Source organism: Streptomyces niveiscabiei, assembly GCF_033794345.1.
Lineage (GTDB): Bacteria > Actinomycetota > Actinomycetes > Streptomycetales > Streptomycetaceae > Streptomyces > Streptomyces niveiscabiei.
In genome coordinates this window covers 55,780-102,915 of the sequence record NZ_JARAYJ010000033.1, presented here as the reverse complement: position 1 = coordinate 102,915, position 47,136 = coordinate 55,780, and the positions used below count along the sequence as shown (strand labels likewise).

The window sequence follows — 47,136 nt, the reverse complement described above, 5'->3', positions numbered from 1 at the left end:
AGAGTGCGGTGGCGAGGGAGTCCAACTCTGTCTTCACACACCGACGTTGGGCTCCCTTCCCTTGTGCGCGCAGCCGACCCCTTGGAATCGATCATCTAGGCACGCGGGGCCGACGCCGCGCGGGCGCGCCGGTCCCCGCCGACGGCGGACAGCGCGCTGCGGAGCAACTCCTGGCGGCCGGCGCCGACGTGGTGGCCCTCGACGGGCCGGCCCACGACCGGCCCGCGCCGGGTCAGGACAGCGACGACAGGTACGCGGACGTCTTCTCCGGCTCGTAGAAGAAGTCCTCGAAGTCCGCAGGATCGTCGAACGCGTTGGCGAACCGGTCGGCGGCGGGCTGCGACTGCCCTGCCGCGCCGAGGAGGTCGACGACGTGCTCCGGGGGTGGCGCGAGCATCGCGTTGGTCCACTTGGTGACGTGCCGCGCGGTGTCCCAGTACAGCTCGAAGGTGGACCGCATCCACTCCTCGTCGAACTCCTTCTCCCCGCGGTCGAGGATGGCGGCGAGGTACGAAGCGGCGCATTTCGCGGCGGAGTTGGAGCCCTGGCCGGTGATCGGGTCGTTCGCGACGACGACGTCGGCGACGCCGAGGACGAGTCCGCCGCCGGGGAGCTGCCCGACGGGGTTGCGGACGGTCGGGGCGTAGCGGCCGGCCAACGTGGCGCCCGCGTCGGTGAGTTCGACGTCGCGCGCCCGGTCGTACTCCCAGGGCAGGAACGTCTTCATCAACTCAAGGGTGAGGGACAGGTGTTCGGCGGGGTCCTGGACGCCGTCGAAGGCGTCGACGGGGCCGCCGGGTACGCCCTCCCAGAAGAGGATGTCCGCGCGGCCCGACGTGGTGAGCGTCGGCATGACGAACAACTCCCCCACGCCGGGTACCAGGTTGCAGCGGACGGCCTCCGTGCCGGGGTGTTCCGGGCGCGGGCCCAGGCCGTGGACGTAGGCGACCGCGAGGGCGCGCTGCGGGGCGTCGTACGGGGAGCGTTCGGGGTCGCGGGCGAACATCGACACCAACTCGCCCTTGCCGGCGGCGACCAGGACGAGGTCGTACGTACGGGAGAAGTAGTCGAGGTCGCCGACTGCCGCGCCGTGGATGACCAGTTGGCCGCCTCGCTGGGCGAAGGTCTCCATCCAGCCGGCCATCTTCACGCGCTGGTCGACGGATTGGGCGTATCCGTCGAGGTGGCCGAGCCAGTCGATGGCGCGCTCGCCGGCCGGACCCGCGACCGAGACGCCGAGGCCCTCGATCTTCGGGGCCTGGCTCGCCCAGAAGTCGATCCCGAGGTCGCGTTCGTGCTGGAGGGCCGTGTGGAACATGCACTGCGTGGACATCACGCGGCCCGAACGGATCTCGTCCGCCGTCCGGTTGGACATCAGGGTGACCTCGTAGCCGTGCCGCTGGAGGCCGAGGGCGAGCTGGAGGCCGGACTGGCCGGCCCCCACGACGAGTATCTTCCGCATGCGGGGAGTCGCTCCTATTCGGGTGTTTCGTCGAGCGCGTGCGTCACCAGGGAGAGCAGGGTGTCGATGACGGAGATCCGGCGGCGGGCGTCCATGACGACGACCGGCACTTTCTGAGGGATCGTCAAAGCCTCGCGTACGTCGTCCGGTTCGAAGCGTTCGGTGCCGTCGAAGTGGTTGACGGCGACGACGTACGGCAGTCCGCAGCTCTCGAAGTAGTCCAGCGCCGGGAAGCAGTCCTTCAGGCGGCGGGTGTCGGCGAGGACCACCGCGCCGAGGGCGCCGCGCACCAGGTCGTCCCACATGAACCAGAAGCGCTGCTGGCCGGGGGTACCGAAGAGGTACAGGACCAGGTCCTCGTCCAGGGTGAGGCGGCCGAAGTCCATCGCGACGGTCGTCGTGAGCTTGTGCGGGGTGGCGCTCAAGTCGTCGGTGGCGGCGGACGCTTGGGTCATCAGCGCCTCCGTCTGGAGGGGCGTGATCTCCGAGACGGCCGTGACCAGCGTCGTCTTGCCGACGCCGAAGCCTCCGGCGACGACGATCTTCGTGGCGACGGGGGCGCGGGTGCGGTCCGTCTGCCAGGACTTCAGGTTCTCGTCCTCGTCGACTCCCCATCCGGGGACGCGGTCAGAGACGACGGAGTCCACTCAGCACCCTTTCCAGCAGAGCGCGGTCGGGACGGCCCGTACCGTGGGCGGTACCGGTGCCGTACACCCGGATCTTTCCCTGGTCCGCGAGGTCGCTCAGCAGGACCCGGACCACACCGAGCGGCATACGCAGCAGCGCGGCGATCTCGGCCACGGTCCGCATGCGCCGGCACAGTGCGACGATCGCGGCCAGTTCGGGGAGGCCGCGGAAGTCTTCCTGACGGTTCGTCAACTCCTTGTGTTCCTCGGGCGCTTCGAGCGCCGCGACGAAGGTCTCGACGAGGAGGACGTGGCCGAAGCGGGTGCGTCCGCCGGTCAGGGAGTACGGGCGGACCCGGGCCGGGCGTCGGCCGGCGCCGCGTACCGGGAGTTGGTTCCTGGTCATCGCGCGCCTCCTTCCGCCTCCAGCGACTTCCGTAGTTCCGTGCGGAGTTCGGGGGTCAGGACGTGTCCGACGCGGCCGACGAACAGGGCCATGTGGTACGCGACGACGCTCATGTCGCAGTCCGCGTCGCCGTGTACGCCGAGCAGGGAGCCGTCGCTGATCGACATCACGCACAGGCTGCCGTCGTCCATCGCGACCATCGTGTTCTTCACGCCGCCGAAGTCCATCAGGCGGGCGGCGCCCAGCGTCAGGCTGCCGATGCCGGAGACGATCGTGGCGAGGTCGGCGGACGAGCCTCGCGGGCCCGCCGGCCTGCTCGAACTCCCCTCCTTCGCCCGGTCGTTGGCGCCCGGGTCGGAGGACAGGAGCAACAGGCCGTCGGAGGAGACCACCGCCACCGACTGGATGCCGGGGACCTCCTCCACGAGGTTGTTCAACAGCCAGTGCAGGTTACGGGCTTCGCTGCTCAGGCCGAAGGTACTGGGCGCGGTCAACTGCTTGCCTCCTCGACGGTGCCCCCCGTGGTGTCCCCGGCATGTCCATGCGTGCTGCCCTCGACTCCCCTCTCCTGAGCGGGCAGTTGAGAAGGCAGCTCCCCTCTGACCGTCTCCTCGGCGATCTCCGACTCGGCGTCCCGGTACCCGGCGACGGCCCCCCGCCGAAACCCGCCCAGCTTCTTCCGCAGCGCCTCGGCATCGACGCCGCCCGCCGCCCTAGGCCGCACGACCTCCTCGGGCGCGGTCACCTTGGGCGTCCGCTTGGGCAGCCCCTTCGCGGTGACCTGCTCATCGGGTTCGGCCCGGGAGTGCTCCGCCGGCTCGGAGTACGGCTCGGCTTCGGTACGCGGCTCGGCGCCGGTACGCGGACCGGTGTCGGTACGCGGCTCGGTGTCGGCGCGGGGAGCGAAGCCGGCGCGCGGATCGAGACCGGCACGCGGGTCGTCAGCGGCACGCGGACCCGATTCGCTGCGCGGCTCCGGCGGAAGCGCGAGCACCATGGTCGTCTCGGAGGAGACGGGGGGTTCGGCGAGGCCGTCGGGCTCGACGCCGTCCGAGGCCGCGGGGCCGGCGACGACAGCGCGTACGCCCCCATCTCCGACCTCGGCACCGGCAGGACGTACGACACCGTCACCCGCCTCGGCGGCGGCGTGCTCGACACGGTCGCCGGCGTCGGCGAACTCCGCATCCTCACCTCGGCCACCGGCATCGGCATCGGCATCGGCAGGCTCAACGTCCTCGCCGGAGTCGAGAGGCGCGGCATCGGGGTCCGCCGGGGAAACGGCCATAACCGCTCGCTCCGGCGTTCCTCCCCGGCCGTCCTCGGCGTCGGCGCCCTGGAGGGCTCCCCTGGCCTCAGCCACCCCGGCCTCAGCGCCCCCGCTCTCCGCGTCAGCGCCCTCTACCCGCGCCCCAGCCTCCCCGCCAGAGCCCTCTGTCCACGCCCCGCTCTCCCCCTCAACGCCCTCGCCCCCGGCGTCCGCGAGCCCGGCCCCGCCGTCCTCCCCGGCCTCCACATCCACCCGGGAAGAACCCCCCGCCCCGGTCTCGCCCTCGCTGGGAACCCCACCCCCCGCCTCCCGTATCGCCCGCTCCGCCAACTCCACCGCAAGGTCCCGGTTCCGCGAACGCCCCCCGATGACATGCGAGTTGACCTCGGCATCGGCCCCCGGCAGGATCACCCCGCCCGCAACCGGCCCCGGCGTGACGGACGGTACGGCTCCGGACGGGGCCGGGGCCAGTACGGCGGTGGGGACGACGACGACCGCGGTGGTCCCGGACGTCTTCTTCTGGCCCCGCAACCGCACCCGCACAGCGTGCCGCCCCGCGAGGCGGGAGACGACGAACAGGCCGAGCCCGTCCTCGCCCTCCCCCTCGAAGGGGACCTCGGGGTCGGACTCGGCGAGGCGGGCATTCAGCGTGTCGCGGCGGGCGGGCTCGATGCCCACCCCCTCGTCCTGGACGGAGAGCATGACGTCGCCGTTCTCCAGGAGCCAGCCGGAGACCTCGACGGGCAGGTCGGGCGGCGAGAAGGAGGTCGCGTTCTCCATCAACTCGGCGAGGAGATGGGAGAGATCGTCGGCGGCGAACCCGGCGATATGGGCGTGCGCGGGGAGGGAGGAGATCCGCACCCGGTCGTAGCGCTCGATCTCGGAGACAGCGGCCCGCACGACGTCGACGAGCGGTACGGGACCGGGGTGCTGCTGCACATGCTCCGCCCCGGCGAGGACGAGCAGGTTCTCGCTGTGCCGCCGCATGACGGTCGCGAAGTGGTCCAGCTTGAACAGCGTCGCGAGCCGCTCGGGATCCTGCTCGCGCTCCTCCAGCCCCTCGATGACGGCGAGTTGACGCTCGACGAGCCCGAGGGTGCGCAGCGAGAGGGTGCCGAACGTGGACCCGACGGACGCCCGCAGCCGCTCCAACTGCCCGGTGACCGAGGCGAGTTCGGTACGGAGTTCCTCGCGCGCGTCGGCCATCTTCTGCCGCTGCCCGACGAGGTGTTTGCGGTCGGCCTCCAGCGTGCCGATCCGCTCGTACAGCCCGGCGGCGTGCGCGTGCAGCGCGTTGACGGACCGCACGACCTGGGCGAACTCGTCATTGCGGCCGGTGAACTTGACGGGTTCCTCGGCGCCGGGCTCGGCAGCCTCGGCGAGCCGCGCGGCGCCCCGGCGTACGGCGGACAGCGGCCGGGTGAGGCTGCGCGCCATGCCCGTGGCGACCCCGACGGCGACCAGCATGAGCGCCCCGAGCAGCGCGACGCGCAGTTCGAGCCCGGCGACGTCGTCGTCGCGGAGGGTCTCCAACTCCTTGGTGCGGCGGTCGAAGAGGGACGCCTCGACGCCGCGCATCAGCTCGATGCGGGCGGACAGGGCCGTGTCCACGGCGGCCGGCGTGGCCTTCAAGTCGTCGTCGCCGAGGACCGGTTGGTCGGTGAGCTGGGTCAAGTACCGCTCGGCGGCGTCGTTCTCGCCGCCGGTCACGGTCGAGTCGTACGCGTCGACCATGCCCCGCGGGGCCGTCTCGCGGAAGTCCGCGAGCGCCGAGTCCGAGCGCAGGCGGGCCTGTTGGGCGGCGGCGCTGAGGGCGTCGCGCGATTCGGCGGCGCCGGACGTGTCGTAGCCGTCGTCGACCGGGACGTCGAGTGCGGCGACGAGCAATCCCCGGGCGGCGGCGGCCTGTTGGACGGCGGAGTCGAGCTCGGCGAGGGCGTACGCACCGGCGCCCGCGCGCGGCGGGGTCTGCTGGGCGAGCTGTTCGGCGAGGCGGTGCAGCTCGGTGATGGTCTTCGAGTACGCCTCGTGCGCCTGGAGCGGCGTGCTCTTCCCGTCGAGCGCGTTCTTGCGGATCGCGGCGATGCCGGAGACGGCGGCGGGGAGGTTCCCGGCGGCGCGCAGGTCGGTGAGCTGCCGGTCGACGCGGGCGGTGACCTGCGTGTCGGGGGCGCTCTCCTTGTCGCGGCCGGTCGCGAGGTACTGGGTGACCTGGTCGCGCTCGTCGGCGAGGGAGTGCGCGAGGACCAGCGCCTCCTGGGTGCGCTCGGCGAGCGTCACCAGCTCCTGGGAGTCCTTGAGTTCGGCGGAGAGCGCGAGCACGGACGGCGTACCGGCCGCGCCGATCGCGGCGGCCACCACGGCCACGGCGATGATCAGCCGGTTGCGCACATGGGTCGGCCGGCCTTTGCCGACGGGTGCACCCGAAGAAGCCGCACCGGCGGGCGAACCTGCCCCGGAAGCCGACTGTTCTGTGCGCCCAGGCCGCGTCTTCTGCACCGGTGCTCGCATTCCTGTAACTCGTGTACCCATGGGACCGGATGACGCTCGGTCAACACCAGCGCACAACCGGTACGGTCCCCGACCCTCCCAGTGCCGGTGGGCGGGAAGCGCTCATCACCTGACCCGCCACCCGAAGGAGTGAACATCGGAGGGGAGTTGGCGGGCAAGTTCCCCCGGCGCGCGCCGGTCCGCTTCCCCGCCCGTCGGTTGGACGCGGGCGCCGGGCTTTGGCAGTATTCGCCGCCACGTCTTCCCCAAGGGCTCGATTCCCGCCCAAATCACCCGTCTGACCTGCAAAGAAACGTCAACGGGACGATCATCGCGAGCCGTTCGGCCGTGGTGTGCGCGGGTACGTGCAGACTGACCCGATGCGTACGGAACTTGTGTCCGAGCCGGGCGATCCGGCCCGCCCCAACGAGGACTTCGCCGCGCTCTGCGTTCCCGCAGCCGGGCAGGGGGGTGTGCTCCTCGTGCTGGACGGGGTGACGCCGCCGCGCGGTCCGACCGGGTGCGTCCACACCGTGCCCTGGTACACCGCGCGGCTCGGCGGGGCCCTGACCGAACTGACCGTTTCCCTCCCGGATGTTCCGCTCACCGAGGCGTTGTCCCGGGCGATCCACCGAACCGCGACCTCCCATTCACAAACCTGTGACCTTTCTCACCCGCGCACCCCGCAGGCGACGGTCGCGCTCGCACGGTGGGGTGCGGAGTACGTCGAGTACCTGGTCCTCTCCGACGCGGCGCTCCTCCTGGAGTCCCCCGACGGTACGGTCACCCCGGTCCTCGACGACCGGCTCGCCCGCCTCCCGCGTGAACTCCTCGTCTCCGACGAGGTCGCCGACGCCCGCGCCCGCAACAAGGAGGGCGGCTTCTTCACGGCCGCCGCCGACCCGTCCGTGGCCGCCCGCGCGGTGACGGGACGCGTCCCGCGCGCCGCCGTCCGCTCCCTGCTCGGCCTCACGGACGGCGCGACCCGCTGGGTGGAGAAGTTCCACGAGGGCGACTGGGCCGACCTGCTGACGTACGTCCGCAAGGCGGGCGCCGCCGGACTCGTCTCCCGCGTACGGGAGTTGGAGTCGGCGGACGCGGAGGCGCGGGTGTTCCTGCGGCGCGGCAAGACGCACGACGACGCGAGCGCGGTGTACGTGGAGCTGTAGCGCGGGGCGGATCGGCGAGAGGCGGGCGCGGCGCCACCGAGCGCGGCCCCGGCGCGGCCCCGCCCACGTGCACGCGCGGCGCCACCGAGCGCGGCCCCGGCCCGGCCCCGCCCACGTGCGCGCCCTGCCCTACTTCTCCATCACCTGGTTCAACTCCCCCAGCAGCCTCGCCAGTTCCGAGACCTCCTCGCGGTCCCAGTGCGCGAGCTGCGCCACGTAGATCGCCCGGCGCGCCTCCCGCACCCGGCTCACCCTGCTCCGCCCCTCCTCCGTCAGCTCGACGAGCCAGGCCCTGCCGTCCGCCGGGTCGGGCTCGCGGGCGATGAGGCCCAGCTCCTCCAGCGCGCGCAGCTGCCGGGACATCGTCGCCTTGCCGACGCCGATGTACGCGGCCAGCTCGGTGGCCCGGCGCCGCCCGGTCTCCTCCAGCCGTACGAGGAGCCCGTACGCGGCCGGTTCCAGGTCGGGGTGCACCTCGCGGGCCATCTCGCCCTGGTTGGCGCGAGCCCGCCGCAGCAACACGGTCAGCTCCCGTTCCAGCGAGAGGAACTCCCGGTCGGCCCCTCCCACGGCGCCGCCGTTCCCGTCGTCACTCACTTCGGTGCTCCCTGTCGTCCGCTCGGCTCATCGCCGCAGTTCGGACAGTATTTCGCAGGTAAGCGTAGGGGTCCTGTCAGGGGACGGACTTGTACGGAGGCTCGGGCCCCCGTCAAGGGGAACCCGAGCCTCCGCCCACTCCGCCGGCACCCGTCACGCCGCCAGCGGAACCTCGTTCCTCGCGGGCGTCAGCGCCAGCTCCAGCACCTGCCGCACATCCGTCACCGCGTGGACGTCGAGCTTGTCCAGCACCTCCGCCGGGACGTCGTCGAGGTCGGCCTCGTTGCGCTTGGGGATGATGACGGTCTTCACCCCGGCCCGGTGCGCGGCCAGCAGCTTCTGCTTGACCCCGCCGATGGGCAGCACGCGCCCGGTCAGCGACACCTCGCCGGTCATCGCCACGTCCGTGCGGACCAGCCGCCCGGAGAGCAGCGAGGCCAGCGCGGTCGTCATCGTGATGCCGGCGCTCGGGCCGTCCTTGGGGACCGCGCCCGCCGGGAAGTGGATGTGCACGCCCCGGTCCTTGAGGTCGCCGACCGGGAGCTCCAGCTCGGCGCCGCGCGAGCGCAGGAAGCTGAGCGCGATCTGCGCGGACTCCTTCATCACGTCCCCGAGCTGCCCGGTCAGGGTGAGGCCCGCCGCGCCCGTCTCCGGGTCCGCGAGGGACGCCTCGACGAACAGGACGTCGCCGCCCGCGCCGGTCACCGCGAGACCGGTCGCCACGCCCGGGACGGCCGTACGCCGCTCGGCGGGGTCCTGCGCGGACTCCGGCACGTGGTGCGGGCGCCCGATGAGCGCGCGCAGGTCCTCGTCCCGGATGGTGAACGGCAGCTCCCGCTCGCCCAGTTCGTGCTGGGCGGCGACCTTGCGGAGCAGGCGCGCGATGGACCGCTCCAGGGTGCGGACCCCGGCCTCGCGGGTGTACTCCCCGGCGAGCTTGCGCAGCGCGCTCTCGTCGAGGGTGACCTCGTCGGTGTTCAGGCCCGCGCGCTCCAGCTGGCGCGGAAGCAGGTGGTCGCGGGCGATGACGATCTTCTCGTCCTCCGTGTACCCGTCGAGCCGGACCAGCTCCATCCGGTCGAGCAGGGCCTCCGGGATGGCCTCCAGGACGTTGGCCGTGGCGAGGAACACCACGTCCGACAGGTCGAGTTCGACCTCCAGGTAGTGGTCGCGGAAGGTGTGGTTCTGCGCGGGGTCGAGGACTTCGAGGAGGGCGGCGGCCGGGTCGCCCCGGAAGTCGGAGCCGACCTTGTCGATCTCGTCGAGCAGGACGACGGGGTTCATCGACCCGGCCTCCTTGATCGCCCGCACGATCCGCCCGGGCAGCGCGCCGACGTACGTACGCCGGTGGCCCCGGATCTCCGCCTCGTCCCGGACGCCGCCGAGGGCGACGCGGACGAACTTGCGGCCCATCGCGTGCGCGACGGACTCACCCAGCGAGGTCTTGCCGACGCCGGGCGGCCCCACGAGGGCCAGTACGGCGCCCCCGCGCCGGCCGCCGATGACGCCCAGGCCCCGGTCGCCACGCCGCTTGCGGACGGCCAGGTACTCGGTGATGCGCTCCTTCACGTCCTCCAGGCCCGCGTGCTCGGCGTCCAGGACCGACTTCGCGCCCTGTATGTCGTACACGTCCTGCGTGCGCTCGTTCCACGGGAGTTCGAGGACCGTGTCCAGCCAGGTGCGGATCCAGGAGCCCTCCGGGGACTGGTCGCTGGACCGCTCCAGCTTGTCGACCTCCTTGAGGGCGGCCTCGCGGACCTTCTCCGGCAGGTCGGCGGCCTCCACGCGGGCGCGGTAGTCGTCCGACTCCTCACCCTCACTCTCGCCGTTCAGCTCGCGCAGCTCCTTGCGGACCGCGTCCAGCTGGCGGCGGAGCAGGAACTCGCGCTGCTGCTTGTCGACGCCCTCCTGGACGTCCTTGGCGATCGTCTCCGCGACGTCCTGCTCCGCGAGGTGGTCGCGCAGCTGCTGGGTCGCCGTCTTGAGGCGGGCGACCGGGTCGGCCGTCTCCAGCAGCTCGATCTTCTGGTCCAGGGTCAGGAACGGGGAGTAACCGGAGTTGTCGGCCAGCGCGGACACGTCGTCGATGGCCTGTACGCGGTCGACGACCTGCCAGGCGCCGCGCTTGCGCAGCCACGCCGTGGCCAGCGCCTTGTACTCCTTGACGAGTTCGGTGACGCTCCCCGGCAGCGGCTCGGGCAGTGTCTCGTCGAGCCGGCTGCCCTCGACCCACAGCGCGGCGCCCGGTCCGGTCGTCCCGGCCCCGATCTTCACCCGCGCGCGTCCGCGGATCAGCGCGCCGGGGTCCCCGTCGGCGAGCCTCCCGACCTGCTCCACGGTCCCGAGCACGCCCGTCCCCGCGTAGTTCCCGTCCACCCGGGGCACCATCAGCACCCTCGGCTTCCCGGGCTCGCTCCGCGCGGCGGCCTGCGCCGCCTCCACCGCGGCCCGCACATCAGCGTCATTCAGATCCAACGGAACCACCATGCCCGGCAGAACGACCTCGCCGTCGAGCGGCAGCACGGGCAGAGTGAGCGTTGAGGACGACGAAGCCATGATCTCCCCTTCGGCAGTCAAGTTGAGCTATGCCGACTCAATGCACATGAGCCACCGAATGTTCCCGACCCCGTGTTCGCCGTGAGCGATCACGGAGATTCCGCAGGCCAGGGGCGTTGTCAGTGCCGGGTGCGAAGGTGGGGACCACCGAGACCGACGGGGAGGCACACATGGGCACCTGGGGAACCGCCCCTTTCGACAACGACAGCGCGGCCGATTTCGGTGGCGCCCTGGACGAGATCCCTGCGGAGAACCGCCCGGCAGCCGTCCGAGAGCGCCTCCTCCTCGCCACCGACGACCGCCCCGACGGCCGCTCCGGCGACCGCGCCGACGCCTACGTGGAGGCTCCCGACGCCGAGCAGGCAGTGGCGGCTGCCGCACTGGTCGCCGCACAGTGCCCCGGCGGCGAGCCCGTCGATCCGGTGTACGGCCCCGAGGAACCCCTTCCCGACCTGACGCCGCTGCGGCCCCTCGCCGTCTAGGCGCTGGAGCGGGTCATGTCCGGGGAGTCCGAACTGGCGGAGCTGTGGGACGAGGCAGGGGGTGAGGAATGGCGCGCGACCGTCGGGCAGCTACGGGAGGTCCTCCGAGGCTGACGCGGGTGGCCCACCGGCACAGCGTCTCCGGTGTCTCCGGCGCCTCCGCGTGCGAAGAGGCCCCGCCGGAAGACCACCGCGGGGCCCGGCCCACTCCGCCCCTCGGGCCCGCGCGGGGAACCCTCGCCGGCCCCGCCCCCGCGCCCGTCCGCCCGTGTCAGTTCCGGCGGAACAAGCAGATCAGTGCCGTCCGGTCCCCGGTGAACGCCTTGCCTTCCGCCGCCGTCATGGTGGACAGGGTCCAGCCCTGTGCCTCGATCGCCTCGATCTGTTCGCCGACGCCCGGCATGAGGCCGGTGGTGCGGGAGGAGGAGCCGGCCTCGATGATCTTGAAGGTGAGGACGCGGCGGCCCTCGGTGTACGCCAGGGCGGCGATGCGGGATGCCTCGTTGGCCTTGGCGTTGTTGATGAAGCCCATGGGTCCCCCCGGGGTGGGTTGCGGTGATCGGGGAACATCATCGGGCCCCGGCCGGGACCGGCGACAGCGCCGTGACGGGACTGTGACGGGGCGGTGGCCGTATGACCCGTGAAAGCGCCGCGAGGCACCCGCACCCGTTCCGACCAGGTCGAACAAAGGCCCCCACTTTCCCGGTTCCCCCCGCTCCGCACCCCCGCCGCGACCACAATGCGCACATGACCGATGACTGGAAGCGACACATCGACGAGCTGCACGCGGAACTGGTCCGGCGGGACGACCCGGTCGCGTGGGTGATGGAGGCGGACGCGGTCGAGGCGTCGCGGCGGTATCCGCGGATGGCGCTGAGGGGCCCGGTGTTCGGGGTGGCGGTGCGGGAGGGCGAGGGGAGGTGGCGGGTGAAGATGGCGCTGGTGGACGGAATGCCCCAGATGGCCCGCGACGAACTCCACTCCCACCTCTGGTTCGCCGCGAAGGACGACACCGACGACCCCGCGGAGCGCCGCGCGCTGATCGCCGCCGTATCGGTCCTGGAGAAGGAGCCGGCGAACGAGGTCGAGGCGCTCGGCGTGCGCTACCGCATCGTGCGGGGCGACGAGTTCGCGTGGAGCGGCGAGTACGGCCTGGAGCCGCCGAGGCCGACCGACCCGGAGCCCGCCGACCCCGACTGGGACGCGCTGGACGGCCCCTCCCCCGACGTCGGCTTCGTCCTGGACCCCACCCGCGACGACAGCCCGATGGCGGGCGCCCTGCGCCTGGGCCTGCGCGAGTTCAGCTACGTCGGCACCCGCTTCGACGCGGACGCGCAGGACGACTCGCGGCGCGCGGTGACGACCCACCCCGACCTGGTCCGCCTCCCCGTCGGCTTCGCGATCGTCGAACGCGACGAGAAGGGGTGGACGGCGTGCAGCTCCCCGAAGGCGACCCCGCACGAGGCGCGGCGCTGGCTGTACCAGGCGATGACCCGCTACTGGCCGCTGCTGCACCGCGACGACGACGCCCGCCGGGCCGAGTACACCGAGGGCGCCGAGGAGTTCCGCTCGGCGGGCCGGGCCGACGAGGCGACCGTCGCGGGCCGCCACTTCCGCGTGTGCCGCGTCGAGCGAGTCGTCCGCATGGGCCCGGACGGCCCCGAGACGCCCCGCCCCTCGGACGTCGACCAGTACGGCCCGTCGAAGATGCACCCGACACTGCTGGAGGACGGCACGGTGATCCACGAGGACTGACCGAGCCCCGCGGGAACAGCGTTCACCCGGCGAGCGCCGTACGCCGTGCTCCCCCCGTACTCCACCTGCGCACCCACCGCCACATCCCGACCCCCACGCCCAGCGCGATCAGATGCCCCCAGTTGCTCACCGGGTCCGTCAGGTTCACGAGGTCCTGGAGCAGCATCCCCCCGAACAGCACCAGCACGGGCCACCGCACCCACGGCCGCAGCAGCCCCGTCACCGCGCCCAGGCTCGCCGCGACCCCGAAGCTGATCCCGTAGTCGAACCGGTGCAGCGAGCTGTCCGGCAGTTCACCGACGAGGACGGCGAACCCGACCGGCAGTTCGGTCGCGAGGGTCGCGACGACGTGGCCGGCAAGGAAGACGAGGGCGGTGCGCGGGCCGCCGATGCGCCGCTCCAGGGCGGTCAGCACAAGGACGAAGACGGCGACGAAGGGCGAGCCGAGCCCTCCGGCCACCCACGCCGCGCTCGCGAGGAGCACCAGCACCGGCGCCTGCACCAGATGCGTGACGTCCGTGCTGGACGCCTGGAGCACACCGTCCACCCAGGAGGGGTCCGCGTTGTCGGCGACGTACGAGGTGACGGCGAGCAGCACGGCGTACCAGAAGGTGAACGGCGTACCGGTGGGCGTGGGCAGGAGCCGCCACATACGGGGAAAGACCCGAACGGGAACGTCCTCGACCACGGACACCGGCTCGACGGCATCGGCACAGCGCACCGGCTCGACCGCGTCCGACACCGGCACCGGCACGACCGCGTCCGGCACCGTCTCGACCGCGCCGGACACAGCAGCCGGCTCGGCGGCCCCGCCACGCTCGGCCGCTTCCGCCCCCGCCCCCGCCCGCAGCCGCTGTCTCGGCACCCCGTCCAGCAGCGCCCCGGGAACCGACAACTCCCCCGCTTCAGCCGTCTCGGTACGTTCCACCGTGAGGCGCTCCTTCCGTTCCGGCTCCACCTTTCGCGCCCCGCACGCCCGCTGTCTGTGACTCAGGCCACGTAAGAGCGGATTCTCAGCAAGCTCTCAAGCAAGCACTCACCCCGAACGCGCCTCCGGCCGGTGAAATTCCGTCGGCGAGAGCCGCCCCGGCTGCCAGGATGGGCCGATGCCGCAACCGACGCCACCGCAGCCGTCACCCTCCGTACACCTCCCTCTGCACGACGACACCCCGGAGGTCCTGGACCGCCGGGAGGGCCCCTACGGCGAGGTGGTGCTCCGCAGACACGGCGCGCTCCTCCAGATCATCGCCAACGGCTGCTTCCTGATGGACACCTCGGACGGCCGCTCGGAACGCCTGCTCATCGACGCGGCGTGGCAAACACTCGACAAAAACCGCACCCCGCACCCCACGCTCCTGATCGGCGGACTCGGCGTGGGATTCTCGCTCGCACACGCCGCCGCGAACCCGGACTGGGCGGGGATCACGGTCGTGGAACGCGAGCGGGCGGTCGTCGACTGGCACACGGACGGCCCGCTGGGCGCCGTGTCGGGGGCCGCGCTGGCCGACGGGCGCACCGACGTCGTCGTCACCGATCTCCTGGATTTCCTGGGTGAGACATCGGACACGTTCGACGCGCTGTGTCTGGACATCGACAACGGCCCGGACTGGACCGTCACCGAGGGCAACGACGGCCTGTACGGACCCGCCGGACTCGCGGGCTGCGCCCGGGTGTTGAGACCGGGCGGGGTGCTCGCCGTATGGTCCGCGCAGCCCTCGCCCGACTTCGAGGGAACCCTCTGGAATGCCGGGTTCCGGGGGGTGCGTACCGAAGAGGTGCCCGTTGCCCGAGGCGTTCCGGACGTCGTGCATCTCGCCGTCCGGCCTGGATAGCAAAGCGATGGTGACTCCCCGTACTCTGCTCACCTGACGCCGATCATTCATGCGTCGGTCGCAGTCATGCGCAGACATGGGATCACCCCACGGATTCCGGAAAGCACCCCAGGGGCGGGCGATGGAGCAGACACACACCTCGCAGAACGGCACGACGACGGCTACCCCGGGCGCGCAGCGCCGCGTCCTGGTCGTCGAGGACGACCAGACGATCGTCGACGCCATCGCGGCCCGACTGCGCGCCGAGGGATTCCTCGTGCAAACGGCCGGAGACGGTCCGGCGGCGGTCGACACGGCCGAGGCATGGCAGCCGGACCTGCTGATTCTCGACATCATGCTGCCGGGTTTCGACGGTCTGGAGGTCTGCCGCCGCGTGCAGGCCCAGCGGCCCGTCCCGGTGCTGATGCTCACCGCGCGCGACGACGAGACCGACATGCTGGTCGGGCTCGGCGTCGGCGCCGACGACTACATGACCAAGCCGTTCTCGATGCGGGAGCTGGCCGCGCGCGTGCACGTGCTGCTGCGGCGGGTCGAGCGGGCCGCCATCGCCGCCGCGACCCCGCGCTCGGGCATCCTGCGCTTGGGCGAACTGGAGATCGACCACGCGCAGCGCCGGGTCCGGGTCCGCTCGGAGGACGTGCACCTGACGCCCACCGAGTTCGACCTCCTGGTGTGCCTGGCGAACACCCCGCGCGCGGTGCTCTCCCGCGAGCAGCTCCTCGCCGAGGTCTGGGACTGGGCGGACGCCTCCGGCACCCGCACGGTCGACAGCCACATCAAGGCGCTGCGCCGGAAGATCGGCGCCGAACGCATCCGGACCGTGCACGGGGTCGGGTACGCGCTGGAGACCCCGACGCCATGAACGGCGGGCCGGAGGGCGGACCGAGAGGGGAGCCCTGGGCGGGTGTGCGGCCGTTCTCGATCAAGACCAAGCTCGGGGCGCTCGTCGTCATCTCGGTGCTGATCACGACCGGGCTGTCGATGATCGCCGTGCACACGAAGACCGAGCTGCGTTTCATCATGGTCTTCTCGATGATCGCGACGCTGCTGATCACCCAGTTCGTGGCGCACTCGCTGACCGCGCCGCTGGACGAGATGAACCTCGTCGCGCGGTCCATCTCGCAGGGCGACTACACGCGCCGGGTGCGCGAGAACAGACGCGACGAGCTGGGCGACCTGGCCGAGACGATCAACGTCATGGCCGACGAGCTGGAGGCGCAGTACCAGCAGCGAAAAGAGCTGGTGGCGAATGTCTCGCACGAGCTGCGCACCCCGATCGCGGGCCTGCGCGCCGTCCTGGAGAACGTGGTCGACGGCATCGCCGAGGCCGATCCGGAGACGATGCGCACGGCCCTGAAGCAGACGGAGCGCCTCGGCCGCCTGGTGGAGACGCTCCTGGACCTGTCCCGGCTGGACAACGGCGTCGTCCCGCTGCGCAAGCGGCGCTTCGAGGTGTGGCCGTATCTGTCCGGTGTGCTGAAGGAGGCCAACATGGTCGCCTCGGCGCGCGCGGGGATGGCCTCGGGCTCGGGCAACCACACCCGCTCCGACGTCCACCTGCACCTGGACGTCTCGCCGCCCGAGCTGACCGCGCACGCGGACCCCGAGCGCATCCACCAGGTCGTCGCGAACCTCATCGACAACGCCGTGAAGCACTCCCCGCCGCACGGCCGGGTCACGCTGAAGGCGCGCCGGGGCGCGCTGCCGGACTCGCTGGAGCTGGAGGTCCTGGACGAGGGTCCGGGCATCCCGCGCTCCGAGTGGCACCGCGTCTTCGAGCGCTTCAACCGGGGCGCCGTACGCCGTCCGCACGGGCCGGGCAGCGACGGGGGTACGGGGCTGGGGCTCGCCATCGCGCGCTGGGCCGTCGATCTGCACGGCGGCCGGATCGGGGTGGCCGAATCGGAGCGTGGTTGCCGAATTCTGGTCACCCTTCCAGGGGAGTCCCACATCAGCGGTTGACGTACAGTTCGATCATCGTCGGGCAGTAAAGGTGCCGGACCTGCGTCATCGTGGACGAAGAGAAGCCGTTTCGGGCGGAACCCCGCTTGTTTCCCGCCATTTCTGATGGCGAAACACGGCGTTCGATGTGACTTACACGACGATGCGGCGGCCCGGCCTCTCCTTCTCGGTCTTGGAGGCGTAGCCTTTATTCCCGCTGTCCATCACCTTGTGAAGCGGAAGAGGGCGGTTGCCGCCGTGTCGTCACAGTCCCCCAGTAACGGATCGAGCACCTCGACCGAAGCGGACCGAGCGGGTACGAATCCCGCCGCCGCCTTCGGACCGAACGAGTGGCTTGTCGACGAGATCTATCAGCAGTACCTCCAGGACCCGAACTCGGTCGACCGGGCCTGGTGGGACTTCTTCGCCGACTACAAGCCGGGGGCCGCCGAGACCGCCGCCCCGGCTGCGGCGGGCACTGTGGCCGCGGGGGCCGCAGCGACCACCACGCCCTCGGCACCTGTCACCCCTGCCACCCCTGCTCCCGTTCCCGCGGCGCCCGCGGCGCCGGCCCCGGCTCCCCAGCCGGCCGCACCGGTCGCCGCTCCCGCCCCACCCGCCGCACCCGCACCGAAGCCGAAGGCCGCTCCCGTGACGACCCCCGCCGCGCCCGCGCAGGAAGCCCCCGAGGGCCCCGAACTCGTGACCCTCCGCGGCCCGGCCGCCGCCGTCGCGAAGAACATGAACGCCTCCCTGGAGGTGCCCACGGCGACGTCCGTGCGCGCGGTCCCGGTGAAGCTGCTCTTCGACAACCGCATCGTCATCAACAACCACCTCAAGCGCGCCCGGGGCGGGAAGATCTCCTTCACGCACCTCATCGGGTACGCGATGGTGCAGGCCATCAAGGCGATGCCGGGCATGAACCACTCCTTCGCGGAGAAGGACGGCAAGCCCACCCTGGTCAAGCCGGAGCACGTCAACTTCGGCCTCGCCATCGACCTGGTGAAGGCCAACGGCGACCGCCAGCTCGTCGTCGCCGGCATCAAGAAGGCCGAGACGCTCGGCTTCTTCGAGTTCTGGCAGGCCTACGAGGACATCGTGCGCCGCGCCCGCGACGGCAAGCTCACGATGGACGACTTCACCGGCGTCACGGTCTCCCTGACCAACCCCGGCGGCCTCGGCACCGTCCACTCCGTGCCCCGTCTGATGCCCGGCCAGTCCGTCATCATGGGCGTCGGCTCGATGGACTACCCGGCGGAGTTCCAGGGCACCTCCCAGGACACCCTGAACAAGCTCGGCATCTCCAAGGTCATGACGCTCACGTCGACCTACGACCACCGGGTCATCCAGGGCGCCGCCTCCGGCGAGTTCCTGCGCATCGTCGCGAACCTCCTCCTCGGCGAGAACGGCTTCTACGACGACGTCTTCAAGTCCCTGCGGATCCCCTACGAGCCGATCCGCTGGCTGCGCGACATCGACGCCTCGCACGACGACGACGTCACGAAGGCCGCCCGCGTCTTCGAGCTGATCCACTCCTACCGGGTCCGCGGCCACGTCATGGCCGACACCGACCCGCTGGAGTACCAGCAGCGCAAGCACCCCGACCTGGACATCACCGAGCACGGCCTCACCCTGTGGGACCTGGAGCGGGAGTTCGCGGTCGGCGGCTTCGCCGGCAAGTCCCTGATGAAGCTGCGCGACATCCTCGGCGTGCTGCGCGACTCGTACTGCCGCACCACCGGCGTCGAGTTCATGCACATCCAGGACCCGAAGCAGCGCAAGTGGATCCAGGACCGCATCGAGCGCTCGCACTCCAAGCCGGAGCGCGAGGAGCAGCTGCGCATCCTGCGCCGCCTGAACGCGGCCGAGGCCTTCGAGACGTTCCTCCAGACGAAGTACGTCGGCCAGAAGCGGTTCTCCCTGGAGGGCGGCGAGTCCGTCATCCCGCTGCTCGACGCGGTCATCGACTCCGCCGCCGAGTCCCGCCTCGACGAGGTCGTCATCGGCATGGCCCACCGCGGCCGGCTCAACGTGCTGGCGAACATCGTCGGCAAGTCGTACGCGCAGATCTTCCGCGAGTTCGAGGGCAACCTCGACCCGAAGTCGATGCACGGCTCCGGCGACGTCAAGTACCACCTGGGCGCGCAGGGCACGTTCACCGGTCTGGACGGCGAGGAGATCACCGTCAGCCTGGTCGCGAACCCCTCGCACCTGGAGGCCGTCGACCCGGTCCTCGAAGGCGTCGCCCGCGCCAAGCAGGACATCATCAACAAGGGCGGCACGGACTTCACGGTCCTGCCGGTCGCGATCCACGGCGACGCGGCCTTCGCGGGCCAGGGCGTGGTGGCCGAGACCCTCAACATGTCGCAGCTGCGCGGCTACCGCACCGGCGGCACGGTCCACGTCGTCATCAACAACCAGGTCGGCTTCACGGCGGCCCCCGAGTCCTCGCGCTCCTCCATGTACGCCACCGACGTGGCCCGCATGATCGAGGCGCCGATCTTCCACGTGAACGGCGACGACCCCGAGGCCGTCGTCCGCGTCGCGCGGCTCGCCTTCGAGTTCCGCCAGGCGTTCAACAAGGACGTCGTCATCGACCTCCTGTGCTACCGCCGCCGCGGCCACAACGAGTCGGACAACCCGGCGTTCACGCAGCCGCTGATGTACGACCTGATCGACAAGAAGCGCTCGGTGCGCAAGCTGTACACCGAGTCCCTGATCGGGCGCGGCGACATCACCCTGGAAGAGGCCGAGCAGGCCCTCCAGGACTACCAGGGCCAGCTGGAGAAGGTCTTCACGGAGGTCCGCGAGGCCACCGCGCAGGGCTCCGCCGGCGCGTCCGCCGACCCGCAGGACGGCTTCCCGGTCGCCACGCCGACCGCGATCTCCACCGAGGCCGTCAAGCGGATCGCCGAGTCGCAGGTCAACATCCCGGACCACATCACGGCCCACCCGCGCCTGCTGCCGCAGCTCCAGCGCCGGGCGGCCATGGTCGAGGACGGCACGATCGACTGGGGCATGGGCGAGACCCTCGCGATCGGCTCGCTGCTCCTGGAGGGCGTCCCGGTCCGGCTCGCCGGCCAGGACTCGCAGCGCGGTACGTTCGGCCAGCGCCACGCCGTCATCATCGACCGCGAGACCGCCGAGGAGTTCACGCCGCTGAACTACCTCTCGGAGGACCAGGCCCGCCTGAACGTCTACAACTCGCTGCTCTCCGAGTACGCGGCCATGGGCTTCGAGTACGGCTACTCGCTGGCCCGCCCGGACGCGCTCGTCATGTGGGAGGCGCAGTTCGGTGACTTCGTCAACGGCGCGCAGACCGTCGTCGACGAGTTCATCTCCTCCGCCGAGCAGAAGTGGGGCCAGACCTCCGGCGTCACCCTGCTGCTGCCGCACGGCTACGAGGGCCAGGGCCCGGACCACTCGTCCGCCCGCCCGGAGCGGTTCCTCCAGATGTGCGCGCAGAACAACATGACGGTCGCCATGCCGACGCTGCCGTCGAACTACTTCCACCTCCTGCGCTGGCAGGTCCACAACCCGCACCACAAGCCGCTGGTCGTCTTCACCCCGAAGTCGATGCTGCGTCTGAAGGCCGCGGCGTCGACGGCGGAGGAGTTCACGAGCGGTCAGTTCCGCCCGGTCATCGGGGACACCTCGGTCGACCCGAACGCGGTCCGCAAGGTCGTCTTCACCGCGGGCAAGGTCTACTACGACCTCGACGCCGAGCGGCAGAAGCGCGGTATCACGGACACGGCGATCATCCGGATCGAGCGCCTCTACCCGCTGGCGGGTGCGGAGCTCCAGGCCGAGATCGCGAAGTACCCGAACGCCGAGAAGTACCTGTGGGCGCAGGAGGAGCCGGCGAACCAGGGTGCCTGGCCGTTCATCGCGCTCAACCTGATCGACCACCTGGACCTGGCGGTCGGCGCGGAGGTCCCGCACGGTGAGCGCCTGCGCCGTATCTCGCGCCCGCACGGCTCGTCCCCGGCGGTCGGTTCCGCGAAGCGGCACCAGGCGGAGCAGGAGCAGTTGGTGCGTGAGGTGTTCGAGGCGTGAGCCTCTGACCTGACGGCGTGGAAGGGTCCCCGGGAGGTTCTCCTCCCGGGGACCCTTCCGTGTGCGGGCTCTCAGTTCAGCAGCGGTTCGAAGTCCCAGTAGGGACGGATCCGGGAGCGGGCCGAGATCGTGTGCGGGTGCTGGCGGCCGAGGGTGGACTCGAAGTCGGAGAGGACTTCCTGCTCGACCTTCTCGGCCTGCCGGCGTTCGCGGAGGTTGCGCAGGTCGGCGGCGTGGGCGACGCGGGCGGAGAGCGTGAGGGGGTGGGTGCGGCCGAGGGATTCGGTCGCGTTCGCGATCGTGGCGCGGCTGAGGGTCTCCGCCGACTCCGTGTCGCCGACGAGGTTGCGCAGGGCGGCGGCGTTGAGGGCGGTGCCGAGGGTCCAGGGGTGGGTGGCGCCGAGGCTCGCGGTCATGTCGGTCAGCGCCTGTTCCAGGATCGCGTGGGCGTGGTCGCGTTCACCGACGTTGCGCAGGATGAGCGCCTGGTTGGAGCGGGCGCCGACGAGGAAGGGGTGGGTGTCGACCAGGGTGAGCTCGTAGCGGGCGATGATGGACTCGCTGAGTTCGCGGGCCTCGTCGATGTCGCCGTGCTCGCGGATGAAGCAGCTCTGGGCGATGGCGGCGATGAGGGTGGTCGGGGAGTTCTCGCCGAGGACGCGCTCGGCGCGTTCGAGGACGCTCGCGAAGAAAGGTCCCGCCGCGTCGCGGTTGCCGCCGCGGTAGAGGCACATGGCGAGGTTGTGCTCGGCGTACAGGGTCATCGGGTTGTCGTCGCCCATGACGATCCGGTACTCGTCGACGTTGCGCGTCTGCACCGATTCGGCCTCGGCGTACCGGCCGAGCAGGCGCAGGTCGACCGAGTACGACAGCTCGGACTGCAAGGTCCAGGGGTGCCGGGCGCGCAGCAGGTTGCGGCGGGCCTCCCAGGCCCTGCGGTCGGTGTCGAGGGCCTCCTCGTACCGGCCGAGCATCCGCAGCGACACGGCGAGGTTGTTGATCGCGTTGAGGGTGCGGGAGTCCTGGTCACCGAGGAGGTCGCGGTAGGTGGCGAGGACCCACCGGTACAGCTCCAGGGACTCGTCGTACCGGGCGAGCCCCCGCAGGTCCGCGCCGAGTCCGTTCGCGGCCCGCAGGTGTTCGAGGTCCTGTGGTCCGCGCTCCTGGCGCAGGTGCTCGACGGCGGTCCGGTTGAGCGCCTCGCTTCCCGCGTAGTCGCCGCTCGACCTCAGCAGGTTGGAGTAGTGGTACGACAGGTCCCAGATCCGCGGGTGGGCCTCGCCGAGGAGTTCGCTCCATGCCTCCATCGCGCGCCGCGCGAGCTTCGTGCCGGCCCGGTACTCGCCGGAGAGGTACATGTAGCGCAGGCAGTTGAGGACGAGGCGCTGCACCTCGGGGTCGGGGGTGCGCAGGACGTCCGCGTACTTCAGGTGGGGCACGATCTCCGCGTACAGCGGCCACATCCGGGTGTCGGTGGGGCGGCGCGGGTCGGCGAGCGCGAGGGCGCGGCGTACGACGTCGATGAACTCGGCGCGGTCGCTCTCCGGCATGTCCTTGTGGACGATCTGGTGGACCATGCGGTGCAGGTAGAGGGAGTCGCCGGTGGTGGCGGGTTCGTCGAAGGAGACCTCGTGGGACTCCAGGCGGACGACGGAGTACTGGCGGAGCTGGTTGATCGCCTTGTTCCACAGCAGCGGGTCGTTGACCAGCCCGGCGATCTGCTCGGGGAGTTCGTCGCCGGGCAGGTCGCGCAGGAGGCGTACGGGGATGAAGCCGGGCGCGAAGAACGTGCACAGCCGCAGCAGGTCGACGGACTCGGGGACGGTCTCGCGGAGTTTGTTCAGCAGTATCGACCACGCGGTCTGGAAGGCGACGGGGAAGTCCGCCGACACCTTGACGACGTCGGAGTCGATGCCGCCCTCCAGGAGGGCGATGTAGTCGCGCACGGACAGGTCGGAGTCGTTGAGCCAGCCCGCCGTCTGGTCGAGGAGCAGCGGCAGGTCCTCCAGGGCGTCGGCGAGCTGGTCGGCCTCGGTCTCGGAGAGCCGGGGGGCGCGGCGCCGGACGAACGCGACGGACTCGTCCCGGGAGTAGACCGGGATCTCCACCAGCTTGCTGTTGTGCTCGGACCATTCGGGGTTGCGGGAGGTGATCAGGACGTGTCCGGGTCCGGTCGGCAGGAGGTCCCAGATCTGCTCGGGTTCGTCGGCGCCGTCGAGGACGAGCAGCCAGCGGGAGTACGGCTCGCCCCGGCGCAGCGCGTCGCGGACGGCGCGCAGCCGCTCGCCGTACTCCTGGCCGGTCTGGAGGTCGAGCTTGGGGGCGAGTTCGGCGAGGAAGCGCCGGTAGGTGACGCGTTTGTCGGCGTTGACCCACCAGACGACGTCGTACTCGGAGCCGAAGCGGTAGACGTACTCGGTGGAGAGCTGGGTCTTGCCGACGCCGGACATGCCGTGCAGGGTGACGACGCCCGCACCGGGTTCGGCGCTCTGGAGGATGTGGTGGATGTCGTTGAGGAAGGGCTCGCGGCCGGTGAAGCGGGTGTTGCGGCGGGGTACGCCGCCCCAGACGTCCGGCATCGCGGCGGGGAAGCGGGGTCCGCGCCGGCCGTCGACGCCGTTCGTGTGCGGGTCGTAGGGCAGGTCGAGGCGGTCGAAGAGGCGGCGTTCGGCCTCGTCGGCGCCGAGGTTGGTGAGGTTCTCCGCGGCGAGGACCGTCACGGCCTGCGGGAGCGGGGCGTTGGTGAGGGAGACGGCGGCGAAGCGGGCCGGGTCGGGGGCGACGACCTCGCGCAGCGCCGCGTTCCACTCCTCGTGGCTGCGCGGGCCGAGCTGGAAGTACCACTCGCTGACCAGGACCAGGATGCGGCCCTCGGAGAGCGTCAGGTCACGCAGCAGGTCCGGCAGCGGCACCTCGGGCGGGGCGTCCCAGCGGACCAGCACGACCCGGACGCCGTTGCGCTCCAGACGGTCGGCGATCCAGGCGGCCCAGGCCCGGTTGAAACCCGCGTAGCTGATCGTGACGGTCGGCCGTGGGGTCCCCCTCTCGGTGGACCTGACCGGTGTGCGGGCTCCAGACAAGGCGGCCTCCAACGCGTCGTTCCAGGAAAAATCGTAGGGCCTCGGTGTGCCGCCCGTAAGGTCCCGGGAGACGGCGGGTGGACGTCGGGGCAGGGAGATCTTCGCGCAGGAGCCCTTACGCGCGCGGGCGTTTGACCACTCGTCCTCCGTCCCCTCACTCGTTCGGGCGTCCTTGAGCGGAAGCGTGCCGTTGTGTCCACAGCGTGCGTGCGGCGTGCACGTACGCCTGGGCGCGCGCCTGCTGGCCCCGGGGTGCCGGGTGGTCGCGCATGCGTTCGTGGGTGTCGGCCATCGCGTCGACGAACAGCCGTCCCCGGACGGTGAGATCGGGTGATCCGACGAGCGCGGGCAGGGCCGCGCCGACCATGGCGTGGCAGCGGGCGTGCTCGGTCCAGGCCCGCTCGCGGTGCGCGGGGTCGGTGAGGGCGAGGCGCTGCTGGTAGTCGGCCATCGCGAGGTGGGAGTAGGCGCCCTGGAGGAGGCCCTCGAAGGGGCGGGGGTCCTGCCGCCAGGGTGCGAAGTACCGTTCCTCGCCGCTCGCTTGATGGAGTGTCACCATGTCGGAGAGCGCGGAGAGTTTGGCGTGGTGCAGTTCGTGGACGAGGGTCGAGGCGAACGACACCGGCCCGGGTGGAAGGTTGCTGAGCAGCGCTCCGAACGCCTCCCGCAGGGTCGCGCTGCTCGTCCCGCGCGCGGCGGAGATGTCGGGCGGGGCGGTGAGCGGCACCAGGCAGCGCAGCAGTGTCAGCGCCTCCCGCAGCCGGTGCTCCCCGCCGGTCCGCAGCGCCTCCCCCGCACCGGACCACACCTGCGCCCACCGCTTGCGCCCGGCGTCGTCCAGCACCACCGCCTCCCCCAACCCGGCCCGGCCGCGCGGCGATCGGGTCGTGCGGTACGGGTCGAGGTCCTCCAGCGGTACCAGCGGCGCGCCGGGCACCAGGCCGGGCAGCGCGTGCGCGGGCAGCCAGGCTCCCGAGGCCGACCAGGCGCCGACGTCGGGTTCCGGGTGTACGGTGACGTCGAGCTCGCCTTTCTGACGGATCGTCATCCGACCGTCTCTGTAGGCGACTTCGGCGTCTCCCTCGGTCCGCAGCGCTCCGAGGGACGGCAGGACGAGCATCCCGTCGTACGCCGCGATCCGGAGCGTGAAGTCGAGTCCGGCCCGCACCGCGCAGGCGGCGGCGATCGCCCCCAGGTGAGCGAGGTCCTGCGGTTGTCCGGGGTTGCGGAGTGTGTGCCAGGCCCAGGAGCCGGTGAGAGGGTGCAGGAGGCGCGCACGGACGGGGGTGGCGGCGTGAGCCGGTCCGGACGCCGCCCGGTCGGCCTGCGTCAACAGGTCCCAGGCGTCCCGCAGTCGGTCTCCCGCCGCGTCCAGCACGGCGCGTACGACGAGCAGTTGGCGGCGGTGCTGGTCACGGACGAGGAGGCCGAGGGTCTCGGGGTCGGCGCCGGTACGGCCGAGGTCGGCGACGGCGGTGCCGGAGAGGGTCATGGCGCCCCCTTCCCGGTGACGGTGGCGAGCCGGTCGGCCACGTGCCGGATGAAGTGCTGGAGGTCGGCGCAGTACACGGACGGGTTGCGGAAACCGTGCCCGGCGCGGTAGCGGTGGGCGTAGTGGCCGCCGCCGCAGACCCGCAGCAGGGGGCAGCTCCGGCACTGCTGGGCCAGCGCCGCCGCACCCGCCTGCCGGTCGGCGACCGCCGGGTGGCGCAGCGCGTCGTCGAAGGGGTGGCGGAAGACGTCGAGTCCGGTGCGGGCGGCGCCGTCGTACGCGGACTTGAGGGCGTCGGTCTGCTCGATGGTTCCGTCGGTCTCGACGACGACGGAGTCGAAGGGGGCGAGGCCGAGCGCCTCGACACCGGCGTCCTGGCCCAGCAACAGGGCGAGACACGCCTCGAAGAGCCGGACGTGGGTCTCCCGTCGGCCGGTGTCCCACCAGCGGTCGAAGACGGCGCTGAGCCACCCACCGTACCGGCCCAGGCGGTCGGGCGGGGCCGACCAGTTGCCGTGCGGGAGCAGCAGGTCGAGGGCAGGTGGCCGGAGTTCGACGAGCGAGTCGTACGTCCGGACCGGGTCGAGCGTCGGGTCGACGACCGTCAGGATGCCGCCGTACGCCTCGGGGAACCGCTCGGCGAGGAGCCGGGTGCCGCGTGCGGCGGCGGGCCAGGAGGGGCGTCCGGCGTGGTCGACGCGGCGGGTGTTGTGCGCGGCGGTGCCGCCGTCGAGGCTGACGCCGACCCGGATGCCGGCGGCGGCGAGGGCGGCGAGCCGGGGCTCGGTGAGAAGTGTGGCGTTGGTCTGGACGACCGGCCGGACCGTACAGCCGTCCGGCACGCGCGCGCGGACCCGGTCGGTGAAGCGGGCGAGCGTGCCGGCGCCCGCGAGGAGGGGTTCGCCGCCGTGCAACACCAGGGAGATCTCGGCGAGTTCATGACTGCGGGCGTGTTCGGCGATGCGGTCGGCCGTACGGTCGAGGATGTCCTCGGAGGCGCGCCGGGGGCGGGTGCGCCAGGTGCTGTCGGGGCCTTCGTAGAGGTAGCAGTAGGTGCAGGCGAGGTTGCAGCGGCCGTGCACTTTGACGATGAACTGCCGGAACGGGACGGCGAGTTGCACGGGAGCGGCCAGGCGTCCAGTCACTCTGCACCCCCCATGCGTGCGCGGCTGTCCCTCACGCGTGTTCCCGCGATCCGGCTCCGGACACACCCCGATGTACGAAATGTGACCGGTTCACGCGGTGGATCGACCGAAAGGTTCAGGTCACAACGCGCTGGAGAACCCTCCCCAGAGCATCTCGGTGGGCCGGGCAGCCCGGTCCACGAGGTCGGCGACGAGTTCGCGCAGCACCGGATGGTCGGTGGTCCTCAGCTCTTCCAGGTCCAGGGAGAGCAGATCGGGCAGGTCCTCGTGGTTCACGGTGTCCCCTCGGGTCATTCCAGCGCCGCCAGGCGCTCGGCCGTGTCCTGCGGTGTCGGCCGGTCCGGGACGACGCTGTCCTCGGGCAGCCGCGCCCACTCGGCCCGCGCCGCGCGGTAGGCGTCGCGGGCCGCGCGGGGCCGGGTGGCCGCTTCGTAGGACATACCCCGCCAGTGGTGCGCCTGCGCGCGAGCGCGGACACATTCCTGGCGGCGCCGCTCGGTACCGGCCAACTCCTCCGCCTCGCGGGCCGATTGAGCCGCGTCCCGGAAGACGTCGACGGCGAGGTCGAGGCGGGTGGGCCGGCGCAGGCTGCGGTACGCCTCGTACTGGACCTGTCCGAGGTCGAGGAGGCAGTGCGCGGCGAGCAGCGGGTCGTCGGCCTCGTCGGCGGCGAGCCCGAAGAGGTGCTCGGCCTCGCGCAGGTCGACGCGGTCGCCCCGGGAGCGGTAGCGCAGCATGAGGGCGCGGCCCAGCAGCAGGAGGCGGTGGGCGAGGCGGGTGCTGCCGGCGGAGGTCTCCATGCGGCAGTCGCGCAGCACGCGGATGGCCCGCGAGAGCGCGTACCGGTCGCCGGTCGCGGCGAGCCTCAGCAGGGCCTCGCCCCATTCGGCGAGGACGTCGGCGTGCGCGGGCGAGTCGCGGGGCACGCGCTGCGCGGCCCGGTCGAAGTGCCCGGCGGCCCGCTCCAGATCGACGGCGAGCCCCGACTCGCCGTGCCGGGCGACGGCGACGCGCCCGGCGCGTACGGCGAGCGCGGCGCGCTGGGCCTGTTCGCGGACGACGGCGAGCGCCTCGTCGACGCGGTCCTGTACGTCGTCCAGGGGGCCGCCCGCGCCGAGGAGCGCGTCGATGAGGTCGAGGAGGACGCGTACGCGGGCGCGGATCTCGTCCGGGGTGTCGGGCTCGGGGGTGGTGTCGAGGGCGGCGGTGAGGGAGCGGGCGGACTGTTCGGCGTAGCGGCGGGCCTGGTCGGGGTCGGCGGTGGCGCCGGACAGCAGGAGGAGGACCCGGCCGTGCACGAGGGGGAGTTCGGGCGGGCGGGTGCGCCGGTCGGGCCAGACGTCGGCGAACGCCTCCAGCATGCCGACGGAGACCTGGAGCAGGGCGCTGTCCCCGCCGAGCCGCCACTGCTCCTCCAGGGCGCGCACGCGCTCCAGGGTGAGCTTGAGGGCCTCGCTCTCGTCGAGTCCGGGCGCGGCGCAGGCGACGGCGTACTCGCGGTCGGCGCGGGAGAGCAGGTCGAGGGCGCCGGCCAGGTCGCCGCGCCGCCTGCGGTCCCCGGCACAGGCGTGCAGCACCCGGGCGAGGACGGCGCGTTCGTGCAGGGCGCGGGGGTGGGCGACGGCGCGTTCGGCGGCGGCCTCGGCCTGGCGCAGCAGGTCGTCGCCGCCCTGCACCTCCCACAGGCGCAGCGTGCAGTGCGCGTACTCGGCCCACAACTCGGGGTCGGCGGCGGCCTGTTCGTCGCGCTCGGCGGCGCCGCGCAGCAACTGCACGGCGTCGATGGCGTCCTGGATCATGCCCTCGCGGTCGAAGCGTGCGATGAGCGTGCGGGCGCGCACCACGACCGGGTGCGTCCGGCGCTCGACCAGCGCCCCGATGCCGGGCTGTTCGTAGTGCGGGGGCAGCGGCATGAACCGCCTGAGCACCCGCGCGGCGACCTCGGCGAACGGCTGCGGGACGGGCGGGGCGGCGCGGTCGTCGTCGCCGGGCGCGTACGGCCGTCCGGCGCCCCCGTCGCCGAGCTGGGCCAGCGCGAGCGCGGGGAAGTTGGGGCCGCCCTTGCCGAAGCGCTGCTCGATGTACTCCGAGGTGTGCTTGAGGACGAGCATCGCCTCGTCGCGGCCGAGCCTCGACAGGAGGGCGTCGCGGACGTCCGGCTCCATCTCGTACCACTGGGCGCCGTCGCCGTCGAGGTCCTCGCCGGCCCGCGCGACCAGGCCGCCCACCAGGACCTCGGCGAGTTCGGCGGGGCCCGAGCCGGGGAGCATCGTGCGCTGCACGAGCTGCATCACCGGCAGGCACAGGGGGGCCGCCGCGAGGTACACGGCGAGGCGTCCGGCGGTCGGCGAGGCGCTCGCGCTGAACCGGCTGACCCGCTCCAGCGCCGTACGCCGCCGGTCCGCGCGGGCGGGCGGGGCGGGCTGCTGGTCGGCGCGGACCCAGCCGACCGCGCCGGGTACGGGGCCCGAGCCCGCGCCCGACAGCAGGCGTGCCCAGGCGCCGAGTGCGACCGGCTCGGGCGGCAGCACCGGGACGGGCAGCGCGCCCGGCTTGCGGACCTCGCCGGCCGCCCGTACCCGCAGGGCGCCGCCGAAGGTCTCGGCGCGGCTCAACTCGCCGAAGGTGACCGGGAGTCGGGTGCGGGCCCACATGCGCTGCGGGAGGGGTTGCAGGACGGCCACCGGGCCCTGTCCGGAGAGGTGGTGCAGCAGGCGGTGCGCTCTCCCGCTGTGCCACAGGGGGCCCGCGCAGTCGCTGACCAGCACCACGATCCTGCGGCCCGTCGGATCGCTCAGCCGCTCCGCCGAGTTCAGCGGCGCGGCCTGTGCCTCGGGGCTGCGGCTCACCGTCGGCTCGCCGTCGGGGCCCTGGTGCAGGAAGCTCGTCTGGATGTCCGAGAACGCGCCCAACTGGCCGAAGACCTGCTCCAGTTCGTCGAACATGCGGTGCCAGACCCGCATGGACGAGGACGCGTCGAGGACGAGCTGGAGCCGGGCGTCCCTGCGGGTGACGGCCCGGTGCACGGGCAGGATCAACCCGCCCGCCTGGGCGCTGAGTTCGGCGGTGGCGGCCTCGTCGAGGGCGGTCCTGAGCGGCGGCGCCGGGCTCCGGTAGCCCTGCAACCTGCGCAGGGCGCGCTGGAGTTCGAGGGGGGACGGCAGGACGGGGGCGGCGGGAACGCCGATGCTGAGCGCGCCGGCGCGGGCTTTCCCGGCGTTGCGGGGCATCGGGTAGAGGCTGACCTGACCGTCCAGCACGGGCCGCTTGGGGGGCCGTTGGACCTCAGGGGCGGGGGCGGGCGGCTCGGCGAGGACGGCCCCTGTCGCCAACTCCCCCGGCATCCCCGGCGCTTCGGGTACAGCGCCCTCTGGGGCGTCCTGCGGGGCGGGGCGGCGGGTGAAGCGGGCCAGCCAGAGGGCGTCGCTCAACTGGCGGTGGTCGGGGTCGAGTCCGGCGGCGCGGAGGCGGATGACCAGCTCGGCCAGGGGGTCGAAGGCGGGGGTGTGGTGTGCGGGGGTGTTGGCGGGCGCAGGGGTTTCGTGTGCGGGCGCGTCGTCCGGCGTAGGGGTGTTGCGCGCGGGGGCTTTGTGGTCGGGGGTGTCATCGGGCGTAGCGGCGTCGTGCGCGGGCGCGTTGTCGGGCGTGGGGTCGTCGTCCGGGCCGTGGCGGGGGAGCGCTTCGGGCATCGGGGGTCACCTCGGGCGGTCGAGGCGCTGGATGAGGAGGTCGGCGAGGCGGTCGCGGCTCGGTGGGGCGGCGGCGTCCGTGAGGTAGATCGCGTTCAACAGCTGGTCGGCGGCGAGGAGTTCGCTGCGGGAGCGCTCCAGGAAGTGGGTGATCAGGTCGTCGCCCGCGCGCGCGGCCTCGTCGCCGAGGTGGGCGCGGACGAAGTTCGCGAGCCGGTTGTGGTCGGGGCGGCCCAGCTCCAGGTGGATGCAGCGGCGCATCAGGGGGGCCGGGAAGTCGCGTTCACCGTTGCTGGTGAGGACGACGAAGGGGAACGCCCGGCACCGTACCCGCCCGTCCTTGACGCGGACCTTCACCCCGTCCGCCGTGAGGACCTCCGCCTCCCCGTCCGGCAGCCGGTCGGCGATCCGCTCCAGCTCCGGTATCGCGAACTCCCCTTCCTCCAGGACGTTCAGGAGGTCGTTCGGCAGGTCGATGTCGCTCTTGTCCAGCTCGTCGATGAGCAGCACGCGCGGCGTCGCGGACGGCAGCAGCGCCGTACCGAGCGGCCCGAGCCGGATGTAGCTCCCGATGCCCTCGACGGCCCCCGGCGACCCCGCGGCCGAGCCGAAGCCGCCCTGCGCGGCGATCTGGACGTCCTGGAGGCGCGCGATGGCGTCGTAGTGGTACAGCCCGTCCTGGAGGGCGGAGCGGCTGACGATGGACCAGCGCAGGACGTTGCCGAGCCCGAGTTCGTACGCGACCGAGTGCGCGAGCGTGCTCTTGCCCGCGCCGGGGCTGCCGGTGACCAGCAGCGGGCGGCGCAGGTACAGCGCCGCGTTGATCATCTCCAGCTCCTCCGCGCCGGGCCGGTGCAGCTCGGCGAGGTGCCGGTGCGCCCCGAGCCGCCGGTCCTCGGACCCCTCGCCCTGCGTGTCCCGCCCCGCGAAGTCCCGCCACGGCGGCGGCGCGGGCAGTCGCTCGATGCCGTCGTGCGGTTCCCCCGCGCCCCGGTAGATGAGCCACTCACTGGATTCCGTCATGATCCGGTCCTCGTCACTCGTCCACTCCCCGGGCGGCCGTGCCCACGGTATCGATGCCAGGGGGGAGCTGGTAGGGGTCGCGTCACGGCGCCTCCAGCAACTCGCCCGTCCCCGGCAGGGGTTGGGTCGGGTCGTCGTACAGCAGGGCCACGCCGGCCGCCCAGAAGGTCTCGCCCCGGCCCTGGCCGAGCCGCACCCGGAGGTCGTGGACGGCCTCGGGCAGGCGGGCCGCGCTCGGCGGGCGGGCGATCTCGTCGACGCTGCCCCGGTGGAACTCGCCGCACACCGTGTCCGGGCGGGCCCTCCCGCGCCGCCACAGGGCGACGCCGTACCCGCCGTGCACGATCCGCGCGAGCGCCGCCGCGTCGTCCTCGTACCGGTGGTCGCCGTACCGGCACAGCACGGGGACCGTGCCGTGCGCGAGCGAGCGCAGCTTCTCCACCGTCGGGACGGGTACCCGCAAGCCGTCGTCGCAGTCCAGGAGTTCGGCCTGCGCGCGGTGCGCGTGCAGCCAGCGCCAGCGCGCGGCCCGCTCCTCCCGCGCGTCGAACCACTCCGTGCCGTCCAGGTCGCCCAGGTCGTCGACGAGCTGCTCCCGGTCGGCGACCCGTACGACCACGGGCCGCGCCACCCCGAGCGGCTCCTCCCCCGGCACCGGCCGCCAGGCATCGACGTCGATGCCCAGCAGCACGTGCGGCACGGCCACTTGCAGCACCGCCGGCCGGCCGGGCTCGTCGCACCGCCGGAACGCCTCCGCGAGCGTGCCCGCGATCCGCCCCGGCAACTCCGCGATCCGCGCCCGCTCCTCCCCCGGCAGCGGGTCGGCCCCACCGTCCGCGTGCAGCACGGAGACCGTCCAGTCACACCGGTCGGGCTCCCAGGGGCGCGGGAGGATTTCGAGGAGGACGGCGGGGTGGGGGCGCGTCTGCTGCGCGCGGGAGGTCTGGACGGGGATGCCGGGCAGGGGAGTGCCGTTGGGGTGCGGGGCGACGGGGGTGGCCAGGGGCACGCCGGTTCCGTACGGGGCGTCCGCGTCGGGCGGCGGGGCCGTGGCGGGGCCGGGGGCGTCGTACGCGGTGTCGGTACCGGACGGCGAGGCCGCGGCGGCGTCGTACGCGGGCTCGGTGGCGAACGGGGCGTCCGTGCCGGGCCTCGGCGGGCTCGCGTGCCCGTTCTCGCGGGCGCGGCGTTCGCGTCGGCGCAGGATGTCGATGTGCTGTTCCGCGAGGCTCGCGCGGTAGCGGCCGGTGAGGCGGCCGGCGGACTGCCAGATCCAGGACCAGAGGGATTCCTCGGCCTCGGGGGTGGTCGCGGAGGTGAAGGGGCGGTCGGCGGCCAGGACGCGCATCGCGTAGTCGAGGACGAGTTCGAGGGCGCCGTCGTCGCGCGCGCTCTCGTACAGCGTGCCCAGCCCGTCGCGCCAGGCGCGCGGCGCGGGCAGGGGCGGCGGGCCCTGGAGGTCCGGCAGGGAGTCCAGGATGTCGAGCAGCGCGCGCGTGCTCGCGGGCGGCGGGAGGTCGGCGAGCCGGCCGAGCAGCAGCACGCGCTCGTCGGGGCTGAGCGTACGGCCCGGCCGCGCGCCGAGGCTGCCCTGGACGTCCGTCCAGGTCTGGGCGCGCGCCGAGGGGTGGCGCTGGCGGTCCCGGTGGTAGCGGTCGTGCGCGTGGCACACCGCCTGGTACAGGTCGTCGTGCTCGGCGGTGATCTCCCCGGCGGGCACCCGCAGCGTGCGCAGCTGCTCGATGCCGGTGGAGGTGCCGCCCGGACGGTGGTCCGAGCGCGCCTTCAGCACGCCGATGACCTCCCCGCGCGCGAGGTCGATCACCGGCCCGCCCGACACCCCGTACGGCAGGTCGTTGTCGCCGAGGCGCATCTGTACGTCGGAGCTCCAGCCGCCGATCGTGCCCTGGACTGAGAGCGTGCCGTCGAGGACCTGGAGGCGTCCCTCGCTGACGGTCCAGCCCGCGTACAGCACCCGGCCCTCGCCGAAGTAGGCGGCGGGGCGCTCGGAGACGTACACGCACTCGTGGTCGTCGACCGGTTCCGCGAGCTGTACGAGCGCGAGGTCGGGGGCGGGCCAGTTGCCGGACGCGGGCATCCGCGCGGGGCGCTCGGGCACGGTCGCCGCGACCCGCCCGCGTACGGCGCGGACCCCGGCGCCGGGCGAGCCCTGACAGACCACCACGACCTCACCCCCCTCCCCGGCGCAGGCGACATGTGCGCAGGTCAGCACCCAGTTGGGTGCGACGAAGAACCCGCTTCCCAGAAAACTGTCGACCTCATCGAGGTCATACCCGCCGCCAGGCCGGTGAATGCGCACGGTAGCCGCCACGACGAGCCCACGCAGTGCACGCCGGGCGGCATCCCCGCCGTCCGACGCGCCCCCGACGCGCCCCCCGTTCACATCCACCCCCGTCGGCCCCGGCCCCCACCGCCCCCATGCCCCGACGCGCCGGTCGGTGCGACGCCCTCCGGGGGTGAGAGGGGGCGGACGGGGGCATCGTGCGGGCGGGGGGAACGCGCTGCGGGGAGGGGGACGGCTCGGGGGGAGGGCGGGGAGGGGGGCACAGTTGTGGGAGGAAGCGGGGCGACGGGCCTGTCAGTGGGAGCGGGACCTGATGGCAGCCGCTCGGAGGAGACCGAAACGTCATGCCCCGCGGCTCCGGGAGCCACGGAGGCCACAGCCGAGAGGAACGGACCGGAACGGGTGAGGGCACCGCGCGGGTAGGGCTCGACCCTCGAAGCGACGCGAGCACCAGGCACACCCTCACGCCAGGCACCCCCACCACGCACCACCTCCAACACGAGGCCCCCTCTCCCCCGCCCCGCAGGAGCGTCACGCCGGATACCTCCCTCGGCGCGCCCGCGCGCCCCAGCGCGCCGCCGCACCGAAGACACACCGCGCAGCGGCACGGCACCCGTCGCCCCGCCGCTCTCCGGCCCCGCACAGGCACCGCCCGCCAGGACGGAGGCCCCGTCGCCCACCCGCTCCCGAGGCAGGCCCCCTGCCTGTTCGCCGGTCGCGCCCGTAACGGCGTCCCACTCCGAGGCACCGGACACACCGCCCGCCCGCGCACAGCGCACGCCCCCCGCCTGTTCCTCAGGCTCCTCGCCCGCCGCCCCCGCAGCGGCGCCTCCCGCCCGCGCGCGCGATGCGCCGGCCGGGCTGTCGTCCGTCGGTGGGGAGGTGGTGTCGCGCGGAGCGGGCCGGGGAGCGCCCGGTGGTGGGGGTGGTGTGTCGCTCCCGGGCGGGGTTCCTCCGTCGGGGGAGTTCCCGGACGGCGTTCCCGCAGGAGCTGGGGCGGGAGTCGCCGGGTCCGGGGGCCCGCCCGTGCCCCAGGTCAGGGTCACCGTGATCGCCGCCTTCGCCTCGCCGTCCGCGAGGAGGCCGACCACCTTGCCCGCCTTGGCCGTGAGTTCGATGCCGAACTCGATGCTGGCCTCGTCGGGGCGGACGGCGCGGAGCGGGCCCGCGAGGGACTGGGCGACGCCGGTGATGAGGGAGTGCAGGCTCTCGACGCCGGCTTCGACGCGTTCGGTGAAGCCGGTGTCGCTGTACGAGAGCCGGCCCGGTGGGGCGGCGGGGGCGCGCAGTTCCCCCGTACCGGAGATGCGCGCCCATACGGGCGTGCCGTCCGGCAGCGCCACGCGTGCGACGCGCGTCACGTCCTGTCCCGCCCGCTCGGTCTCCTGGCTCATGGCCGCTCCCCCCGCTGCCGTGTTCCCCCTGCTGCCGCCCGTCCGACGCCACGACGGGCGGCCTATCCTTGCCCTGTGCCCCCACAGCCCCTCGCGGGCCGCACGTGGGAAACAAGCTCATTCCCCCGGTGGCACTTCCCAACCCCGACGACCCACCCACGGAGCACGATCCATGTACTTCACCGACCGCGGCATCGAGGAACTGGAGAAGCGGCGCGGCGAGGAGGAGGTCACCTTCGAGTGGCTGGCCGAACAGCTCCGCACCTTCGTCGACCTCAACCCGGACTTCGAGGTACCGGTGGAACGTCTCGCGACCTGGCTGGCCCGTCTGGACGACGAGGACGACGAGTAGCCGGACCCGCCCGGTTCCTCGCATAACGACCGGCATCCCCCACCGGTTCCCGTCGGCCCCGGTCGCCTCGGGCGGCGGCAGGACGGGAGCCGTACGTCAGGCCCGCGGTCGCCCCACGTCGTACACCAGCCCCAGCGCCCCGTGCCCGAGGAGCAGTGCCCCGGCGGCGGCCCAGCCCGCGCTGTGGCGCCGTACGCCCCAGAGGGCGAGCGGCAGGCCGAGGCCGACCTGGGCGACGGCGAGCGCACGCGCGCGGGGGCTGCCGGTCCAGGGCAGCCAGGGCCCGAGAGGGCCGCGCTCGACGGCGTCGATCTCCGCGCGCACGGTCTCCCGCCACCCGCCGCCCTCGACGCGCCGGACGTCGGCCCGGTCGAGGGCGGCGCCGCGCAACTGGCCCGCGCTCTCGCCGGGGACGATCCCCGCGGGCAGCGCCACGCCCGCGCGCGTGAGGACGGCGAGCAGTCCGCGCAGGCGCCCGCGCGCGTCGACGGCGGGGTCGGCGCGGGTCAGCTCTTCGAGGGACTGCATGTCGAAGACGGGGTCGAGCCCGAGCCGGGAGGCGAACGTCCGCATGGCCTCGTCCTCCCCGGCGGGCGTGCCGTCCGCGAGCCAGTCGTAGCCGACGGGCCGCCGGAACCCGGAGGCGAGCGCGCAGCCGGAGCGGTCGGCGTCCCACCACAGGGCGAGGACGGGCCAGGGCGCGCCGACGGCGAGGGCCGTGGCCCAGCCGGTGAGGACCCGGTCGACGGGTTCGCCGCCGTCCTGCCAGGGCGTGCCCTCGGGCACGAGCACGCTCCACTCGGTTCCGGCCCGGATCAGCAGCATGCGTTCGCGCAGCAGGTGCGCTGCGGGGGCGACGGCGTCGGGTTCGGCCCGGCAGAGCAGGAGCGCGCCGGGCTGTTCGGTCGGCGACATGCTCACACCGTAGGACAATTCGTCACCTTTGGGTGGGGGGAGTCACCGGAAAGAGTGTCTCGATATGTCTTGACTCCACGAGAGCGCGATATATCGTGAAGGGGAGAAGACGCGATATGGCGTGTCGTCGAGGAGGAGGGTCAGCGTCATGCCCGAGTGGTCCGTGTCCGAACTGAAGAAGTTCTCCTTCGACGAACCGGTGCGGGAGCTGAGCGTCCGGCTGGTCTCCGGAGCGGTGAACGTCGTGGGCACCGACGAAGGTTCCCCCCGCCTGGAGGTCTCCGCGATCGAGGGCCCGCCCCTGATCGTGACGCACCGGGACGGCGTCCTGACAGTGACGTACGAGGACCTGCCCTGGAAGGGCTTCCTCAAGTGGCTCGACCGCAAGGGCTGGCGGCGGCACGCGGTGGTGACGCTGGCGGTGCCGACGGACACGCGGGTCGCGGTGGGCGTGGTGGACGCGTCGGCGGTGGTCTCCGGCCTCGAAGGCCGCGCGAGCGTCCAGGGCGTCAGCGGGGACATCACGCTGGTGGGCCTGTCGGGCCCGGTCCGCGCGGAGACGGTCTCCGGTGGCGTGGAGGCCCAGGCGCTCACCGGCGACCTGCGCTTCACCTCGGTCTCCGGCGATCTGACGGTCGTCGAGGCGGGCTCCCGCGTGAAGGCCGAGTCGGTGAACGGCTCGATGATCGTCGACCTGGACCCGACGGCGGGCCCCACGGACGTCTCCCTGACGAACGTCTCGGGCGAGATCGCCATCCGCCTCCCCCACCCGGCCGACGCGACGGTGGAGGCCAACACCACCAGCGGCAAGGTCTCCAACGCCTTCGAGGACCTCCGGGTGAGCGGCCAGTGGGGCGCCAAACGCATCACCGGCCGCCTGGGCAACGGCAACGGCCGCCTCAAGGCCACGACGGTCTCCGGCTCGATCGCCCTCCTGCGCAGGCCGCCCACGGAGGACGGCGCGTGGGAGGCGGACCCGGAGGACACCCCGGCGGCATGGGAGCCCCCGGCCACTCCGGCCACTCCGGCCACTCCGGCCACTCCGGCCACCCCCAACTCCCCTTCGGCCCCCCAGAGTTCCCCGGCCACCCCGACCGACACCACCCCCGCCGCCCCCTCCCCCACCGACGACGCCTCGACCGACGACGCCCCCGACGGCCCGGCCGACGGCCCGACCGACAAGAAGGTGCTCTGACATGCCCCCCGTCTTCGCCCACGGCCGTCTGCGCCTCTACCTGCTCAAGCTGCTGGACGAGGCCCCGCGCCACGGCTACGAGGTGATCCGCCTCCTTGAGGAACGCTTCCAGGGCCTGTACGCCCCCTCCGCCGGCACGGTCTACCCCCGCCTCGCCAAGCTGGAGGCCGAGGGCCTGGTCACCCACACCACCGAGGGCGGGCGCAAGGTGTACGCGATCACCGACGCGGGCCGCGCCGAACTCGCCGACCGCAGCGGCGAACTCGCCGACCTGGAGCTGGAGATCCGCGAGTCGGTCGCCGAGCTCGCGGCGGAGATCCGGGCGGACGTCCGGGGCGCGGCCGGCGACCTGCGCAGGGAGATGCGCGCGGCGGCGACACAGGCCCGCGAGGGCGCCGACGGCGACGCCCTCCACGACAGGAGCGGCGAGGACGCCGAGGCGTGGCAGGCGGCGAAGGAGGAGATGCGCCGCGTCAAGCAGGGCTGGAAGGACCAGGCCCGCCGCGCGAAGGACGAGAGCCGCCGCGCCCGCGAGGAGGCCCAGCGCGCCCGCCGCCTGGCCAAGGAGGCGCAGGACCACGCCCGCGCGCAGGCCCAGGAGGAGGTGCAGCGCATCGCGCGCCGGGTGCAGGAGCAGGTCCAGGACCACTTCTCCCGGGGCGACTGGCCGACCGGTGTCCGCGAGGGGCTGACCGAACTGGCCAAGGAGTTCGGCGATTTCGGCAAGGACTTCGGGAAGGGGTTCGGCAAGGACCTGGGCTTCACGTTCGGCGCGGGCACGGCCTCCCGGGAGGGCGCGGCCACCTCGGACCACCACGCCACCGCCGAGGACGTCCCGTTCGGCTACGAGCCCTCCTGGACCCACGAACCCCCCACCGGCAACCCCGCCCGCGACCTCGACCGCCTCCTCGACCGCTTCCGCGACGACATCCGCGACACGGCCCGCGACCAGGGCGTCACGGCGGACCAACTCCGGGAGGCCCGCCACCACTTGTCCACGGCGGCGGCCCGCATCGAGGCGGTCCTGAGGCAGCCGGGGACATGAAGGGAGGCACCCGCCCCGCCCCGGCCCCCACCCTCAAGAGGCCGTGGAGAGGCGGGCGCGCCCCTCACCGGACGCCCACCGCTCACCGAACACCCGCCCCTCACCGGACACCCACTACTCACCACTCACCGGCCACCCGCCTCACCCCGCCCGCAGCTCACCCCCGCCGTACAGCACCCGGGTCACCGCCTCGTAGGTGACCCCCCGGTCCGCGAGCACCTCCCCGGCCGCCCCCGGCAGAACGGTCACCGCCAGCAGGATGTGCTCGTCCCCGATGTGCCGGTCCCGATGGGCGACGGCGATACGCAGCGACCGTTCCAGCACGTCCTTGGCCTCCCGCCCGAAGGAGCGCCGCCCGCTCCACCACCCCTTGTCCCGGACGTCCCCGGACAGCGCCCCCACCCCGTGCGCCTCCTCCACCCGGGCCACGATCTCGGTGACGTCGATCCCGAGTCCGGCGAGCGCGTCGGACTCGGCGCGGGAGAGGCCGGCCCGGCGGCGGGCGTCGGCGAGTTCCTCCCGTACGGAGTCGCGCCAGCGTTCGGCGCCGAGGGAGGCCAGGGCGAAGGAACCCCGGCTGCCCTCCCGGTCGAGGAGGGCGAGCAGCAGATGGTCGACGCCGACGGTCCGCCCGCCCGTCCCTTCGCACTGGTCGACGGCGCCGCGCACCACGTCACGGGCGTCCTTGGTGAAGCGTTCGAACATCACTGCCTCCCGTATTTCTTGTGCACGGCCTGCCTGCTGACGCCGAGTTCCGTGGCGATCTCCTGCCACGACCACCCTTGTACCCGCGCGCCGCGCACCTGTACGGCCTCCAGCTGCTCCAGCAGCCTGCGCAGGGCGGCGACGGCGCGCAGCCCGACCCTGGGGTCACGATCCCCGGCGCGCGCCGCGAGATCCGTAGCTTCGGTCATGCGTGTCAACCTACATTGACACCCCGTCATCGTCAACCAAAGTTGACACCATCGGCGCCGGAAACCGGAAAAGGGACGGGCCCACCGGGACCCGCCCCTCACCACCCCTCACCATCACCTCACCGACCCGTCACCCCCGGGTCAGCACGATCTTCCCGAACTGCTCCCCCGACTCCAGCCGCTCGAACCCCTCCCGCGCCCGGTCCAACGGCAGCTCCTCGTCGATCACCGGCCGTACGCCCGTGGCGGCGCAGAAGGAGAGCAGGTCCTCCAGTTCGTCCTTGGTCCCCATGGTCGACCCCACGACCTTCAGCTCCAGGAAGAAGATCCGGGTCAGTTCGGCGTGCGAGGGCCGGTCCCCGCTGGTGGCCCCCGAGATGACGAGCGTCCCCCCGGGCCGCAGCGACTTCACGGAGTGCGACCACGTCGCGGCCCCCACGGTCTCGATCACGGCGTCGACCCGCTGCGGCAGCCGGGCGCCGGGCTCGACGGCTTCGACGGCCCCCAGCTCGACAGCGCGCTTCCGCTTGGCCTCGTCCCGGCTGGTCGCGAACACCCGCAGCCCGGCCGCCTTCCCGAGCACGATCGCCGCGGTCGCGACCCCGCCCCCGGCCCCCTGCACGAGCACCGAATCCCCGGGCCGCACCCCGGCGTTGGTGAACAGCATCCGGTACGCGGTGAGCCAGGCGGTGGGCAGACAAGCGGCCTCGGCGAAGGACAGCTCCTTCGGCTTGGGCAGCAAGTTCCAGGCGGGTACGGCGACTTGCTCGGCGAACGTCCCCTGATACCGCTCGGTGAGGATCGACCGGGGCTCCCGGGGCCCCACCCCGTGCCCGGTCTGCCCGATGACGGAGTGCACGACGACCTCGTTCCCGTCCGCGTCCACCCCGGCGGCGTCGCACCCCAGAATCATCGGCAGCTTGTCCTCACCCAGCCCGACCCCCCGCAAGGACCACAGGTCATGGTGGTTGAGCGAGGCGGCCCGCACATCGACGACACTCCACCCGGGCGGCGCCACAGGAGCCGGCCGCTCCCCCAACTCCAGCCCGGCGAGCGGCTGATCACGGTCGATGCGGGCGGCGTAGGCAGCAAACATGGGTTAGACGATAGGGAGAAACAGCGGGGAGCGACACGACCCGGCGATGTGACACACACCTACTTGCAAACGAGGGTGAGCATCATCGCCCCAAAGGGGCGCGGGGCTGTATCGCATATGCGGCTACCGCCGCGTGAGCGCGACCAGCCACAACGAACCCGCACGGGAAAGAAATGGCCCCGCCAAAGAGACGGGGCCATCTCAACTCACCTGCGGGCAACACCCTCCGCCCGAGCCGCAGCCGCGACAGCCGCCGTCACCGCGGGCGCGACCCGCTCGTCGAACGGCGACGGAATCACATAGTCGGCAGCGAGATCGTCCCCGACCACCCCGGCCAACGCCTCGGCCGCCGCGATCTTCATCCCCTCGGTGATCCGGGAGGCCCGCACCTGGAGCGCCCCGGCGAAGATCCCCGGGAACGCCAGCACATTGTTGATCTGGTTGGGGAAGTCGGACCGCCCCGTGGCCACGACGGCCGCGTACTTGTGCGCGACCTCGGGGTGGACCTCGGGGTTGGGATTGGCCATGGCGAACACGAACGCCCCCGGCGCCATGGAAGCGACGGCGGACTCGGCCACCGTCCCCCCGGACACCCCGATGAACACGTCGGCCCCGGCGAGCGCGTCCTCGAGGGACCCGCTCAGCCCCGCCTTGTTCGTGAACCCGGCGAGCTCCCGCTTGACGTCCGTGAGGTCGTCCCGGTCGGCGGAGACGACACCCTTGCGGTCGGCGACGGCGACGTCCCCGATCCCGGCCTCGACGAGCATCTTCGCGATGGCGACGCCCGCGGCACCGGCGCCGGAGATGACGGCACGCAGGTCCCCGACGGCCCGCCCGCTCAGCCGGGCGGCGTTGCGCAGGGCGGCCAGCGTGACGACGGCGGTCCCGTGCTGGTCGTCGTGGAAGACGGGGATGTCGAGCGCGTCCTGCAACCGCCGCTCGATCTCGAAGCAGCGCGGCGCCGAGATGTCTTCGAGGTTGACGCCGCCGAAGGAGGGCGCGAGCCGCACGACGGTCTCGACGATCTCGTCGACGCCCGTGCAGGCCAGCGCGATCGGCACCGCGTCGACGCCGCCGAACTGCTTGAAGAGGATGGCCTTGCCCTCCATCACGGGGAGGGACGCCTCGGGCCCGATGTCGCCGAGCCCCAGGACGGCCGTACCGTCGGTGACGACGGCGACGACGGACGACTTCCACGTGTAGTCGTCGACGAGTTCCGGCTTCTCGGCGATGGCGGTGCACACGCGGGCCACGCCGGGCGTGTAGGCCAGGGACAGGTCGTCCTTGTCACGGATCGGAACAGTGGCCTGAACAGCCATTTTCCCGCCCCGGTGCAGCGCGAAAGCCGGGTCGAACGCGTCGCCCGTGCTGTCGCTGCGAGAATTGACGATCTCCGCTGCCATGTGTCGTACCCCTTACTCGTTCATGTTTGAGGGTGGCCGCCCCTGATTGAGGAGCGGGCGGGACCGCGCACGGCCCACGGCGGTGACGCCAGACCAGGCCAAGTACGCGACGAGCACGCCGCACACGCACTCTTGAGCCCCGGATGAGGGGTGTTGAACAACCTTTTTACTCGACGGACCGCGCCCCGCACGAGTCAGATCCGTGCAAGGTCGCATCCCCCGATCTGTCGACGCCCTACATCCCGCTCCGGAGGTCATATCCCAGTGACATGACTCATGCACCGATATACGGACAAGCTCAAGGGCGACTCTTGACAACCTCGAAACCCGGCCCCGTGCGCCCCGGAAACCCCGTCAGTCCAGTACCACATCCTGAGATACGCAGAAGATCTTCCGGGCGGAACGGACCATTCCCGCAGATGATCCGGCCGGGACCGGCCGGGGCGGGGCGGACCGGCACTTCTTCCGGACCGCCCGTTATCCGATTTTGACATCGGTTCCCGCGTGCGCGGCATGGTCCGAATGGCAAGATGCCGTAATCACACGAGGTCGCGACACTCGAAGGTGTGTGTAGATGCGACCAGGCGCCACCGAACCCATCGGCAGCGCTCACCGTCCTGGAGTACGGCCGACGCCGTCGGCCGTGCCCGCACGATCGGCAACTCCATCCATCCGCCGGAGGAACCCACGATGACCGCAAGCACCACCCGCCGTACGACCACCGCGCGCACCCGTCTGGCCGCGGTCGGCTCCCTCGCGGTCGCGGGCGCGCTGATCCTCACCGGGTGCGGTGACCAGACGAAGGACAAGGACAAGGACGCCGGCTCGTCCTCGGCCGACACGTCCACCGCGTCCGCCCCGCTCGCCGCGAAGCTCCCCGCGGACATCCGCTCCAAGGGCGTCATCAAGGTCGGCTCGGACATCTCGTACGCCCCGGTCGAGTTCAAGGACAGCTCCGGCAAGGTCGTCGGCATCGACCCCGACCTCGCCGACGCGATGGGCAAGCAGCTCGGCGTGAAGTTCGAGTTCGAGAACGGCACGTTCACGTCCCTCGTCACCGGTCTGCGCGCCAAGCGGTACGACCTGGTCATGTCCGCGATGACCGACACCAAGAACCGCCAGAACGGCGTCGACGAGGACACCGGCAAGAAGGTCGGCGAGGGCGTCGACTTCGTCGACTACTTCACGGCCGGCGTCTCGATCTACACCCCCAAGGGCAAGGACCAGGGCATCAAGACCTGGGCCGACCTCTGCGGCAAGAAGATCGTCGTGCAGCGCGGCACGGTCTCCGAGGACCTCGCGAAGTCCGAGTCGAAGAAGTGCCCCGCGGGCAAGACGATCGCCATGGAGTCCTTCGACAGCGACCAGGACGCCCAGACCCGCCTGCGCGCGGGCGGCGCGGACGCGGGCTCGTCCGACTTCCCCGTCGCGGCGTACGCGGTGAAGACGTCCGGCGGCGGCAAGGACTTCCAGCTCGTCGGCGAGCAGGTCGAGGCGGCGCCGTACGGCATCGCGTTCAGCAAGGCCAGCACCCAGCTGCGGGACGCGGTCCAGGCCGCGATGGACGCGATCATCAAGAATGGCGAGTACGCCAAGGTCCTCGCCAAGTGGGGCGTCCCCTCCGGTGCCGTCACCCAGGCGACCGTCAACGCCGGCAAGTGACCCAGAGGGACGGGCACTGAGAGGCAACACCCGTGACTGTTGACATCGACAAGACGGACGGCGGCCCGGCGGACACCCCGCCGGCCGGCCCCGAGGCCATCAAGGCCATCCCGGTCCGTCACTACGGCCGCTACGTGGCCGCCGTGGTCGCGCTGGCGCTGCTGGGCAGCATCGTCTACGCCTTCTCCCAGGGCAAGATCAACTGGGGCGCGATCCCGGACTACTTCTTCGACGACCGGGTCGTGGAGGGTGTCGGCAAGACGCTGCTCCTGACGGTCCTCTCGATGGCGATCGGTATCGTCGGCGGCATCCTGCTGGCCGTCATGCGCCTGTCCAAGAACCCGGTGACCTCGTCCATCGCCTGGTTCTACATCTGGTTCTTCCGGGGTACGCCGGTCCTGGTGCAGCTCGTCGTCTGGTTCAACCTGGGCCTGGTCTTCGAGTACATCAACCTCGGGCCGATCTACAAGGACTACTGGTCCGACTTCATGACGCCGTTGCTGACGGCGCTGCTCGGGCTCGGGCTCAACGAGGCCGCGTACATGGCGGAGATCTGCCGCGCGGGCCTCCTCGCGGTCGACGAGGGGCAGACCGAGGCGTCCCACGCGCTCGGCATGAGCCAGGCCAGGACACTCCGCCGGATCGTGATCCCGCAGGCCATGCGGGTCATCGTGCCGCCGACGGGCAACGAGGTCATCAACATGCTGAAGACGACGTCCCTGGTGTCCGTCGTCCAGTACAGCGAACTGTTCCGCGTCGCCCAGGACATCGGGCAGACCTCCGGCGCCCCCGCCGAGATGCTGTTCCTCGCGGCGGCCTGGTACCTGCTGCTCACCTCGGTGTTCAGCGTCGGCCAGTACTACCTGGAGCGGTACTACGCGCGTGGCTCCAGCCGCCAGCTCCCGCCGACACCGTGGCAGAAGATCAAGGTCAACGTACTGGGCATGGGTCGCCCCAAGGGAGGTGCCGCGTGACCGCCATGGTCAAGGCCGAGGGCGTCCACAAGTCCTACGGCCCCGTCGAGGTCCTCAAGGGCATCGACCTCGAAGTGAAGTCCGGCGAGGTCTTCTGCCTCATCGGCCCCTCCGGCTCCGGCAAGTCGACCTTCCTCCGCTGCATCAACCACCTGGAGAAGATCAACGCCGGCCGCCTGTACGTGGACGGCGAACTCGTCGGCTACCGCCAGAAGGGCGACAAGCTGTACGAGCTGAAGGACAGCGAGGTCGCCCTCAAACGCCGCGACATCGGCATGGTCTTCCAGCGCTTCAACCTCTTCCCGCACATGACGGCCGTAGAGAACATCATGGAAGCCCCGGTCCAGGTCAGAGGCGCCGCCAAGTCCCAGGCCAAGGACCGCGCGATGCAGCTCCTGGACCGCGTCGGCCTGGCCGACAAGGCCGGCAACTACCCCTCCCAGCTCTCCGGCGGCCAGCAGCAGCGCGTGGCCATCGCCCGAGCCCTGGCCATGGACCCGAAGCTGATGCTCTTCGACGAGCCCACCTCGGCCCTGGACCCGGAACTCGTCGGCGACGTCCTGGACGTCATGCGCGACCTCGCGGAATCCGGCATGACGATGGTCGTCGTCACGCACGAGATGGGCTTCGCGAGGGAGGTCGGCGACAGCCTGGTCTTCATGGACGGCGGTGTGGTGGTCGAATCCGGCAACCCGAGGGACGTCCTCACGGACCCCCAGCACGAACGCACGAAGTCGTTCTTGTCGAAGGTGCTGTAGAACGCAGAGGGGCCGTACAAACCAAGTACGGCCCCTCCCTTTCAGCCCGTCTGGGGGCACCTCCCTGCTCGAAGAGCTTGGGGGAGTTTGAGGACGAGGCACTTCGGGCCGAACGGGGTCCAGGGGCGGAGCCCCTGGCGGGGTGGAAGGGGCAGCGCCCCTTCGAAGGATGGGACGGGTAGGGGCGGCGGGGGCGAGAAAATCACCGCAACGCCAGCAGCAGCGTGTCAGACGGCGAGCACCACACCCCCCGCACCTCCCCGAACCCCGCCCCCCGAAGGACCCCGGCATGCCATTGCGCGGACGGCGTGTCCCCCTCCGCGTGCTCCCCGTAGATCTCGAACCGCCGTGCGGTGGGCCCGGCGAGGACGGGATCGGCGGCGGCGAGCTGCCACCACTCGGCCCAGTCGAGGGCACCGGCGGCCTTCCCGGCGCCCTGCCGGGCAACCCGCAGGGCACGTTCGGCGGCGTTGATCCGGGGAGTGGTCTCGTCGGTCATGTGATCGGCGTTGAGGAAGACCCCGCCCTGCCGGACGAGCCCGGCGAGCTGCCCGTACAGCGTCTCCAGGGGCCCCCGGTGAAGCCAGTGCAGCGCGGTCGCGGTGAGGACGGCGTCGTACGAGTCGTGGGGCAGCCGGGAGACCCACCCGGCGTCCATGAGGTCCGCCTCGACGAGCGTCACCCGCGGGTCCCCGTCGAAGGTGCCGCGCGCGATGGCGAGGAGCGCGGGATCGAGGTCGACGCCGACGGAGACGGCATCGGGGAACCGTTCGAGGAGCCGCGCGGTGATGGACCCGGTCCCGCACGCGAGGTCGAGCACCCGGGGCGCCGTACCGGCGAAGGCTTCCACCATGTCGAGCATGACCCGGAACCGCTCCTCACGGTCCGGCATGTACCACTCCTGCTGCCGGTCCCAGCTCCGCTGCCACTCGGCCCAGTCCGTGATGTCGACGGTACTCATGAACCCTCCCAGCACACGTAATACCCTGTAAGGGCAACCGGCCATTACCGACCGCGCCCACGACGACGATAGAACGCCTCCGTAAGGACTACAAGTGGAACTGGCCTATTACTCGGACTACGCCGTACGTCTCGTGAACACCGAGGAACCGGCGCGCAACAAGGACACGTTGACCTCGGTCGACGCGGTGAGGGACCTGTTCGGCGGCAGCCAGGAGGCGGCCAGGAGGGTCACGGACGCGGACGTCACCCGCTTCAGGTCCGTACGGGCCCGCCTGCGCGCGGTGTTCGACGCGGCGGACGCGAAGGACGAGCCCCTCGCCGTGAACCTGCTGAACTCCCTGCTGCTGGAGTTCCCGGTGAGCCCGCAGATCTCGGGCCACGACTTCCGGGACGACGAGGGCAACCCGCTGTGGCACATGCACCTCGCGGACCACCCGTCGAACGCCACGGCGGGCTACGCGGCCATCGCGGCGATGGGCCTGGCCTTCCACCTCACCGAGCACGGCGTGGACCGCCTGGGCCTGTGCGAGGCGGCCCCGTGCCGCAACGCGTACCTGGACACGTCGACGAACCGCTCCCGCCGCTACTGCTCGGACCGCTGCGCGACCCGCGCGAACGTGGCGGCCTACCGCGCCCGCAAACGCCTGGAGGCGGACCGGTCGGACAGCACGGGCCGCACGGCGGTGAGCGCCCAGCGCACGAGCGCGAGCGGCGAGCGCTGACCGGACTCGGCCACCCGGTACCGCAGCAGCACCTTCCCGAGCACGAGGTCGTCCGGGACGGTCCCGTAGTCCGTGGAGTCGCCGCCGGCGTACGCGTTGTCCCCGAGCACCCACCACCCCCCGTCCCGGCGCTCCACGGCCCGTTTCACGACGAGCAGATCCTGCTGGAAGGGATGGCGCAGGACGACGACGTCCCCGGCCCGCACCTTCGCGCCGTACCGCACGACCAGCTGGTCCCCGTGGCGCAGCGTGGGCACCATGGACGGGCCCGTGACCTCGGCGAGCCCGAACGGCGTGGCCGCCCTTCCGCGTTCCGCTCCTGCCTCCTGCGACAGCTCCGGCATCGCCGGCACCTCCCCTGGATATGTCC

At 72.2% G+C, this 47,136-nt stretch carries 36 protein-coding genes and 2 pseudogenes; 14 read left to right on the top strand and 24 right to left on the bottom strand.

The window, feature by feature from the left end; genetic code table 11:
• Positions 1-232: 232 nt before the first annotated feature.
• Genes PV682_RS33905 through PV682_RS33885 form a run of 5 tightly spaced genes read right to left on the bottom strand, consistent with a single transcriptional unit; the run spans position 233 to position 6,260 of the window.
• Complete coding sequence (locus tag PV682_RS33905; RefSeq protein ID WP_319735586.1) at positions 233-1,462, bottom strand: styrene monooxygenase/indole monooxygenase family protein; 1,230 nt, start codon at positions 1,460-1,462, stop codon at positions 233-235.
• A 14-nt stretch (positions 1,463-1,476) separates the two neighbouring features.
• The gene (locus tag PV682_RS33900) at positions 1,477-2,109 is read right to left on the bottom strand and encodes a GTP-binding protein (protein WP_319735585.1); all 633 of its coding nucleotides are present in this window, start codon (positions 2,107-2,109) and stop codon (positions 1,477-1,479) included.
• Positions 2,090-2,494, bottom strand: coding sequence for a DUF742 domain-containing protein (locus tag PV682_RS33895; RefSeq protein WP_055723884.1), 405 nt, complete (start codon positions 2,492-2,494; stop codon positions 2,090-2,092). The genes PV682_RS33900 and PV682_RS33895 overlap by 20 nt, the downstream gene beginning before the upstream one ends.
• Entirely contained in the window at positions 2,491-2,988 is a 498-nt protein-coding gene (locus tag PV682_RS33890) for a roadblock/LC7 domain-containing protein (protein ID WP_319735584.1), read from the bottom strand. Before PV682_RS33890 ends, PV682_RS33895 begins: the two co-directional genes overlap by 4 nt.
• Complete coding sequence (locus tag PV682_RS33885) at positions 2,985-6,260, bottom strand: nitrate- and nitrite sensing domain-containing protein (RefSeq protein ID WP_407705786.1); 3,276 nt, start codon at positions 6,258-6,260, stop codon at positions 2,985-2,987. The genes PV682_RS33890 and PV682_RS33885 overlap by 4 nt, the downstream gene beginning before the upstream one ends.
• A gap of 371 nt (positions 6,261-6,631) precedes the next feature.
• Here PV682_RS33885 and PV682_RS33880 point away from each other — a divergent pair, with 371 nt between their 5' ends.
• Positions 6,632-7,420 (top strand): protein phosphatase 2C domain-containing protein, encoded by a 789-nt coding sequence (locus PV682_RS33880; RefSeq protein WP_319735583.1) that lies wholly within the window; start codon positions 6,632-6,634, stop codon positions 7,418-7,420.
• 129 nt (positions 7,421-7,549) lie between these two features.
• Here the strand turns inward: PV682_RS33880 and PV682_RS33875 are convergent, their stop codons facing one another.
• Positions 7,550-8,017: a MarR family winged helix-turn-helix transcriptional regulator gene (locus PV682_RS33875; RefSeq protein WP_319735582.1), complete on the bottom strand. Its 468-nt coding sequence runs from the start codon at positions 8,015-8,017 to the stop codon at positions 7,550-7,552.
• 153 nt (positions 8,018-8,170) lie between these two features.
• Positions 8,171-10,573, bottom strand: coding sequence for an endopeptidase La (lon, locus tag PV682_RS33870; RefSeq protein ID WP_319735581.1), 2,403 nt, complete (start codon positions 10,571-10,573; stop codon positions 8,171-8,173).
• Between the two features lie 170 nt (positions 10,574-10,743).
• On the opposite strand from lon, the pseudogene PV682_RS33865 reads away from it, so the two are divergent.
• A pseudogene (locus PV682_RS33865) lies at positions 10,744-11,169 on the top strand (DUF4259 domain-containing protein).
• Positions 11,170-11,326: 157 nt separating this feature from the next.
• On the opposite strand, the gene PV682_RS33860 reads toward PV682_RS33865, so the two are convergent.
• The gene (locus PV682_RS33860; protein ID WP_055722777.1) at positions 11,327-11,587 is read right to left on the bottom strand and encodes a hypothetical protein; all 261 of its coding nucleotides are present in this window, start codon (positions 11,585-11,587) and stop codon (positions 11,327-11,329) included.
• Between the two features lie 215 nt (positions 11,588-11,802).
• Here PV682_RS33860 and PV682_RS33855 point away from each other — a divergent pair, with 215 nt between their 5' ends.
• Entirely contained in the window at positions 11,803-12,810 is a 1,008-nt protein-coding gene (locus PV682_RS33855) for a DUF5954 family protein (RefSeq protein ID WP_319735579.1), read from the top strand.
• A gap of 22 nt (positions 12,811-12,832) precedes the next feature.
• Here the strand turns inward: PV682_RS33855 and PV682_RS33850 are convergent, their stop codons facing one another.
• Positions 12,833-13,738 carry a rhomboid-like protein gene (locus PV682_RS33850; RefSeq protein ID WP_319735578.1) on the bottom strand — a complete coding sequence of 302 codons (906 nt, stop codon included), beginning with the start codon at positions 13,736-13,738 and terminating at the stop codon, positions 12,833-12,835.
• A 178-nt stretch (positions 13,739-13,916) separates the two neighbouring features.
• Between PV682_RS33850 and PV682_RS33845 the strand changes: the two genes are divergently transcribed.
• From PV682_RS33845 to PV682_RS33830, 4 genes are all read left to right on the top strand, one after another.
• Positions 13,917-14,642 (top strand): spermidine synthase family protein, encoded by a 726-nt coding sequence (locus PV682_RS33845; RefSeq protein ID WP_319735577.1) that lies wholly within the window; start codon positions 13,917-13,919, stop codon positions 14,640-14,642.
• 121 nt (positions 14,643-14,763) lie between these two features.
• Complete coding sequence (locus PV682_RS33840) at positions 14,764-15,504, top strand: response regulator transcription factor (protein ID WP_055721112.1); 741 nt, start codon at positions 14,764-14,766, stop codon at positions 15,502-15,504.
• Positions 15,501-16,604 carry a sensor histidine kinase gene (locus tag PV682_RS33835; protein WP_319735576.1) on the top strand — a complete coding sequence of 368 codons (1,104 nt, stop codon included), beginning with the start codon at positions 15,501-15,503 and terminating at the stop codon, positions 16,602-16,604. The genes PV682_RS33840 and PV682_RS33835 overlap by 4 nt, the downstream gene beginning before the upstream one ends.
• A gap of 237 nt (positions 16,605-16,841) precedes the next feature.
• Positions 16,842-20,639, top strand: coding sequence for a multifunctional oxoglutarate decarboxylase/oxoglutarate dehydrogenase thiamine pyrophosphate-binding subunit/dihydrolipoyllysine-residue succinyltransferase subunit (locus tag PV682_RS33830; RefSeq protein ID WP_319735575.1), 3,798 nt, complete (start codon positions 16,842-16,844; stop codon positions 20,637-20,639).
• Between the two features lie 71 nt (positions 20,640-20,710).
• Here PV682_RS33830 and fxsT read toward each other — a convergent pair whose 3' ends face one another.
• From fxsT to PV682_RS33790, 8 genes and pseudogenes are all read right to left on the bottom strand, one after another.
• Complete coding sequence (gene fxsT, locus PV682_RS33825; protein ID WP_319735574.1) at positions 20,711-23,719, bottom strand: FxSxx-COOH system tetratricopeptide repeat protein; 3,009 nt, start codon at positions 23,717-23,719, stop codon at positions 20,711-20,713.
• 154 nt (positions 23,720-23,873) lie between these two features.
• Entirely contained in the window at positions 23,874-25,211 is a 1,338-nt protein-coding gene (locus PV682_RS33820; RefSeq protein WP_319735573.1) for an aKG-HExxH-type peptide beta-hydroxylase, read from the bottom strand.
• Positions 25,208-26,356, bottom strand: a complete 1,149-nt coding sequence (locus PV682_RS33815; RefSeq protein ID WP_319735572.1) for an FxsB family cyclophane-forming radical SAM/SPASM peptide maturase — start codon at positions 26,354-26,356, stop codon at positions 25,208-25,210. The genes PV682_RS33820 and PV682_RS33815 overlap by 4 nt, the downstream gene beginning before the upstream one ends.
• 120 nt (positions 26,357-26,476) lie before the next feature.
• Positions 26,477-26,632 carry an FxSxx-COOH cyclophane-containing RiPP peptide gene (fxsA, locus tag PV682_RS33810; protein ID WP_319735571.1) on the bottom strand — a complete coding sequence of 52 codons (156 nt, stop codon included), beginning with the start codon at positions 26,630-26,632 and terminating at the stop codon, positions 26,477-26,479.
• A gap of 14 nt (positions 26,633-26,646) precedes the next feature.
• Positions 26,647-30,045: an SAV_2336 N-terminal domain-related protein gene (locus PV682_RS33805; RefSeq protein ID WP_319735570.1), complete on the bottom strand. Its 3,399-nt coding sequence runs from the start codon at positions 30,043-30,045 to the stop codon at positions 26,647-26,649.
• A gap of 6 nt (positions 30,046-30,051) precedes the next feature.
• Entirely contained in the window at positions 30,052-31,068 is a 1,017-nt protein-coding gene (locus tag PV682_RS33800) for an AAA family ATPase (protein WP_112477060.1), read from the bottom strand.
• A gap of 82 nt (positions 31,069-31,150) precedes the next feature.
• Positions 31,151-33,388 (bottom strand): VMAP-C domain-containing protein, encoded by a 2,238-nt coding sequence (locus PV682_RS33795; protein WP_407705785.1) that lies wholly within the window; start codon positions 33,386-33,388, stop codon positions 31,151-31,153.
• Between the two features lie 890 nt (positions 33,389-34,278).
• Positions 34,279-34,767 (bottom strand): annotated as a pseudogene (locus PV682_RS33790) (CU044_2847 family protein); the annotation flags it as partial.
• A 172-nt stretch (positions 34,768-34,939) separates the two neighbouring features.
• Here PV682_RS33790 and PV682_RS33785 point away from each other — a divergent pair.
• Positions 34,940-35,119: a DUF6104 family protein gene (locus tag PV682_RS33785; protein WP_003992906.1), complete on the top strand. Its 180-nt coding sequence runs from the start codon at positions 34,940-34,942 to the stop codon at positions 35,117-35,119.
• 96 nt (positions 35,120-35,215) lie between these two features.
• On the opposite strand, the gene PV682_RS33780 is transcribed toward PV682_RS33785, so the two are convergent.
• Complete coding sequence (locus PV682_RS33780; RefSeq protein ID WP_319735568.1) at positions 35,216-36,034, bottom strand: hypothetical protein; 819 nt, start codon at positions 36,032-36,034, stop codon at positions 35,216-35,218.
• A gap of 148 nt (positions 36,035-36,182) precedes the next feature.
• Here PV682_RS33780 and PV682_RS33775 point away from each other — a divergent pair, with 148 nt between their 5' ends.
• Together PV682_RS33775 and PV682_RS33770 are read left to right on the top strand one after the other, a co-directional pair.
• On the top strand, positions 36,183-37,229 hold the full coding sequence (locus PV682_RS33775) for a DUF4097 family beta strand repeat-containing protein (RefSeq protein WP_319735567.1): 1,047 nt from the start codon (positions 36,183-36,185) through the stop codon (positions 37,227-37,229).
• Position 37,230: 1 nt separating this feature from the next.
• Positions 37,231-38,274: a PadR family transcriptional regulator gene (locus tag PV682_RS33770; protein ID WP_319735566.1), complete on the top strand. Its 1,044-nt coding sequence runs from the start codon at positions 37,231-37,233 to the stop codon at positions 38,272-38,274.
• A gap of 141 nt (positions 38,275-38,415) precedes the next feature.
• Here the strand turns inward: PV682_RS33770 and PV682_RS33765 are convergent, their stop codons facing one another.
• From PV682_RS33765 to PV682_RS33750, 4 genes are all read right to left on the bottom strand, one after another.
• The gene (locus PV682_RS33765; RefSeq protein ID WP_319735565.1) at positions 38,416-38,979 is read right to left on the bottom strand and encodes a Clp protease N-terminal domain-containing protein; all 564 of its coding nucleotides are present in this window, start codon (positions 38,977-38,979) and stop codon (positions 38,416-38,418) included.
• Entirely contained in the window at positions 38,979-39,188 is a 210-nt protein-coding gene (locus tag PV682_RS33760) for an RNA polymerase sigma factor sigma-70 region 4 domain-containing protein (RefSeq protein ID WP_319735564.1), read from the bottom strand. The genes PV682_RS33765 and PV682_RS33760 overlap by 1 nt, the downstream gene beginning before the upstream one ends.
• A 130-nt stretch (positions 39,189-39,318) precedes the next feature.
• A complete protein-coding gene (locus tag PV682_RS33755; RefSeq protein ID WP_319735563.1) occupies positions 39,319-40,284 on the bottom strand; it encodes a zinc-binding dehydrogenase in 966 nt (321 codons plus the stop codon).
• A 206-nt stretch (positions 40,285-40,490) separates the two neighbouring features.
• A complete protein-coding gene (locus PV682_RS33750; RefSeq protein ID WP_319735562.1) occupies positions 40,491-41,687 on the bottom strand; it encodes an NAD(P)-dependent malic enzyme in 1,197 nt (398 codons plus the stop codon).
• Between the two features lie 690 nt (positions 41,688-42,377).
• On the opposite strand from PV682_RS33750, the gene PV682_RS33745 reads away from it, so the two are divergent.
• The 3 genes from PV682_RS33745 to PV682_RS33735 are packed head-to-tail and all read left to right on the top strand — an operon-like array spanning position 42,378 to position 45,081.
• On the top strand, positions 42,378-43,349 hold the full coding sequence (locus PV682_RS33745) for an ABC transporter substrate-binding protein (protein WP_319735561.1): 972 nt from the start codon (positions 42,378-42,380) through the stop codon (positions 43,347-43,349).
• Between the two features lie 32 nt (positions 43,350-43,381).
• The gene (locus tag PV682_RS33740; protein WP_319735560.1) at positions 43,382-44,323 is read left to right on the top strand and encodes an amino acid ABC transporter permease; all 942 of its coding nucleotides are present in this window, start codon (positions 43,382-43,384) and stop codon (positions 44,321-44,323) included.
• Positions 44,320-45,081 (top strand): amino acid ABC transporter ATP-binding protein, encoded by a 762-nt coding sequence (locus PV682_RS33735; protein ID WP_112476162.1) that lies wholly within the window; start codon positions 44,320-44,322, stop codon positions 45,079-45,081. Before PV682_RS33740 ends, PV682_RS33735 begins: the two co-directional genes overlap by 4 nt.
• Before the next feature lie 202 nt (positions 45,082-45,283).
• Here PV682_RS33735 and PV682_RS33730 read toward each other — a convergent pair whose 3' ends face one another.
• Positions 45,284-46,042, bottom strand: a complete 759-nt coding sequence (locus tag PV682_RS33730) for a class I SAM-dependent methyltransferase (protein ID WP_319735559.1) — start codon at positions 46,040-46,042, stop codon at positions 45,284-45,286.
• A 94-nt stretch (positions 46,043-46,136) separates the two neighbouring features.
• On the opposite strand from PV682_RS33730, the gene PV682_RS33725 reads away from it, so the two are divergent.
• On the top strand, positions 46,137-46,766 hold the full coding sequence (locus tag PV682_RS33725) for a CGNR zinc finger domain-containing protein (RefSeq protein ID WP_319735558.1): 630 nt from the start codon (positions 46,137-46,139) through the stop codon (positions 46,764-46,766).
• On the opposite strand, the gene sodX is transcribed toward PV682_RS33725, so the two are convergent.
• Positions 46,670-47,110 (bottom strand): nickel-type superoxide dismutase maturation protease, encoded by a 441-nt coding sequence (gene sodX, locus PV682_RS33720; RefSeq protein ID WP_319735557.1) that lies wholly within the window; start codon positions 47,108-47,110, stop codon positions 46,670-46,672. The genes PV682_RS33725 and sodX overlap by 97 nt on opposite strands.
• Between the last annotated feature and the right edge of the window lie 26 nt (positions 47,111-47,136).

Excerpts from the sequence above, each read along its gene's own strand:
- PV682_RS33905 (WP_319735586.1), bottom strand. The coding sequence starts at position 1,462 with ATGCGGAAGATACTCGTCGTGGGGGCCGGCCAGTCCGGCCTCCAGCTC.
- PV682_RS33895 (WP_055723884.1), bottom strand. The coding sequence starts at position 2,494 with ATGACCAGGAACCAACTCCCGGTACGCGGCGCCGGCCGACGCCCGGCC.
- PV682_RS33880 (WP_319735583.1), top strand. The coding sequence starts at position 6,632 with ATGCGTACGGAACTTGTGTCCGAGCCGGGCGATCCGGCCCGCCCCAAC.
- lon (WP_319735581.1), bottom strand. The coding sequence starts at position 10,573 with ATGGCTTCGTCGTCCTCAACGCTCACTCTGCCCGTGCTGCCGCTCGAC.
- PV682_RS33860 (WP_055722777.1), bottom strand. The coding sequence starts at position 11,587 with ATGGGCTTCATCAACAACGCCAAGGCCAACGAGGCATCCCGCATCGCC.
- PV682_RS33855 (WP_319735579.1), top strand. The coding sequence starts at position 11,803 with ATGACCGATGACTGGAAGCGACACATCGACGAGCTGCACGCGGAACTG.
- PV682_RS33845 (WP_319735577.1), top strand. The coding sequence starts at position 13,917 with ATGCCGCAACCGACGCCACCGCAGCCGTCACCCTCCGTACACCTCCCT.
- PV682_RS33840 (WP_055721112.1), top strand. The coding sequence starts at position 14,764 with ATGGAGCAGACACACACCTCGCAGAACGGCACGACGACGGCTACCCCG.
- PV682_RS33835 (WP_319735576.1), top strand. The coding sequence starts at position 15,501 with ATGAACGGCGGGCCGGAGGGCGGACCGAGAGGGGAGCCCTGGGCGGGT.
- PV682_RS33820 (WP_319735573.1), bottom strand. The coding sequence starts at position 25,211 with ATGACCCTCTCCGGCACCGCCGTCGCCGACCTCGGCCGTACCGGCGCC.
- PV682_RS33805 (WP_319735570.1), bottom strand. The coding sequence starts at position 30,045 with ATGCCCGAAGCGCTCCCCCGCCACGGCCCGGACGACGACCCCACGCCC.
- PV682_RS33800 (WP_112477060.1), bottom strand. The coding sequence starts at position 31,068 with ATGACGGAATCCAGTGAGTGGCTCATCTACCGGGGCGCGGGGGAACCG.
- PV682_RS33785 (WP_003992906.1), top strand. The coding sequence starts at position 34,940 with ATGTACTTCACCGACCGCGGCATCGAGGAACTGGAGAAGCGGCGCGGC.
- PV682_RS33780 (WP_319735568.1), bottom strand. The coding sequence starts at position 36,034 with ATGTCGCCGACCGAACAGCCCGGCGCGCTCCTGCTCTGCCGGGCCGAA.
- PV682_RS33775 (WP_319735567.1), top strand. The coding sequence starts at position 36,183 with ATGCCCGAGTGGTCCGTGTCCGAACTGAAGAAGTTCTCCTTCGACGAA.
- PV682_RS33770 (WP_319735566.1), top strand. The coding sequence starts at position 37,231 with ATGCCCCCCGTCTTCGCCCACGGCCGTCTGCGCCTCTACCTGCTCAAG.
- PV682_RS33765 (WP_319735565.1), bottom strand. The coding sequence starts at position 38,979 with ATGTTCGAACGCTTCACCAAGGACGCCCGTGACGTGGTGCGCGGCGCC.
- PV682_RS33760 (WP_319735564.1), bottom strand. The coding sequence starts at position 39,188 with ATGACCGAAGCTACGGATCTCGCGGCGCGCGCCGGGGATCGTGACCCC.
- PV682_RS33755 (WP_319735563.1), bottom strand. The coding sequence starts at position 40,284 with ATGTTTGCTGCCTACGCCGCCCGCATCGACCGTGATCAGCCGCTCGCC.
- PV682_RS33750 (WP_319735562.1), bottom strand. The coding sequence starts at position 41,687 with ATGGCAGCGGAGATCGTCAATTCTCGCAGCGACAGCACGGGCGACGCG.
- PV682_RS33745 (WP_319735561.1), top strand. The coding sequence starts at position 42,378 with ATGACCGCAAGCACCACCCGCCGTACGACCACCGCGCGCACCCGTCTG.
- PV682_RS33730 (WP_319735559.1), bottom strand. The coding sequence starts at position 46,042 with ATGAGTACCGTCGACATCACGGACTGGGCCGAGTGGCAGCGGAGCTGG.
- sodX (WP_319735557.1), bottom strand. The coding sequence starts at position 47,110 with ATGCCGGAGCTGTCGCAGGAGGCAGGAGCGGAACGCGGAAGGGCGGCC.